The sequence below is a fragment of the Photobacterium pectinilyticum genome, from assembly GCF_024357955.1.
Classification (GTDB): Bacteria; Pseudomonadota; Gammaproteobacteria; order Enterobacterales; family Vibrionaceae; genus Photobacterium; species Photobacterium pectinilyticum.
In genome coordinates, this window is record NZ_JANEYT010000031.1 from 1 (window position 1) to 57,671 (window position 57,671).

General features: G+C 44.1%; 49 protein-coding genes, 3 pseudogenes and 1 riboswitch (1 of these 53 running past the window's edge). Of the genes and pseudogenes, 20 read left to right on the top strand and 32 right to left on the bottom strand.

Translation table 11 applies throughout. From position 1 onward, the window contains the following. A pseudogene (locus NHN17_RS14025) lies at positions 1-411 on the bottom strand (transposase family protein); the annotation flags it as partial. A 470-nt stretch (positions 412-881) separates the two neighbouring features. Here NHN17_RS14025 and NHN17_RS14030 point away from each other — a divergent pair. Next, positions 882-1,577 (top strand): IS6 family transposase, encoded by a 696-nt coding sequence (locus tag NHN17_RS14030; protein WP_255043194.1) that lies wholly within the window; start codon positions 882-884, stop codon positions 1,575-1,577. Between the two features lie 104 nt (positions 1,578-1,681). On the opposite strand, the gene NHN17_RS14035 is transcribed toward NHN17_RS14030, so the two are convergent. The 5 genes and pseudogenes from NHN17_RS14035 to NHN17_RS14055 form a co-directional block, all read right to left on the bottom strand. Next, positions 1,682-2,716, bottom strand: a complete 1,035-nt coding sequence (locus NHN17_RS14035; RefSeq protein WP_255043195.1) for a ParB family protein — start codon at positions 2,714-2,716, stop codon at positions 1,682-1,684. Then, positions 2,716-3,876, bottom strand: coding sequence for a ParA family protein (locus NHN17_RS14040; protein ID WP_255043196.1), 1,161 nt, complete (start codon positions 3,874-3,876; stop codon positions 2,716-2,718). Before NHN17_RS14040 ends, NHN17_RS14035 begins: the two co-directional genes overlap by 1 nt. Before the next feature lie 164 nt (positions 3,877-4,040). Beyond that, a complete protein-coding gene (locus NHN17_RS14045) occupies positions 4,041-5,246 on the bottom strand; it encodes a replication initiation protein (RefSeq protein ID WP_255043197.1) in 1,206 nt (401 codons plus the stop codon). An 844-nt stretch (positions 5,247-6,090) separates the two neighbouring features. Then, a pseudogene (locus NHN17_RS14050) lies at positions 6,091-6,333 on the bottom strand (IS6 family transposase); the annotation flags it as partial. Next, a pseudogene (locus tag NHN17_RS14055) lies at positions 6,319-6,801 on the bottom strand (IS30 family transposase); the annotation flags it as partial. The pseudogenes NHN17_RS14050 and NHN17_RS14055, both read right to left, overlap by 15 nt. 285 nt (positions 6,802-7,086) lie before the next feature. Between NHN17_RS14055 and NHN17_RS14060 the strand changes: the two are divergent. Further along, a complete protein-coding gene (locus NHN17_RS14060) occupies positions 7,087-7,878 on the top strand; it encodes a YMGG-like glycine zipper-containing protein (protein WP_255043198.1) in 792 nt (263 codons plus the stop codon). Between the two features lie 89 nt (positions 7,879-7,967). On the opposite strand, the gene NHN17_RS14065 is transcribed toward NHN17_RS14060, so the two are convergent. Continuing rightward, positions 7,968-8,405: a hypothetical protein gene (locus tag NHN17_RS14065; protein ID WP_255043199.1), complete on the bottom strand. Its 438-nt coding sequence runs from the start codon at positions 8,403-8,405 to the stop codon at positions 7,968-7,970. A 199-nt stretch (positions 8,406-8,604) separates the two neighbouring features. Here NHN17_RS14065 and NHN17_RS14070 point away from each other — a divergent pair, with 199 nt between their 5' ends. From NHN17_RS14070 to NHN17_RS14095, 6 genes are all read left to right on the top strand, one after another. After that, positions 8,605-9,147: an RNA polymerase sigma factor gene (locus tag NHN17_RS14070; protein ID WP_255043200.1), complete on the top strand. Its 543-nt coding sequence runs from the start codon at positions 8,605-8,607 to the stop codon at positions 9,145-9,147. After that, positions 9,147-9,884 carry a hypothetical protein gene (locus NHN17_RS14075; protein ID WP_255043201.1) on the top strand — a complete coding sequence of 246 codons (738 nt, stop codon included), beginning with the start codon at positions 9,147-9,149 and terminating at the stop codon, positions 9,882-9,884. The genes NHN17_RS14070 and NHN17_RS14075 overlap by 1 nt, the downstream gene beginning before the upstream one ends. Positions 9,885-10,044: 160 nt before the next feature. Next, positions 10,045-10,527 (top strand): hypothetical protein, encoded by a 483-nt coding sequence (locus NHN17_RS14080; protein ID WP_255043202.1) that lies wholly within the window; start codon positions 10,045-10,047, stop codon positions 10,525-10,527. Between the two features lie 63 nt (positions 10,528-10,590). Further along, entirely contained in the window at positions 10,591-11,082 is a 492-nt protein-coding gene (locus tag NHN17_RS14085) for a copper chaperone PCu(A)C (RefSeq protein WP_255043203.1), read from the top strand. A gap of 129 nt (positions 11,083-11,211) precedes the next feature. Then, positions 11,212-11,388, top strand: a riboswitch (yybP-ykoY riboswitch). A gap of 5 nt (positions 11,389-11,393) precedes the next feature. Continuing rightward, entirely contained in the window at positions 11,394-12,383 is a 990-nt protein-coding gene (locus NHN17_RS14090; protein ID WP_255043204.1) for a calcium/sodium antiporter, read from the top strand. Positions 12,384-12,653: 270 nt separating this feature from the next. Further along, on the top strand, positions 12,654-13,403 hold the full coding sequence (locus NHN17_RS14095) for an MBL fold metallo-hydrolase (protein WP_255043206.1): 750 nt from the start codon (positions 12,654-12,656) through the stop codon (positions 13,401-13,403). Between the two features lie 180 nt (positions 13,404-13,583). Here NHN17_RS14095 and NHN17_RS14100 read toward each other — a convergent pair whose 3' ends face one another. From NHN17_RS14100 to norV, 8 genes are all read right to left on the bottom strand, one after another. Next, positions 13,584-15,392: a leucine-rich repeat domain-containing protein gene (locus tag NHN17_RS14100; RefSeq protein ID WP_255043207.1), complete on the bottom strand. Its 1,809-nt coding sequence runs from the start codon at positions 15,390-15,392 to the stop codon at positions 13,584-13,586. Positions 15,393-15,783: 391 nt separating this feature from the next. Continuing rightward, positions 15,784-16,794: an acyltransferase gene (locus tag NHN17_RS14105; RefSeq protein WP_255043208.1), complete on the bottom strand. Its 1,011-nt coding sequence runs from the start codon at positions 16,792-16,794 to the stop codon at positions 15,784-15,786. A 102-nt stretch (positions 16,795-16,896) separates the two neighbouring features. After that, a complete protein-coding gene (locus tag NHN17_RS14110; RefSeq protein WP_255043209.1) occupies positions 16,897-17,088 on the bottom strand; it encodes a YwbE family protein in 192 nt (63 codons plus the stop codon). A 102-nt stretch (positions 17,089-17,190) separates the two neighbouring features. Then, entirely contained in the window at positions 17,191-18,483 is a 1,293-nt protein-coding gene (locus NHN17_RS14115) for a DEAD/DEAH box helicase (protein ID WP_255043210.1), read from the bottom strand. 79 nt (positions 18,484-18,562) lie between these two features. Continuing rightward, positions 18,563-19,150, bottom strand: a complete 588-nt coding sequence (locus tag NHN17_RS14120) for an AAA family ATPase (RefSeq protein ID WP_255043211.1) — start codon at positions 19,148-19,150, stop codon at positions 18,563-18,565. A 125-nt stretch (positions 19,151-19,275) separates the two neighbouring features. Continuing rightward, a complete protein-coding gene (locus NHN17_RS14125; protein ID WP_255043212.1) occupies positions 19,276-19,620 on the bottom strand; it encodes a TehB family protein in 345 nt (114 codons plus the stop codon). A gap of 39 nt (positions 19,621-19,659) precedes the next feature. Continuing rightward, a complete protein-coding gene (norW, locus tag NHN17_RS14130; RefSeq protein ID WP_255043213.1) occupies positions 19,660-20,814 on the bottom strand; it encodes an NADH:flavorubredoxin reductase NorW in 1,155 nt (384 codons plus the stop codon). Positions 20,815-20,817: 3 nt separating this feature from the next. Further along, positions 20,818-22,350, bottom strand: coding sequence for an anaerobic nitric oxide reductase flavorubredoxin (gene norV / locus NHN17_RS14135; protein ID WP_255043214.1), 1,533 nt, complete (start codon positions 22,348-22,350; stop codon positions 20,818-20,820). A gap of 211 nt (positions 22,351-22,561) precedes the next feature. Here norV and norR point away from each other — a divergent pair, with 211 nt between their 5' ends. Next, positions 22,562-24,148 carry a nitric oxide reductase transcriptional regulator NorR gene (gene norR / locus NHN17_RS14140; protein WP_255043244.1) on the top strand — a complete coding sequence of 529 codons (1,587 nt, stop codon included), beginning with the start codon at positions 22,562-22,564 and terminating at the stop codon, positions 24,146-24,148. A 42-nt stretch (positions 24,149-24,190) separates the two neighbouring features. On the opposite strand, the gene NHN17_RS14145 is transcribed toward norR, so the two are convergent. The 6 genes from NHN17_RS14145 to NHN17_RS14170 all read right to left on the bottom strand — a co-directional run bounded on the left by NHN17_RS14145 (position 24,191) and on the right by NHN17_RS14170 (position 28,830). Next, the gene (locus NHN17_RS14145; RefSeq protein ID WP_255043215.1) at positions 24,191-25,534 is read right to left on the bottom strand and encodes a sigma-54-dependent transcriptional regulator; all 1,344 of its coding nucleotides are present in this window, start codon (positions 25,532-25,534) and stop codon (positions 24,191-24,193) included. A 296-nt stretch (positions 25,535-25,830) separates the two neighbouring features. Then, entirely contained in the window at positions 25,831-26,340 is a 510-nt protein-coding gene (locus tag NHN17_RS14150) for a hypothetical protein (protein ID WP_255043217.1), read from the bottom strand. Positions 26,341-26,348: 8 nt separating this feature from the next. Further along, positions 26,349-27,023, bottom strand: a complete 675-nt coding sequence (locus NHN17_RS14155; protein WP_255043218.1) for a C39 family peptidase — start codon at positions 27,021-27,023, stop codon at positions 26,349-26,351. An 80-nt stretch (positions 27,024-27,103) separates the two neighbouring features. Beyond that, positions 27,104-27,697 (bottom strand): hypothetical protein, encoded by a 594-nt coding sequence (locus NHN17_RS14160; protein ID WP_255043219.1) that lies wholly within the window; start codon positions 27,695-27,697, stop codon positions 27,104-27,106. Positions 27,698-27,874: 177 nt separating this feature from the next. Beyond that, positions 27,875-28,210 (bottom strand): carbon storage regulator, encoded by a 336-nt coding sequence (locus tag NHN17_RS14165; RefSeq protein ID WP_255043220.1) that lies wholly within the window; start codon positions 28,208-28,210, stop codon positions 27,875-27,877. Positions 28,211-28,251: 41 nt separating this feature from the next. Then, positions 28,252-28,830 carry a hypothetical protein gene (locus NHN17_RS14170; RefSeq protein WP_255043221.1) on the bottom strand — a complete coding sequence of 193 codons (579 nt, stop codon included), beginning with the start codon at positions 28,828-28,830 and terminating at the stop codon, positions 28,252-28,254. 473 nt (positions 28,831-29,303) lie between these two features. On the opposite strand from NHN17_RS14170, the gene NHN17_RS14175 reads away from it, so the two are divergent. The 6 genes from NHN17_RS14175 (at position 29,304) to NHN17_RS14200 (ending at position 34,312) form a co-directional block, all read left to right on the top strand. Continuing rightward, the gene (locus NHN17_RS14175; protein ID WP_255043222.1) at positions 29,304-30,338 is read left to right on the top strand and encodes a transporter; all 1,035 of its coding nucleotides are present in this window, start codon (positions 29,304-29,306) and stop codon (positions 30,336-30,338) included. Positions 30,339-30,463: 125 nt separating this feature from the next. Continuing rightward, on the top strand, positions 30,464-30,862 hold the full coding sequence (locus NHN17_RS14180) for a DUF2750 domain-containing protein (RefSeq protein ID WP_255043223.1): 399 nt from the start codon (positions 30,464-30,466) through the stop codon (positions 30,860-30,862). 71 nt (positions 30,863-30,933) lie between these two features. Beyond that, positions 30,934-31,293 (top strand): HopJ type III effector protein, encoded by a 360-nt coding sequence (locus tag NHN17_RS14185; protein WP_255043224.1) that lies wholly within the window; start codon positions 30,934-30,936, stop codon positions 31,291-31,293. Positions 31,294-31,999: 706 nt separating this feature from the next. Then, positions 32,000-32,788: a phosphoribosylglycinamide formyltransferase gene (locus NHN17_RS14190; protein WP_255043225.1), complete on the top strand. Its 789-nt coding sequence runs from the start codon at positions 32,000-32,002 to the stop codon at positions 32,786-32,788. Positions 32,789-33,046: 258 nt separating this feature from the next. Beyond that, entirely contained in the window at positions 33,047-33,832 is a 786-nt protein-coding gene (locus NHN17_RS14195) for a RelA/SpoT domain-containing protein (RefSeq protein ID WP_255043226.1), read from the top strand. Positions 33,833-34,027: 195 nt separating this feature from the next. Beyond that, the gene (locus NHN17_RS14200; RefSeq protein ID WP_255043227.1) at positions 34,028-34,312 is read left to right on the top strand and encodes a Rho-binding antiterminator; all 285 of its coding nucleotides are present in this window, start codon (positions 34,028-34,030) and stop codon (positions 34,310-34,312) included. 108 nt (positions 34,313-34,420) lie between these two features. Here the strand turns inward: NHN17_RS14200 and NHN17_RS14205 are convergent, their stop codons facing one another. The 4 genes from NHN17_RS14205 to mrcB form a co-directional block, all read right to left on the bottom strand. Further along, entirely contained in the window at positions 34,421-35,707 is a 1,287-nt protein-coding gene (locus tag NHN17_RS14205) for an L-cysteine desulfidase family protein (RefSeq protein WP_255043228.1), read from the bottom strand. A 320-nt stretch (positions 35,708-36,027) separates the two neighbouring features. Next, on the bottom strand, positions 36,028-36,609 hold the full coding sequence (locus NHN17_RS14210; RefSeq protein WP_255043229.1) for an NUDIX hydrolase: 582 nt from the start codon (positions 36,607-36,609) through the stop codon (positions 36,028-36,030). 125 nt (positions 36,610-36,734) lie between these two features. Then, complete coding sequence (locus tag NHN17_RS14215) at positions 36,735-38,432, bottom strand: asparagine synthase-related protein (RefSeq protein WP_255043230.1); 1,698 nt, start codon at positions 38,430-38,432, stop codon at positions 36,735-36,737. Positions 38,433-38,636: 204 nt separating this feature from the next. Further along, complete coding sequence (mrcB, locus tag NHN17_RS14220; RefSeq protein ID WP_255043231.1) at positions 38,637-41,003, bottom strand: penicillin-binding protein 1B; 2,367 nt, start codon at positions 41,001-41,003, stop codon at positions 38,637-38,639. Between the two features lie 196 nt (positions 41,004-41,199). Between mrcB and NHN17_RS14225 the strand changes: the two genes are divergently transcribed. Continuing rightward, the gene (locus tag NHN17_RS14225) at positions 41,200-41,649 is read left to right on the top strand and encodes an exoribonuclease R (RefSeq protein WP_255043232.1); all 450 of its coding nucleotides are present in this window, start codon (positions 41,200-41,202) and stop codon (positions 41,647-41,649) included. A gap of 69 nt (positions 41,650-41,718) precedes the next feature. Here the strand turns inward: NHN17_RS14225 and NHN17_RS14230 are convergent, their stop codons facing one another. Together NHN17_RS14230 and NHN17_RS14235 are read right to left on the bottom strand one after the other, a co-directional pair. Beyond that, the gene (locus tag NHN17_RS14230) at positions 41,719-43,425 is read right to left on the bottom strand and encodes a phospho-sugar mutase (protein ID WP_255043233.1); all 1,707 of its coding nucleotides are present in this window, start codon (positions 43,423-43,425) and stop codon (positions 41,719-41,721) included. A gap of 203 nt (positions 43,426-43,628) precedes the next feature. Then, positions 43,629-45,521: a DEAD/DEAH box helicase gene (locus NHN17_RS14235; RefSeq protein WP_255043234.1), complete on the bottom strand. Its 1,893-nt coding sequence runs from the start codon at positions 45,519-45,521 to the stop codon at positions 43,629-43,631. A gap of 377 nt (positions 45,522-45,898) precedes the next feature. On the opposite strand from NHN17_RS14235, the gene NHN17_RS14240 reads away from it, so the two are divergent. Both NHN17_RS14240 and NHN17_RS14245 read left to right on the top strand, forming a co-directional pair. Then, positions 45,899-47,899 carry an exoribonuclease II gene (locus tag NHN17_RS14240; protein ID WP_255043235.1) on the top strand — a complete coding sequence of 667 codons (2,001 nt, stop codon included), beginning with the start codon at positions 45,899-45,901 and terminating at the stop codon, positions 47,897-47,899. Between the two features lie 158 nt (positions 47,900-48,057). Further along, entirely contained in the window at positions 48,058-48,612 is a 555-nt protein-coding gene (locus NHN17_RS14245) for a DUF1415 domain-containing protein (protein ID WP_255043236.1), read from the top strand. 517 nt (positions 48,613-49,129) lie between these two features. Here the strand turns inward: NHN17_RS14245 and NHN17_RS14250 are convergent. The 4 genes from NHN17_RS14250 to malE form a co-directional block, all read right to left on the bottom strand. Continuing rightward, complete coding sequence (locus NHN17_RS14250) at positions 49,130-49,333, bottom strand: hypothetical protein (protein WP_255043237.1); 204 nt, start codon at positions 49,331-49,333, stop codon at positions 49,130-49,132. Between the two features lie 240 nt (positions 49,334-49,573). Continuing rightward, a complete protein-coding gene (gene malG, locus NHN17_RS14255; protein ID WP_107349021.1) occupies positions 49,574-50,464 on the bottom strand; it encodes a maltose ABC transporter permease MalG in 891 nt (296 codons plus the stop codon). Between the two features lie 11 nt (positions 50,465-50,475). Further along, complete coding sequence (malF, locus tag NHN17_RS14260) at positions 50,476-52,059, bottom strand: maltose ABC transporter permease MalF (RefSeq protein WP_255043238.1); 1,584 nt, start codon at positions 52,057-52,059, stop codon at positions 50,476-50,478. Positions 52,060-52,124: 65 nt separating this feature from the next. Beyond that, entirely contained in the window at positions 52,125-53,306 is a 1,182-nt protein-coding gene (gene malE, locus NHN17_RS14265; RefSeq protein WP_255043239.1) for a maltose/maltodextrin ABC transporter substrate-binding protein MalE, read from the bottom strand. A 607-nt stretch (positions 53,307-53,913) separates the two neighbouring features. Between malE and malK the strand changes: the two genes are divergently transcribed. Together malK and NHN17_RS14275 are read left to right on the top strand one after the other, a co-directional pair. Continuing rightward, positions 53,914-55,023, top strand: coding sequence for a maltose/maltodextrin ABC transporter ATP-binding protein MalK (gene malK / locus NHN17_RS14270; protein WP_255043240.1), 1,110 nt, complete (start codon positions 53,914-53,916; stop codon positions 55,021-55,023). A gap of 331 nt (positions 55,024-55,354) precedes the next feature. Continuing rightward, the gene (locus NHN17_RS14275) at positions 55,355-55,537 is read left to right on the top strand and encodes a hypothetical protein (protein WP_255043241.1); all 183 of its coding nucleotides are present in this window, start codon (positions 55,355-55,357) and stop codon (positions 55,535-55,537) included. A gap of 165 nt (positions 55,538-55,702) precedes the next feature. Here NHN17_RS14275 and NHN17_RS25975 read toward each other — a convergent pair whose 3' ends face one another. Next, positions 55,703-57,671 carry the 3' portion of an amylo-alpha-1,6-glucosidase gene (locus NHN17_RS25975; RefSeq protein WP_255043242.1) on the bottom strand. It continues 851 nt past the right edge of the window, so 1,969 of the gene's 2,820 nt are visible here — the last part of the coding sequence; the start codon falls outside the window, past its right edge; it ends in the stop codon at positions 55,703-55,705.

The window sequence follows — 57,671 nt, forward strand, 5'->3', positions numbered from 1 at the left end:
ATCCAAAGTGGATTCATCATCACGCTCTTTCATGGCCTGCATGAGCTTGTGCTTAAGCCGCCATGCTGCGTTATATGAAACACCCAATTGTCTTGAAAGTTCAAGCGCTGAAATACCATTCTTTTCTTGTGTTATCAGGTAAATGGCCAAGAACTATATTGTTAATGGCAGCTTAGAGTGAGCAAATAGGGTTCCAGAGATTAATGAAGCTTGATGGTGGCATTTGTTGCATTGAAATAGAGCCCTAGAATGCAATTGGCAATACTTATCATAATGACATTTTGGGCAACGGTAGCCAGTCGGCCACCGCATATCAAACAACCGCCGCTGGCACTGTTCTTCTGTCCCATAGAGCTTCATAAAGCCATGTATAGAAATACCTTTTTGAAACTTAACCTGATTCTTAGCCATGATAATTGCCTCATGAACTGACTTATCATCAATATAGTTAACAGGGCTGAGTATTAGTGGTAATCAGGTAACATTATCCAAATAATGTCATTCTGTATGTGAGCATAACCACATGATTATTTAAGTGGATGGTATCCACCCCATGGACCCACCAGCAACCAAACCGTTCGCCCGCATCTTGAACGGAAATATTTATATTTTCTTCATGATTTAAGCAAAAACGGACTCAGATTTTAAGTACGAGCATGAACAGGTTGAATTATAACCAAAGTATGCTCCCGTCCTGATGAGCCCACGAGGCAGGATAGTAATGTGTAAATCAGTTTGAACTCTTTCCGAAAGTGATGATCTGATCGCTCGTGTTATATGAATCAAACCAAAGTTCGTTACAATAGCCAAAGATGCGCGGTTATGTCGCAAACAGGAGTGCTGAGTTAATATCTCCGTCAGCACTCATTACCTTTAGCATTATGACTATCAACTTTTCCGGTCGCCACTTTCCTTCCGACATCATCCTTCAGGTTGTTCGCTATTACGTTTCTTATAAGCTCAGCTACCGTGAAATCGAAGAGATCATGGCTGAGCGGGGTATCCATGTTGATCACTCAACCATCAACCGGTGGGTCATCAAATTTGCACCATTGCTGGAGCATCTAGCCCGCGGAAGAAAGAAGCCTGTCGCCTCTTCGTGGCGGATGGACGAGACTTACATTAACGTCAAAGGTCAGTGGAAATATTACTACCGAGCCGTTGACAAGTACGGCAATGTCATTGATTTTTTATTGTGTGAACACCGTGATGAGAAAGCCGCTCGCGCCTTCCTTATTAAGGCAATAGGTCATAACGGATTACCCGAAAAGGTGGTTATTGATAAGAGTGGTGCCAATGCATTAGCGCTGCATCATATCAACGTCCAACTCTGGCTAACAGGAAGGATACTCAACCTGATTGAAGTGCTTCAAGTTAAGTATTTGAACAACCTGGTCGAGCAAAGCCACCGGAAAGTGAAAGGTAAGATGCATCAGTGCCTGGGATGGAAATCTGATGAAGGCGCTAAAGCCACACTCGCTGGCATAGAGCTGTGGTCGATGATGAAAAATGGACAGCTCAACATAGCTGTCCGTTGGGGGTGGAAATCCCATATTACCACCTTAGGTTCCCCATAAGTTTCCGCAAATAAAAATAGATTACTGTCAATAAGTTACACTTTAAAAACCACAAATGTTCACGGTGAACACTCCCAAATACTCACCGTGTTCACGCAGTTAAATTAAGAAAACAGATCAGACATTGCCTGATCAATCACCTTATCAAGATGCTTCTGCTGCTCTACTGTCAGGCGACTAAACTCATAGCTAAAATCACGACCTTTGACACGTTTTCGAGCATGCTTGTTCTTGTCATCGAACTTCACTAGCTGGGTAACTTCAGCACGAGGCGCTTTAGGTTTTGGGTTCTTAACCAACTCGCGCAGGCTTGAAATAACAACATCTACATCACCACTATCAATACCAGCGATCAAATCATCGCGATCATCACGCAGAGACAATTGCTCATTCAACTTGCTTAGTTCAGCATAGTCTTTGACTGTTAGCTCGTTAATGTCACTAAACAATTGGTAGATATCTTTACCAACTGATGCAGCCTGAAGAGCACGGACAACTTTCGGCCTTGAGATTCCCATAGCTTCAGCAATAGCAGCTTGTGTATTTAGGCCTGACTCTTTATATAGCTCGCAACGCTTACCAATCTCGTAGAGATTATGTTCTCTTGCAGATTGCAGCGACTTGGCCAAAGCTTTCGCATCTGAAGATTCAATCTCTTCTTCAGCAATGAGGACGGTGAAGTTCTCAATGGCACCTTCTTTCGCAAGAAAGTAACCACGGCGGCGAGAGCCATCAAGGAAGTTAACCTTGCCATCCTTACGGCAAGCAATGGCAGGATAGAACTGCTGATAATCCATTGTCGAAAGGTCAGATAGGTTTTCAGAATTTAAGAAATCCTGATCACGACCGTTAATCTCAAATTCGACAACAGTCTCGTTCTTCACCTGCTCATAGCTCAAGTTGGCCTCAATGAACTTAACCTGGCGGCCTGATCCCAACGTCCATTCAACCTCTTTGGATACCGAGTCGAGACCAAACGCTTGATTGAGATAAGTGGTAAGGTCAGTGCCAGTTAGCTCCAAATCATTTTTCAGTTGGTCAGGTAGGGCAGATAGCTTTTCTTCTGCCAAACGGCGGCTCGCTTCTTCCGCACCAGGTTGGTTGTCGGTCATTCCCATGACCTGTTTTTTCTTGGCCATTACTTATCCCACACGTTGTAAACATCACGGTAAACCTGACTAGCAACCTCGTAGGCATTTACCCGAGCATCGCTAAGCGTCTTCTTGGTTTTTGGGTACTCACTTGCAGTCAGGTCGAAGACAGTAGACATCATCGAGGTACAAAGCTGAACAGCTTCAGAGTGCTTGAACTGTGTTGAGTACAACCATTCACTGAAGGTTCTAGTGAGTTGGTTCATTAGGGCTGTGTTTGATGTTGTTTGTCGGTAGTTCGTTACCAACAAACGCATGAAGTCGTAACCTTGGTGGCCAGCCCCCTCAAGCAGAGCCCAAACATCAGGTAGGTTAGCAAAGTAATTACACGTAGCATCAATGTCATTCTCGTTCGCTGCCAGTGGGAACACCACGCTAGTAGCAGCAAAGTAACCGTTATAGGTCATGAATGACAATGATGGCGGGGTGTCGATAATGATAACGTCAAAATCATCCTCAACAGCATCGACAATCTTTTTCACTTGGCCATACGGGTTATCAAGTTTACTCAGGTTCAGATGGAACCAGCTTTCAAGAGAGCGGTCAGACTGAAGGGCAGGAAGTATGCGAAGGTTTGGAATAGTGGTTTGCAAGAAAGCATCTTTAACCAACTGATCGTAAGTTTCACCTTCATCTAGCTCATAGTTACCACGAACGATATCACCAACAGAGAACTCGCCATCTCGATGAGCATTAACTGCATAGTACATACTCAACGTTGACTGACCATCTAAATCAATTAGGCCAACACGAAGTTGCTCAGGGAACTCAGCACTAAGGCATGATGCTACCGTCGCGGAAGTCACTGTTTTACCAACACCTCCCTTCTGATTTTGCATCATGATCACCTGACACTTTTGACCAGGCTGACGCTCGAACTTCTCATGCTTTCGAAGATTAGCCGGCAGCTTACTTTCAAAGTCGTATAACTCCGAAATGCTCATTGACCACTGCATGCCCTCACGAGCCTTAACATCAAAACCTAGAGCCTTAACATGAACGTCTAGTGTCTTGTTGCTTATTTTAAGATAGTCAGCAGCCTCTTGCCTTGTGTAAAGGCGCTCATCTTTTTGGTAAAAGGCGTTCCTGTTACTAATATACTGGTCAGCTCGCTCTTTGAGCTGATTGATTTCTTCTGTTGTTTTCATCGCTTAAGCCAAAGTCCCTTAAAAACAAAACCATGATATTTTACACTAAATTTTGATGTAAGTGAAAAAAATCAGTGGAATTATAATATAAAGACTGCGACTCAGATACAAAAAAGGACGCATATTGGCGTCCTTTTACAAATAGCTAATGTAACCTTCAACGGCTAGCGTACCCAGCTGCCGCCATTAGCATTGAACTCATCAATAAGAACGCTGGTATCGTAATCGGCCTTAAGATCAAGCTTAGAAAGGCTGTCATAGAACGCTCGTATCTGATCATATGTCGCTGTCCTAGCCTCCATCGCGGACAAAATAGCATTAGCGATAACTGCATCAGCATTCGTTGGGTCAGCAGCAATCATATCTTCCAGCACTCTTCTTAGTGTATGTTCACTAGGCTTCTTCTTCACAACATCAAGCTTACTCTTGGCACCATGGAACTTCAGGCAGACCTTAATGTGAGTTGCGGGACGGCCCCTACCTGCCGGCTTATCGCCAGATAGAAGCTCATACCCCTTGCCTGCGCTGTCTGTAGGAACCCAGACGCCATCAGAGCATTTAATGATTTGAGAGAATGCAGGATCAATCACTCTAACTTTTAGATCTTTGTTGTCGGGATAAACAGGGATTCTATCTCTCAACCCTGTATCAAAATTTTTAACCTCAACATAATCCCCCAGAGCCTTGCCTGCTTTCGCCGCCTCGGTGGCGTCCTCATAAACCTTGAAGTCCACACCAAATAATCGACGAAACTCACTTAGCTCATACTTCTTCTCAACAAACCTCTTGTCTCTGCTAACTAGTTCCAGCAGTCGAAGTGAGTGCTGGGAGGATAGCTTTGACCATATAACCAAGTCTACCTGAGAGAACCCTCTTGCATGATTCATGATGTGAGGAACAGCGTGGTCCCAGACACCAAGTGTCAATTCGCCTCGCTTATATTCCGCGTGGGGAATTGGGACAAAAGAAAGGAAACTACCTTTCCCGTCATGACCTTCAATCATTATTGATTTACTTTGAATGGCAAGGCACGCCCTTTTTACTGTCCTCAAGAAACTAGAGTCAGCCACGTTAAGAAACTCAGCCACGGTGTCTTTATCGAAAGAGTGAAATCTATTGACCTCTGAGAGGTTAGACGGGAGGTACTGGTTATAGTGCTCAGCAGCCTCTTTCTTCCCCATGCCTTTTGTTGCTAGCTTTCCTTCTGGATCAACTTCATACAGCCGGTTTCGCTCTTGCTGCATAGCGAGCAAGGACAGGGCCATCATGCCTCGTTGATGGCGAGTCAAATCTTGCCTTCCATCAAGAATCTTAATCGGAACAACGTAATGATCAGGCTTCTTAACGAATTTCTTTGGGGTACTGGACATGCTAAACCCATAATTTGTTTGGATTCCATCAAACTAACATTGAACGGGACAGGCATCAATACCATGTCCGAATAAGCCGGACATCGTGCCCCGTTCACCAGAGCCGCAAACGGTAAACCGATTGTTTACTATGCTATACACATACAACAATCATATGTTTACTCTCTTATCCAAGGGGTATTATCAATCCGGACACTTTGTCCCGTTCAAAAGGACATTTTGTCCTGTTCATTCCGGACATTTTGTCCTGTTCATTCCGGACACTGTGCCCTGTTCATTCCGGACACTTTGTCCCGTTCAAAAGGACATTTTGTCCTGTTCATTCCGGACACTTTGTCCCGTTCAAAAGGACACTTTGTCCCGTTTAAAAGGACACTTTGTCCCGTTCAAAAGGACACTTTGTCCCGTTCAAAACTCACAAACCAATGATTTATATACACAAAACAAACACTCTAAGTTCTTAAAGATCTAAAAAGTTATTAATAAAAGAATAAGTATTAATATAAGCGTGTGGATTTGTGGATAACTCGCTTCGCTAGAGTTACCCAACGAACTCCTCACAAGATCGGCCTCCGGCCACAATAATTTTTCTTCTCTTTTTTTTATTTATTAAGTGCATGGTTGACGCTAGTTTTGATCAAAAGGATCTTGGCTCTATAGCGCGCCGTAACAGCTTGTGTGGGCACCATGACCACAACACCGCGATTTTCACCCTAAAAGGCCACCAGAATGGCGCTCAGGAGCCAGAAAGGGCATTGATAGTATTTATTTGTGGTGGTAACAAGTAAGTGCAACGGAAAATTGTTAGTCACATGCCGAGTGATCAGATGGGTGTAACCATTCAGTAATACTTCCACTGACCTTTGACATTGATGTAAGTCTCGTCCATCCGCCACGAAGAGGCGACAGGCTTCTTTCTTCCGCGAGCTCGATGCTCCAGCAATGGCGCATATTTGATGACCCACCGGTTGATAATTGAGTGATCAGCATGGATACCCCGCTCAGCCATGATCTCTTCGATTTCACGGTAACTGAGTTTATAAGAAACGTAATAGCGAACAACCTGGAGCCCCTTACTGTCAACTATGCTTGGCCTATCATCGATAGAAACTGCATTTTTGATCGCTGGCGCTTTCTCTTTTTTACCGCGACGATACCGCTTGTGACCTTGCCTTAAGTGACGATATAGTTTGCCACCCAAGCGTTTATCCTTCGCAACAAATCGGTAGATCCACTCATGGCTAACCGCCGCACCGACTTTAGTTAATACACTGGAAATCTGCTCTGGACTCCAATCTGCTTCTAAAAGGAGGCGGATAAAATCAACACGCTCCTGAGGTATTCTGTATTTACGCGCAGATGTGCGTTTTTTGATTGATAACACTTGAGCTTCGTTTGGGCAATAATGGCTGTCTTTGTGGCCGCGTTTAAGCTCCCGATAAACCGTAGAGCGATGGCACTTAACGGTTTTAGCAATTTCAGAAACTGAAATCCCCCGTTCCAAAAGAGCAGAAATCTGGTATCTTCTGCCTTCGGTCAACTGCTGATAATTCATGGTAGTACTGCTTGTTTCTTTGGCGAGAAGAGCGTACCACTTTCAGCAGTTGGCTTCCTCTTCTACACCTTTCCATGAATGTCGCACTTATTATCTGAAATCGGGAGTAACATATCACTTAAGCCATGGCTTGAAAATTTCAGTTAATTTACATTTTGAAATTTAAAAAACACCGTTCAATTCATACAGGAATGATTCAGTTTGATGTTGCTAAATTAGCGCCATAACAAAACGCCATCACAGAAGTGATGCAGCCTTTAAGCATCTTAATCAGCAGGAATCATCATGAATACATTCGCCAAATCTTCTATTGTTTCAATCATCGGCCTGACTCTTCTTACAGGTTGCGTAAACCCAGACAATCAAGATGATCCAAATGCATTGACTAAACAAGGTGCTGCCGGTGGTGCCCTGCTAGGCTTAACGCTCGGTGCATTAACAGGCGAAGCGGATCTTGCTGTTAAAGGCGCGATCGCGGGTGGCGTTACTGGCGGTGTAGCAGGTGCTTCTGCTGATATCCAAAACAACCGCGATAATCAGCGCCATGACAGCCGCAACGACGCCCTAGCGCAAATGGGTAATGGCGGACAAGCGACCACAACCAATACCCAACCACAAAACTGGGACAAGCTTGATAACTTCACCGGAGACTGGAATGTCAACATTTGGAGTGGAGCAACCGAGCAACCAGTAAATGCAACTGCAAATGCCTCTGGCTCCTTGGTGAAGACAACCGAAGCAAGCATCAACATCAATAATGTAACCGTTGGCGATCAAGCACAGGCACTCTCTTTTAATGCAAACTTTGCCTATACCCCCGAAGCTGGCTATAGCCTTACAGTGACAGACAACGCAAACAACGTACCGGTTACTTTTGCTGGTGAATTCCAACAGAATATGAACCGCTACAACTTCTACCCAACTAACGCACAAGCCAGCATTTACGAAAACTTCGACTCATCAACGGTTCGCTTAGAGCTCGGGTTTGCGGGTCAGAATGTTTGGATGGTAGACACCTATGCGCTCGTTGATGGTGAAGAGCAAAAAATTCAGACTTACCGTTTCACCAAAAGCTAATTATCACTTCATGAGCTGATAAATTTCCTGTAGCGCTGTGCCCTCCCAGATACCCAAAACATGGGTATCGAAGTAGACACAGCGTTTTTTTAAAGAGTACAGCTCAAATATCCATCCTCATAACTCCCTATAGTCACGTGAGTACCGTAACCAACTGACGGGAAGTTTTTAGGGAAAGGAACACTGTCGTCATATTGGCTGTCAACATGAGAGTCAAACTCCAGATCACCTTCCAAGTCATAACCTTCATAACGAAGCGTCATAGAGCCAACCCTCTCATAATCAACATATACATTGAGCACTTGACCGTAATAAAATTTACCGCCTGGCGCGGCCTCAAAAGAAACATCAAATTTTTTCCGATCATCCCGTGCCTCAAACCTTGCATCCATACTGGTATCGTAAGCACCGCGTTTTTCGCATTCAATTCTCTTTCTGTCTTCATCTTTCGCAATACTACTGCCAGAGAATGCAATCAAACTTACTATGCCCACTACTGTTAATGCATCTTGAATACCATTTTTCATGTTTTCACCTAATCAAGTTGATTCAATCAGACATGCCACTGCCTTTCCAAGCGGTACTTCAACATCCTTATTTCACGGGTAAGAGACAGATGTCTAATTATTGTTCCATGTCGATAGTGAGAAAATTTGAATACCAAATCCGCTCTATGCTTACAGCAAACCTATGGAACAATAATCACGCTTAGAGCCTCTTATAAACATGAGTAGACACTCTCAATCACAGCATGACTATAACCAGCTTGTGGATCTGTATTATGCAAAGCTATACCGCTTTGCTTTCAGCCTGACGAATTCACAAGCCGATGCCAGTGATCTTACCCAGCAGACATTTTGTATTTGGTTAGAGAAAGGACACCAGTTACGCGATCCTGAGAAGGTAAAAACGTGGCTGTTTACAACACTGTACAGGGAGTTCCTGCATGTAAAGCGGAAGTTAAGTGTGATGACAAGTGATGAAGGTATTGCCGAAGACGTAGCAGAAGAGCTGGAATGCCATGATAATCAGTGCATTGACCCAAATAAGGCTCTCGCTGCTATTGCGAGTTTGACTGAGTTTTACCGCACTCCTTTAATCTTGTTGTATATGCGGGAGCACTCATACCAAGAGATTGCAGATATTATTGGCGTTCCAATAGGCACAGTTAAATCTAGAGTATCAAGAGGTAAAGCAATGTTATACAAGATCATTGAATCAGATTTAACCGACTTCGACGATAGCTTGGAGCAAGTAGGAGCAGAGTAATGGACAGCAATACAATCAAGTCGATATTACGACTTTATCGTCCTGATATTGATGAAGAAACCAAGCCTATCACGGAAGCTCTAATCCAAGTAGAGAGCAACCCTGAACTTAAAGTATGGTACAGAAAACACTTAGAAAACGAAGATGCTATCAGTGCTCAGTTTGATGACATTGCTATTCCCATTCATCTAAAAGAGCAACTTAAGAAGCAATACGAACCCAAAAGCACGACGTCAAAACACAGCTCTTGGTTGGCACCGCTGGCGCTAGCAGCTTCAATGTTGCTGGTAGTGTTATCATGGTTTAACTTCTCGACAATAGACAAACCCAGCTTTGCACACTTCCAGCAAGACATGATCACCTTTGCTACCCAACCTTATGAAATGGATATAGTGGTGGAAGACCTTGATTTAATTAACAAGGGGTTTGCTAAAGCAGGATGGCCAACTCACTATATCACTCCCGAACCACTTAATAATTTGCATGCCTTGGGCGGGGTCACACAGCAATGGGAAAATGAAAAAGTGTCTATTGTTTGCTTAGAGGACGAGGCCGGTAAATATATTTGGTTATTTATCACTAAATTCAGTGCTTTTGGTGAAAATCAAGCAGTGGTTTTGAACGCAATGCTGGTTAGTGAAAAACCACTCCTCACCCATGCAGCATGGCAAGATCAGAATTTTATCTATTATATGTTAGCTGAAGGTGATATTGAGTTTATCAAAAGCTATTTATAATGGGCGTATACTCAAATCTATCACTTTAGTAGGCCCACCAATTCTCTTATTCGCAGCCGTGCCATCGCCAGATAACATTCTGTCATGGTACTTTGATCTCAATAAGTCTACATACACACAACAAAAACAATTACATGCTTGATATTGCCTGCTAGTATTCATGCATCAAAACAATAACAAATACCGTTTCATGCCGACCAATATTCCATTGTCCGATTACTCTTTGACCAGCCCAAACAACACAAGTCGAAAATGGACCAGTTTATTGGTGGTTGCTGCCCTTATCGCATCATCTCTACTCTCTTCCGTTGTTGTTCTCAATCCACATTACTTTGAGAAGCAAAGCGGTTGGCTTACCGGTGAAAAAATCCTGATTTGTACATCAGCGGGATTACGCTGGGTCTCGGTCTCTGCCCTTGAACGAAAAAACAAACACCAGCACAGCGATGATCACCAAAACTACAATTCACACTGCCCTACCTTCAAACTTCACGATAGTAGGAGCTTATCTTTCAATGGTAGCTACACGCTTGTTCACGACATTCAATTTGTAGTGCACCTTGCTGATTATCAATCACAACAAAAACAGATTACTGACCGGCTATACCTGATCGCGCCCAAACATTCTCCACCATTATCTTGAGTCAGCACTTAAGACAAAATAAATTAAAAAATTTAACTGGCATGACACCAATTGGAGAACATAATGAAAACTATAAAAAGCATTCTACTAGGAAGCCTATTCGCACTTACCAGCTCAGCCTATGCCCATGAATACAAAGCAGGCGATTTATATATTGACCACCCTTGGTCAAAACAAGTACCGCCAACTTCACAGGTTGCCGCGGCTTTTTTCAATATTATGAACCACAGCAACAACGGCGACGAACTGATCAGTGCTTCGTCCCCTATCGCAGGGAAAACCGAACTGCATGCACATATGCATGAAGACGGCATGATGAAAATGCGTGAAGTAGAAAAAATAGATATCCCTGCCAATGATTCACAAGCTCTTAAACCGGGCGGCTATCACATTATGTTTTTTAACCTAAAAGAAGTACCACAATTGGGTGAAAGCTTCCCATTAACCCTGAACTTCAAACATGCTGGAACCGTTAAGGTTGAAGTCAAAGTAGAAGAAGCAACCTATATGCCAGAGGACATGAAAGAAGAAATGATGGATCACAGCAAACACTAAATGAGCATCAATTGGTGCAAGCTAACCCATGGCTTGCACCCTTCCCTATCAGTTACTAACACTTACATTTCTTTTAACGACAACCTATAGTCAGACTGAAATCGTTACGTATAATACGCCTCAGTTTGAGGGAGTAGCTATTTTGCACTTTATGCAAAAGGTTACGTCAACATATTTGGCAACATGCCATGGCGTAACCAGTTACCAATATTTCAGGTAGCCCAGCGAGACTCGGACAATCACACACCAAATGCGAGGGCTAGGTGTGGGGTTGTTCGTGTTTTTTATAGCCCTCGCCTCTAGTAAGACTAATGAACGCTTTTCTTCTAGCACTTTCTGCATTAACTCTTGGCTTTGTGTTCCTATCCTTTAGTGCAGATAGGCTTATCGCATCATCCGCCACCTTTGCCAAGCACTGTAATATATCCATTGCCTTTATCGGTATGACTGTAGTTGCCTTTGGTACTTCCGCACCAGAACTATTAGTCTCAGCGACTGCAGCTATCAATGGTGCAGGCGAGCTATCAGTAGGGAATGGACTAGGTTCGAACATCATCAATATTGGCCTAGTAATATCGGTTTGTATTCTGTTTAAACCCTTATTTGTCCATTCTCGTTTCATCCGGCGTGAGTACCCTATACTGGCCATTACAATGATGCTGTCGTGCTTATTAATGTTGAATGGAAAACTCGCCATAGTTGAAGGTGCGATCCTCCTTTCTGGCCTTCTGGTGTATTGCCTGTATCTCGCCTATTCAGTAAAGCATGAGCATTCAGAACCTGAAGAGTTAGATTTCCTCAACATTTCAAAAGCCCGAGCGGCTCTTGAATCTATCATCATGCTTGTTATTTTACTTACATCATCAAAGCTGATGGTGTGGGGAGCCGTTGAATTGGCTGTCATTGCCGGAATTAGCGAACTGACAATTGGCTTAACTGTCATTGCATTTGGCACTAGCTTACCTGAACTCGCCGCCGCTCTTGCAGCTGTGAAGCGGGGAATGCATGACATCGCTTTTGCAACCGTCATCGGCTCAAATATTTTTAATCTCTTAGGTGTCATTGCTTTCCCTGCCCTTATTGATGATGGTTTGACACTGCCTCCGCAAATTTTAAGCCGAGACTTACCGGTGATGGCACTGCTTACAGCCGTGCTGGGTGGGATGTTAATGTTTGCAGTAGCAAAACAACGCTTCACTAGTAATACGACGGCTAGTTATCAAGTCAGCCGAGTGGGTGGTGGATTACTATTGATCATCTTCATTACTTATATGTGGTATATCGCCAGTTCAATCGTGTAACTATTTACCGGCATAACCGCGCTAGTGGCAAGGCATTGATATATAAAATGAACATCCGGTTATGCCACTACTTTCTACTTGGCTCTTTTGCTATGACATAAATTATTTATTCATATTCGCTCACCATTTACACTGTAAAGGTGGCCAATGCGCTTGATCTACCTCGTGCTAATGTAAGCCATTTCCTGCTTGATTGGTCTGATGAGTTATTAAATAATGATTTAACAACACAAAGATAATATCGCTTTTCATCCATATAGGGATATCAAGATGAAACTGCACCAAGTTGATGGCTACATCCAGTCGATATATCTGGTCGAATACCGCTATGGCCTACTCTTGCTCGATGGTTGCTGCCGCGCTGACATCCCTATCCTGCTCAAATTCATTTCCGACAACTTGAACCGCCCAATTAAAGACCTCAAATTGGTCGTTGTCACCCACATGCACCCCGATCATGCAGGCGCAGCCCATCGGCTGCGCAAAATGACAGGATGCAAAATCGCTGCGGCTAATGTGCAAGGACAATGGTATCAAGGGATTGATGGTGTACTGATGCACTGGACTGATTTATTACTAGCCAATTGGGTGGCTAGAAGAATGAAAAAGCCACGCCAGAATTTATGGTATAACGCAAAATTGAAACCCGATTTCCTGTTGGATGATCAAGAACCTTTGCCCGGTTTCCCCGAGTGGCAGGCCTTATTGACACAGGGCCATACCGACCGTGACTTATCGCTCTATCATCCGAACTCCGGCCAAGTTTATATTGCAGATTTAATGGTAAAAGTAAAAGGGCGCTACATCCCCCCCTTTCCTATTTTCTATCCAAAACGCTATCGGCAATCAATTAATAAGATCATCGCTTTATCACCCAACCGACTATTGCTCGCCCATGGTGGTGAAATAACCCCAACAACAGAAGACTTCCAGCACCTGCTTGAGAAAGCACCCACTACACCAATCACACATTGGCGATCAGTAAAAACCAAGTTCAAACGTGCATTTTTTGCAACATGAGTTACCAGCCACATTAAAGTGCTCCCGAAACAATCACCAGATCGCTCGGGATAAGTTAAGGCAGAAATTGAGGTCCTCTTGCCAAGCAATAACCAACGTTAATCAGTTTGTTTTTATAAAACAAAGCCGAGTCATTGCAATGACTCGGCTTAATATTGGCACCTCTATACAGATCAACGACTACTGGTCGGTCAGGGTCGTCATCGTCACATTTTTATCAAACGCTATTTCGTCGATAGAGGCGGCTGCGTTAGGAATGGCGATACTGGTGAACGTATTTTTATAAAATGCCCGCTTGTCGATAAGAGTCACTGAGTCGGGAATCGTCACACTCCTTAATCCATTACTTGCAAACGCTTCGGGACCGATAGAAGTGACAGAGTCAGGGAACGTCACACTGGTTAATGCATTTCTAGCAAACGCCGCCTCATCAATAGAAATGACGGAGTTGGGAAACGTCACATTAGTTAACGAATTTTTGTAAAATGCACTCTTACCAATGCGGGTGACTGAATCAGGAATCGTCACACTTGATAATGCGTTTCTTGCAAATGTCCAATTGCCAAGCGAAGTAACTGAATCTGAGATTGTCACACTGGTTAGTGCGTTATCATAAAAAGCACTGCTTCCTATTGAGGTAACAGAATTGGGGATGGTTACATTGGTTAATGCATTTCTAGCAAACGCGTCGTCGCCGATCAGCGTTATCGAGTCAAGAAGGGTTACCTTTGTTAGGATATTGCTAGCAAATGCCCCGTTGCCAATCGTGGTCACTGACTGAGGAATGGCTATACTGGTTAACGTATTGTCAAAAAAAGCCTTTTCACCAATAGAACTGACAGATTCAGACAGTATTAGATTCGTTAGCGCGTTTTTAGCAAACGCCTCATCGCCGATAGAGATGATCGAGTTAGGTAGTGTCACACTTGTTAGTGCGTTGTCGTAGAATGCCTGGTCGCCTATATGGGCCACTGAGTCAGGGATGGTCACATGCGTTAGTGTATTTCCATAAAACGCCTTATCGCTAATGGAGGTAACAGATTTAGGGATGACTACACTGGTTAAAGCATTACCATAAAACGATTGCTGTCCTATAGCGGTGACTGAATCAGGGATATCCACACTGGTTAATGCGTTATCAGCAAACGCCTTGTCACCAATCGTAGTGATAGCATCAAGGATTGTGACACTCGTTAAAGCATTCTCATAAAATGCTCCTTTACCAATAGATGTCACTGATTGTGGGATTATCAACGACGTTAATTCGTTACCATAAAACGCGAAGTCACCAATAGTGGAGAGAGAGTCCGAGAGTGTCAGGTTCGTTATTCCATTACTAGAAAATGCAGATTTTCCAATAGTGGTCACAGAATTTGGAATGATTAGCTCTGTAATTGTATTTCTATTAAATGCACTCATCCCGATAGAAATAACAGAATCGGGGATTGTCACACTCGTCAATGCGTTACTAGCAAACGCTTCCATGTCGATATACTTAACAGAATTAGGGATAGTTACACTGGTTAATGCGTTACTAACAAAAAGACCACTACTAATGGTGGTTAATTTATTTGAGATCTTCACCTCTGTTAAGGCGTTTCTTAAAAATGCGCCTGAACCTATAGAGGTGATGGAATCCGGAAGAATGAGGTTAGTTAGTTCATTTCCTGCAAAAGCCCACTGATCGATGTAAGTGACGGAGTCAGGAATCGTCACACTTCTTAAGGCTTTATCAGCGAATCCACTTGCACCAATAGACACGACAGGAACGCCGTCAAAGTTGTCTGGAATAATGATATGTTTATAACGAGAATTATATGCCTGAATTGTTCCTGTTTCTTCATCGAAATCAACATCATTTAACGTGAGTACTGTTTCTTGTATTTTTTGTTCGCTTAATTCCAATGTGTTATTTTGTTCTTGCTTGCAGCCTGTGCTTATTAAAAGCAACATTGCACACACAATAAATCCGGTAATATTTTTTTTCATTATTCTCTTACTCGCAGAAATAGACTTTCATACTTTTTTTAAAATTTATCTCAGTTTTTAATTTAGGTGTCTTATTTTTCTGTAGAGTAAACCCTTCGAAAGCAGTTCCAACCAGGTTGCATGCGACATTACGCCACTCCACATTTATTAACTTACCACTAACTTAATTAACCAAAGTTTCGCATGATAACCTGAGAGCAAATAACTTAGATGCTGTTTTTGTGGATGTCGATGCTTTTTATCAGGAACTTTGACTTCCTTGCCAATATATTACTCCGTTATCCACCAATACGCAGCAGTTATCAGCATGTCGAAATGAGTTAGTAAGCTTCGCTTATTTGGAAACTCTGAATTAGCACTAACATAATCACCATTAGGTCATGGCTCAGTACTATATACATCGATTTAAATACCTCACTCTACTCATACAAGAAGCCGTCATATATGACAAGATGAAAACTAAAGATGACGCTAGTGGTATATATAGATATACATCTACTTTCGTTAGCAACCACTCTTCACCAAACGTAGATATCGCCTTGATAAAAAGCGGATGAATAAGATAAATGCCTAAGCTAAGTTCGGCGAAACGATTTAGCTTCAAGTCATTGTTTGAATACTCTTTAATTATGAAAAACAATGCCACCGATGCCACAACAACATTAACACTTAAATATGAATAAAAGTAAATATACGTTATATAATAACTACCAACAACGGTAGTAAATAGAGCAACTGCAAACATGATGATGCATCGTATTATTTTTGGTTTAATGGCATATTTAGCAATGTATCCACCTAGGCAATAATAACCTAAATAACTTAAGAAATCATTTGTAAACAGGCTAACTTTAGCGCTCAAATCAAAATATAAAAGAACAACATTTGAAAGAGCCGATAGCATAGCTAATGCAAAGCTGATACTAATGAAAACGAGCAGTTCATTTTTTTCGACCGCGCTTATTATTACCCTTAAGATAGGCGTCACTAAGTACAAGAAAGGCACCATAAAAAGATACCAAAGGTGATAATAAGGCTCACCAAGAGCCCACCCTTTAGCAACCGTAAAATAAGCTGTAGAGATATCACCTTTAAAGAAGTACTTTAAAATAACCCACAAAGAATAAAACAAGGACCAGAATACGAAGGGGATAAAAATCTTTCTTACTCTTTTTCTAAAAAAGACAGCATTTGATTCTGTTTTGTTAAGTAAGAAATAACCGCTAATCATGATAAATAGCGGTATACACCACATAGTTAACGATGCATATATGTTACCCGCCCACCAGCTACGATTACCATATATAGGGTTAATTATGTCAATATCACTAACAAAATCAGAAGCTACATGCAATAAAACCACAGCAAAAACTGAAAACACTCGTAAGTTATTAGCCCACAAAAAGAGACCCCCTCCAATTTTTTAAAGTCTAACTTAAAGAGTGTATTAATTCGCTTCGACAGCTCATAGACACCACTTGAAAAGTCATCGCTACCTTAGTAACTAGCAGATCACTTTCACACGGCCTACATCACCACTTTCTAATCGCACTTTAATACCGTGAGGATGATTTGGCGACTTAGTCAATAGGTCTTTTACAATACCGGAAGTTAATGTTCCGCTGCGCTGATCTTTTTTGAGGACAATTTTCACGGCTAATCCAGGGCGAATATTGGCACGAAGAGTTCCACTCATTTTCTCTACCTTCTTATTGGGCGTAATCACTGGTTGCGATTGGCACCGTGTCAGCAAGAATCAACTGACACGATGTTTATTGGTATATCGTTGCTTGTTTGGTTATGAATTTTTTAACCAAACATCAGCATTGCCAAGACCTTTCTTTTTACGTTTTTTCTTACCCGTACCTTCCGGTTTTGCCATCGGCTTATTGGCTTCTAGCATCTCTTGGGTAATGGTTTCATCGAGTTCAAATCCTTCTACCTGTTCACGATCAAGGCGGATCTTGTTCTTCTTTTCGATAACTTTGAAGTGATGAAAATCTTCATAATCAATCAATGATAAAGCTAAGCCAACTTCACCAGCGCGACCACTACGACCAATCCGGTGCATATAGTCGGATGGGCTTCTAGGTAGATCAAAGTTAATCACTACCGGCAACTTTTCGATATCTAAACCACGGGCGGCGATATCTGTTGCAATTAAGACATCAATTTCACCTGACTTAAACGCTTCCAGTATACGCGTGCGGTAGCCCTGCCCTTTGTCACCATGAAAGACTTCAGCTTCAATCCCACGCTTATACAGTTTATCGGCTAGGTGCTCACAACTGTTCTTGGCATTGACGAATACGAGTGCCTGTCGCCATTGATGCTGTTTGATCAAATGCGCTAATACTGCTGTTTTTTCGCCTTTATTGACGTTAAAAACACGCTGTACAACAGTGCTGGCATCATCACTTTGTAGCTGTATTTCAATAGGGTCAGTAAGCAGCTCTTGAGTTAACGTCTGTACTTGCTCTGGGAACGTAGCGGAAAACAGCAGTGTCTGCTTTTGTTTTGGCAATTTTCCCAGCAATTCAGATAGCTCATCTGTAAAGCCAAGGCTTAGCATTCGGTCGGCTTCATCAAGCACTAAGGTCTTTACCTTATCGAGCTTAATCGCATTACTTGACATTAAATCGAGCAAGCGGCCCGGCGTAGCAACCAAAATATCGGTACCGCCACGTAGCGCAAGCATTTGAGTATTTGCCGATACACCGCCAAAAACAGCCACGGTTTTAACTGCCCCGTTAAAATGCACAGCGTATGACTTAACACTGTCAGCCACCTGCTTAGCCAGTTCACGCGTCGGCACCAAAATCAGCCCAGTAACATAGTTACCTTGGCTGCTCTTTGGGTTCTCTCTGTTTTTTTGCGTAAAGAGATCCTGCAACATTGGCAGTGCAAACGCCGCCGTTTTACCCGACCCCGTATTGGCACCTGCAATCAAGTCACGGCCTGCTAACACACTTGGAATAACTTGCGTTTGAATCGGTGTAGGCTGTTGGTACTCCAGCTCTGTTAATCGAGCTAACAAAGGTTGGATGAGGGCAAGTTCAGCAAAGCTGGCTGGCGTTTTGGCAGTAGTCATTGGGTAATAAAAGCTCTAGCAAAAATATTGGCGTGCATCTTAGCCTATTTGAGCCCTGCGAAGTAGCACAACGATAAGTTTAGCCACGCTGATACCTGTTTATCACATTCTCTATGGTCATTATTCCAAACATGATTTTCCTGACAAATGACTCCGAGCTGCCAACGAAATAGAAATTTGGATGCCGAGACCATATCTTTTGTAAGGCAATATCAAGCTGAGCAGCTTTTTCAGAAGACTCACTTCTCACCGGATTATTGCTGCTGATATCGTGCCCCGTGGCACCCGCAGATTCAAAAAAGATAACCGCATCATAGCGGGCGATTTCCTCTTCGAAGGTCGAGTTAACCTCCTTGAAAAAATCACTTTCCGTTCCCGGCCAATAAGCTAAGCCATCAAGTGATCCCCGATCGCACACTAGTAACCTATCTGGAAAGTGTGCTTTATTGATATCTTCCAAGTTTTTCTGCAATTGGAAAATTGTTTTCTGGATCATTTTAAGTACTAGTTCATCTTCTGATCGTGTTATCCCGCCAGAAAAAAGCACCGTGGCAGCTTCAGGAACAACAGCAATTTGTTTGCCGAGCTCCCGACGGAAAAGATCCAAGGCCGTCGTTTTCCCACCTCCCGGACCACCAGTGATCACCACTTTCAACTGTTGTTTCATTATAGGCTCTAACTCGTTGGCTTTATCTAAATAGCTTAGTCAATAGGTCCAAATCATGTTCTAACCTTGTGGTGACCAATTACAGAAATGGAGCCCGGCAGTGACCGGGCTGTATTATCTAATGATCATTCTAAGTCTTTACTATGGAAAAGGGCCTGCCCTTTTTTATTCACATCTGACCAGAAATTGATATTGAACTGAGCATCATCACTCATTTCGATACGGTGCCAGTATTGCGGTGGGCTTGTTGCGAATTGCCCAGCATTGATGACAACCTTGACCTCTGGCTCAGTCGCTTCACTGTTGGCAAAGCCATAATAAGTGACCCTCCCTTCCATTACACACAGCTGACCAAATACACCTGCGGCCGTATTATGGTGACTGAGCAGTGCTGCCGGCACGGTTTCCTTGGTAAAGAAAGGCGTTGAACGCTGTACTGTCCAATGTGCAGGAATACGTTGATGGCTCATGGTAACCTCCAATTCAATTCTGAATCGATTAATTGATGTTTAACTGTTTAATTCTTTCAACAATGGGAATCCGTTAGGAAGGTGCTGCTGAGTAACGACATAACCCGTTAACTGCCCTTGCTCATTGCGGGCCCGCACCGTGCTTCCCAGCTTATTGACATCTATTTGCCAATTTAGCTCTTCGTTGATATCTGGAAGTACAGTTTGACCTGCAAGTTGAATTGGAAAATCAGGTGTTTTTACTTTCACCATCATAACGGGTAATACCAACGGTGTAGGCTGTCCCAATATTGTTTTGGCAAGCGCATTGGCACCTAATAATGCAGGTTGCAGATACGCCAGCACCTTGCCATTTATCTCTGCACAGTCGCCTATCGCAAACACATCAGGCGCAGATGTAGCTAGCTGATCGTTTACAACAATTCCTTTTCCGACCTTAATACCCGCGCTGGCTGCCAGCTGAATATTGGGTTTAAGTCCTGCCGCAGAGACCACTGCATCGACCTCTATCCGCTTTCCTGAGCTCAGTTCTACCTCCATGGGGCCATGTAGGGTCTTTGACAGTTTCTCAACCTTGTCAGATAGAAAGAACGTTGTTCGTTGCGAGGCCATGACTCGTTCGAGCTTCAAAGCAATATACTCGGGTAACTGATTAGCCATCAATATTTGGCAAGGATCAATCACCGACACAGTTTTACCACTGCTAGCAAAGTCCATCGCCAGCTCAGTACCAATCAATCCCCCCCCGATAACCGCGATATGTTTGGCTTGCTGCAATACATTCTGGGCGTCGGTATATTCAGATAAACTGTTGAGCGTCAATACACTATCTACACCGTCACCGCGCATAGGGGGAATGAACGCACGAGCACCTGTCGCGAGAACAAGTTTGTCATAATCGTATTGCAGTCCATTTGCCACGATGCACTTTTGCACGGTATCAATTACTTCAACAAAACAGTGGGTATGCAGTTCCACTTGGTATTCTGCAGAAAAATCTGAGCTACGCATCCGGATCAGATCACTCGCTGTTTGCTTTTTTGAACATGCATGACTCAAATCCGGCTTGTTATAGTCATGCCCTTCATCTGACGTAAACACATGGATAGGCAAAGCCTTATCCTGGCGGCGAATAGCTTTTACCAATTGGTAAGCGGCAAAGCCGCTACCTATGATCACCAGTGGTTTAATCATTATTTATGCCCCTTTCACCGGTTCAAACACGTCTTTGCCAAGACCGCATTCAGGGCATAAAAAGCTCTCGGGTACATCTGACCAGCAAGTACCGATGTCGATCCCTTGGTTCACTTCACCAATGGCGGGGTCATAAACCCAATTACACACCGTACAAAGCATTTTCTGGGTATCTGTTGGTGACAGAGCCTCACTGGTAGCTACTGAGCCTATGGTTGGCTGACTTGCTACGCTTGGCTCTGCATTCTGAACTGGCGCAGCATCAAAACATTCAACAGTACTTTGCTTAGACACTTGCAGATTAGAAACTGGTGCAGAAGCTTCTGCTAAAGGCAAAGCCTTCAGTGTCCATTGTTTGGCAATCATGCGACCATGTTCACGGCATTTAAGCATCATTTTGCCGTCTGGCTTCCATTTTGCTTTCAGGCCAAGGGTTGTTTCAAAACCAGCATCGGTCAAGCGTGAATGAATTCGGTCAACCGCACCACCATTCCAGCCATAGCTACCAAATGCTCCCGCTTTTTTATTCTTAAAGCGAAGCCCTGTGATTTCTTCCAGCATGCCTGCGACTTTTGGCATCATGACATTATTCATGGTCGACGAACCCACCAAGATCCCTTTAGAACGGAATACGCTGGCCAAAATATCATTCTTATCTTGGCGAGAGACATTGAAAACCTTCACTGCCACGCTCGGATCTACATCGTGAATACCTTGAGCAATCGCATCGGCCATCATTCGCGTATTATTCGACATAGTGTCGTAGAAAATAGTGATGCGATCTTCTTGGTAGTTATCCGCCCACTCTAGGTACTGATGAATAATTTGAGTTGGGTTATCACGCCATACGATGCCGTGCGAGGTCGCAATCATGTCCACTGGAACATTAAAGCTCAGCACTTCGTGAATTTTTGCCGTTACTAATCCGCTAAACGGAGTAAGAATATTGGAGTAATAGCGCAGACACTGATCCATCAGTTCATTTTGATCCACTTCATCGTTAAACAAACGCTCATCGCAATAATGCTGACCGAATGCATCGTTACTAAATAATACTGCATCACCAGTTAGGTAAGTCATCATGCTATCCGGCCAGTGCAGCATAGGCGCTTCAATGAAGATCAGTTGCTTCCCATTACCAATGTCCAACGAATCGCCAGTCTTAACAACTTGGAAATTCCATTCCGGGTGATGATGGTGGCCAACGATAGAGTCAACGGCATTTTCAGTACAGTAGATTGGCGTATTAGGAATGCGTGCCATCAAATCAGAAAGAGCACCGGAGTGATCTTCTTCTGCATGGTTAATGACAATATAGTCAATCTCTTCTAGATTGACTTCCATCTCTAGATTTTGAATAAACTGATGGCTAAATCGGTGGTCGACAGTATCAATGAGAACAGTTTTTTCTTCACGGATAAGATAGCTGTTATAACTGGTACCTTTGGTCATCTTGTATTCTGTGCCATGGAAGTCCTGCACTTCCCAGTCGCGTTGGCCTACCCAGTGAATGTTGTTTTTAACGTGAATTGTCATCTTGATACCTTACTCAATGCTATGGGCGCTACATGACGCCCTCAATCTGACTAAGGTAAAGCACTGGCCGTGCCAACTTTTTATCATGTTGATAAATAATGAATTTATTTTCAACAACAAACAAAACTGTCATTATGACAATTAATAATCACTGTCAAATAGACAGTATCATGTCATAATGACAACATCACAGTTCGTCAAAGAGGCGACAATGCTTAATACACCGAAAGAATTAACCCAACTCGCTTTGGATCTGACTCAGGGCATTTCTAGCCAAGACCGATTTGATCGCCTACTCACTGTCATCAAATCCCTTTTTGGGTGCGATTCATCGGCCCTGCTTGCTTTTCGCGAACAACATTTCTCCCCGCTTGCGATCAATGGCCTGTATGAAGAAGTACTGGGCCGGCAATTCGATATCAACGACCATCCTCGCCTTGAGGCCATTGCCAGAGCAGGAGATATCGTCCGTTTTCCCCATGACAGTGATCTGCCCGACCCGTATGACGGTCTGATTCCGAGCCATCAAGGCAACCTACATGTGCATGCCTGTATCGGCTTACCCCTGATTGCAGATGAAACCTTGATCGGAGCATTGACCATCGATGGGTTTGATCCTCACCAGTTCGACTTGTTTAGTGATGAAGAGTTACGCATTATCAGCGCCCTTGCTGCTGCAAGTTTACATACCGCCTTGTTGATGGAGCAGTTAGAAAGCCAAGCTTTCACCATGCCAGAATCTCACGGACAGGCCGCAATCCAAGCAGGAAAATCAGCCCAGTCAGGAAAGGTAGAGATGATAGGTAAATCGAAAGTGATGGATGAGCTGAGAAGCCATATTCAAGCCGTCGCCGCAACAGAGCTTTCTGTATTGATCTCCGGTGAGACTGGGGTGGGTAAAGAGCTGATCGCCGCTTCATTACATCAATTGTCCCACAGAAGTCAGCAACCATTGATCTACCTTAATTGCGCCGCACTGCCTGAGTCAGTTGCCGAAAGTGAGTTATTCGGGCACGTTAAAGGGGCTTTTACCGGCGCAATCAGTGACCGAAAAGGCAAGTTCGAAATGGCCGATGGCGGCACTCTGTTTCTTGATGAAGTTGGTGAGTTACCCCTATCCCTCCAGGCAAAGCTGCTGCGGGTATTACAATATGGCGACTTACAACGGGTCGGTGATGATAGTGTATTGAAAGTAAACACCCGCATTGTGGCGGCAACGAACCGCCAACTTCATGAAGAAGTCAAAGAAGGCAAGTTCAGAGCAGATCTGTACCACCGTTTGAGTGTCTTTCCTATCATGGCACCGCCTTTGAGGGAACGGGGAAATGACATTATTTTGCTAGCCGGTTTCTTCATTGAACGCTGTAAAGGCAAACTGGGGATCAAGTCGATGCGACTAAGTAGTGAGGCTGTTGCGCAAATCTCTGCCTATAGGTGGCCAGGTAATGTCCGAGAGCTTGAGCATGCAATCAATCGTGCTTCTGTTGTAGCTAGAGCGGAATCAACCCACTTAGACTTCATAGAGCTGCAACCTCAGCACTTCGAACTCATACATACTCCGCAAGAACTTTCGAAGGAAACACTTTCAGAAGGGGTATCTTCACACCATGACAAAATACAAGGCCCAATATCGATCGATACCAATATTGGGCTTAAAGATGCGACTACCCGCTTCCAATACCAATTTATTGAAGATTGTTACCAGCGGAACAATCAAAACTGGGCAGCAACCGCCAGAGAGCTCGATCTGGATGCGGGTAATCTCCACCGCTTGGCAAAACGGTTAGGGCTTAAATGAAAAAGGCCCCTTTCGGGGCCTTCTTCAAAGAGCATCTAAGAGTCACTCTCTTGCATATCCATTATTATAATGGCGAACATCTGGCACAATATTATGCTTATTAAGCAATCGGTACATTGTCGCTCTTGAAACACCAAGGTCTTTTGCTGCTGAAGCAACTTGTCCACGATGAGTCTCAAGGACTGCAACCAACACATCTTTTTCTGCCTCGTCCTTAATGTTACGAAGGCTTTGTTTGAGGTTTGACTTACTTGGTAGGTCAAAGTGTTCAGCTTTCACTTCATTGCCCTCAGCAAGCAAGGCCGCACGTTTTACCTGATTAATGAGCTCTCGCACGTTACCTGGCCAGCTATATCGTAATAGTAGCTGCTTAGAGTCTTCAGAGAACGATGACGCCATAGTGCTATATTCACGCGCAAATTTGGTCAAGAAGGTTTCAGCAAGTAAGAAGATGTCAGAACCACGCTCACGCAATGTTGGGACTTTAATATGGAAGACATTCAGGCGATAGAATAACTCTTTACTAAATTGCCCGTTCGTTACCTCGGCTTCTAAATCGGCACTGGTGGAAGCAATGATACGCACATCCCCAGAGACTTCACCTTCCAAACTCTCACAGCTAGGTGCTTGCAGATACATGAGAAGGGCTTCTTGTAACTCCTTGGATAATTCATCAACATTATCCAGCATGAGTGTGCCATTAAACGGTGTGCCGTCTTCCTGACGATAGCTGCCATCAAGCAAGGCCATGTTATCGTCATCCTGACTCAAAGCTGCGCAGTTTAGCGCAATAAACGGGGTATTTTTTCGCTTGGAAAGATTGTGGATAGACTTTGCAATCAATTCTTTACCTGTTCCATTTTCCCCAGTAAGGAAAACGTTCACTTCTGTCATGGCAACACGTCGCACCATATCACGTAGTTGCTTGATTGATTTTGACTCACCATACAACCCCATATCATGCTGCGAAGTGATCTCCACCCATGAACTTGCCTCAATCTCAAGCATACCAAGTTGGTGTCCAATCGTGCTCAACATGTGGCTACTTGGAATTGGCACTGTGAAATAATCAACACAGAAGTTATTAATAAACTGGCAGATAGCATCCGTTTTAAGCTGATCCTTTTTAATGATGGCTATCCATTTAACTTGCTTAGTTTTATTTGCCCTCAGTGAAATACTATTTAAGCTAAAATCATTATTACTTAAATCAACAACACATATACATGGGCTGTATTCTTCCAAGATTGAATCAACCGTACGTAGATCATAACAACAGTGGGTTTTCCATCCAGATTGTTCTAAAAGCGCAATCCATGGTTCGTAGTTACATCCAAGTGCTACTAAACGACCATCTATTGATTTATTTTGACTTTGAGTCACCATCGAAGTCACCTTCTATCAACTTATATTTATTGTGTTTGTAATAAAAATATAGGTGACATTTTTGTGTTGTGATGCGTTTCAAATATAAGAAATTGCACCAAGTGAATTTCATTCGTAGGAAACATACACTAATTGCTAAACATATCAATAGGTTATAAAAGCTAAAATGATAAGAAAAAAATTGAACTTTTTATCAAAAACGACTGTGTGACAAGAAATAAAAAAAAGCATTGTTAAGAAAACAATGCTTTTAATGACAAAAAAGTACCAAACATCAAATTTTTAGTGCAGACGGTTTAGTATCCGTTATGCAAAATTGAGTTCTCCAAGCGACTATTAAATAGGTTCTGCCTATTGAATCCAGCGATATCGGCTTCGATATCCAGTACCGTCTCAGTTTTAATCGCAGTATTATCCGCAGAATTTTGTACAACAGTACCAATGACGTCTTTGGTAGAACCAAGATTAGCAATATTATTATCACCCACACTAATAACCTTTAAGGGGTCATCATAATCATAGGTCCGGGCACCATCATGACTCGTCAAGATACCATTACTAATAGTGAAATCAGCTACATGGGTACTTAATACCGTTTCACCATTAATCTCTGTCGTAACAGACAGACCAATGTTGATAATATTATCGTTGACCGAGACAAAACCACCTCGTAGCGAAGACATTTCTTCATCAGACAACGTGGTCAAACCTAAATCATCAATAGTAAGGAAACCAATAGATGCATGGGTAATAAGAGCAGAACCTCCTATTGCCGAAGCAACAATTAACCGTGTTAACCTTTTCATACTAGCCTCTAATAATCATTACTACCAGGCAGAGTAATACTAAACGTTGATAGTGAGTCTCTTACAACAGCCTCTGACACGGGAGATGGGTTATATATATTATAATTATCTGCGGTGATAAAACTTCCCCGACCCTGCTCGACTCTATTTTTCACCAGCAAAACTGTTCCCTTGTAGACTTGTTTAAAATCAGCAATAGGAATGAGCAATGTCCCTCTAGATGGGTCACCCAAAATTACATTCTTTTCATTCATTCCCTTGATCACAACGAAGTGCATGTATCCATCAAAGTTAACGATAGTAATTGCCGGAATACGTAAATCATGAAATTTTTCTAGAGGTATATTATAGCCATTAGCATCAAGACCAACAGATTCAAGGTAGGATTTCATGTCTAACATCGAAAAACCCTGCTTTTCTATTTGATCTTTATCTCCATGCTCGAACATAAATTCGAATATGGTGTTTTCTTGAGATTCGATATCGTAATGATAAGTCAGCAATGATGCTACCGCCGCAGAGCCACAGCTAAAATCATATTGCTGCCTAAAAACATCACCAAATAGCTGCTCCTGATAACTTTTTACTTCCACATTAAATCCTCCCCGGCTGGGGAAATAATCTAATGCTTGGATGCTTGATGATGCTAATACGCTGATAAGCATGACAATTGACTTTTTCATACACTAACGCCTATCAAACTCTAAAAATTACAATACTTTAAATTAAATAAAGCAAGAAAGGGCCTTTCGGCCCTTAAATCTTAGTATGAGCCACCACCGCCAGGTAGGCTAGCTCCACCTGAGCCAACAAGCGCTGCGTTTGTGCTTGTAGTTTGTTGTACCATTGAGTTGTTACCCACGTTTTGACCTGCAATGTTGATACCAGAAGCCTGCTGGTAACCACCGTATAAGGTGTTAGCATGGTCAACTACCACATGTGTTGCATTCTGGCCCTTACAGCATGCACCACCATAAGTTACTGTGTTACCCATTACCGCACCGTCGATGGTTGATTCTGCAAGCAACTCATCTAGCTCATAATGACCCGTTTCTTTGATTGACCAGTCATTTTCAGAGTTGTTTTCTAGGACAACCTCATGGGTATTACCAACGTTTTTCATGATCAACTTATCATCATCTGTCTCAGCATAATAATTGTCAGTATAGGTTTTTTTATAGTTCAAGTCGGCATCAAGTGTAACTACGTCGTTGAAGCTACCTTCGATAGTAACGTCATCGTAGTCGTCGTAGCCGCCACCGTACCCACCGCCATATCCGCCGCCATATCCGCCATCCGCGAAGGCCATTGGTGATGCGACTAGTGCTGCTAAAAGCATAATTTTAGTTTTACGCATGATAATACTCCAAATTTGTAATAGTTTTATTCAAATCCATTTGAGAAAATTAATCTCACATAATTATTCTTTGTAACCTTAAACCAGAAGCTTTGATTGTTACGCCCTGCGAAACCAATAATATTTTATTGTTTATTGGTTGCTGACACCTAAATGTCAGCATAGATAGACTAACAATTACTTCAATGTCAGGTTTATCACGGTTGCATTCTGAATTAATACATTACTACCGGTGTTTTGTACGATATTATACACGCCAGATGAATTACTTAATGCGCCGCCATCAAGTATGTTATTCCCTGTTGTATTGTTATACGCACTATTACCTGTAACATCGCCATACATTTCTGAACTAGCCTGAAGTGTATCAGTTTCGAGCTCATATTCTCCACCTCGAGAATGAGTCATAAATTCTTCAGATAACTGTTCAGAATTTGCTAGAATATCCAACTCTTCAGCAGCTGCTGCACTATAAGATATAAATGCGACCACCATCAGTGTTAAATATTTCATGACATCCTCCTGAGAGCTGCAAAGCAGCTCTCAGTTATGTATTAATTACCAGCCAATACCGCATTGGTGCTAGCACTCTGCTGAACCAAAGAGTTATTACCCGCATTTTGGCCCGCAATATTGATACCTGATGCGCCTACGAAAGCACCGCTCATGTCATTAGTATGATTTACAGTCAGTGTTGACGCCTGGCTTGGTCCATAACCGTAACCACCTTTACCACCACAACAATCACCACCACCGTACTCAACTTCAGAGTAGGTAACATAACCATGAAGCTCGGATTTCGCTACGTGGTAAGTATGTAGCTCTTTAATATCAATTTCCGTGCTGTAGTCATTCAGGCTATTGTCTGTCCACTCTTTCTTGTAGGTATTATTGACGTTTTTCATTTTCAGAGTATCGTCATCAGAGTAATATTTATGGTCAACGCTATACTCTTTATCTACATCGAGGGTAAGGGTCTTATCAATGTCATCATTGTATGAGTCGGTAATTGTTTTATCATTACCGTCATCATATGATGGGTAATAAGGGTTGTAAGGTTGTTGGTAATCATTCGCTAGCGCAAGCGGAGAGCTAACAACTGCTACTAAAAGTGCGATATGTGTTTTACGCATGGTCATACTCCAAATATATTTAGTAGTTATTTTCTTATAATCACTCGCCGTGTTTGCGAGATAACTTAACTATAGTGCTGACCAAAAAAGTTCCTGTATTATTTTTAATAATTTTTTGTGCTTTTCATTATGAACTTTCCCTTTTAATTCTTAGCGTTTTCAACGTATAAAATATGAAATCAATTCTCATTTTTTCAATTATTGGAATAGTTCATCACATAATAAACATTGGTATTATTTCTTATACTTTGGAATCATCTCTCATATAAAGTACACCTTCCTATTGTCTGAGATAAGAGATGATATGGATGCATTCTCATAAATAAGACCAATAATAAGATTCTTAATTACCATATAATTCTCACGTCTACTATTATTTTCTTATCTAGCAATATGCTTTTTTTATTGCATATATATAAGCAGAAACCACAACATATTTTTTGGGTAAGCTAAGAGTATTAAGTGAGGAATTCGTGAGTATTTTCAATAACAAAAGCTGTATCGCGCTTCTTGCTTTGATTTCAGGAACTGTCGCAGCAGAAACAGAGCAAGCTACAAATTCTACAGAACCCAATACAAAGCCGAAGCGAGTGCAGACCTTTGGCGATCTCCTTGATCCCGACTTACCAGGAGTGCTCACCCCCAAGGGTTCATTTGTTCTTGATACCAGTTTTTCTTTTACACAAAACTCATCTAACAGGGTGTCAGTCGTCGGCTATACCGTGCTTCCTTCCCTTATTGTTGGCTTAATTGAAGCTAGCGACACGGATAGAACAACGCTGACCTTCGGCTTGACCGGTCGTTATGGTATTACCAATCGACTAGAAGTTGAAGCGCGGATCCCTTGGGTTTACCGTTATGATTCAGTATCGAAGAGAGATACGAACACTCCAGCGGAAGGCGCGACCACTACAACTTTTGATGGCAGTGATATCGGTGATATAGAAGCTGCATTCAAATATCAAATTAACATGGAAACAGCGCCTTATTGGATTGCAGGGCTCAGATTCAAAACAACGACAGGTACATCCCCCTATGATGTCCCGGCTTCGACTGAATTTGGCTTAGAAGAACTCCCCACAGGTTCAGGCTTTCCGAGTATAGAACCAAGCTTGACGATGATCATGCCAATGGATCCTGCCGTTATTTACGCCAACCTTAGTTACATCTGGAATATAGAAGATGATGTAACTACTGAGCTCGATGGGAGTTCAACCAAAAGTAAAATCGACTTAGGTGACACTATTGGCATTAGCGCAGGTATGGGTTTCGCTGTTAACCCTAAGTTTTCATTCAGCTTAGGTCTCAGCCATAGAACTATATTGAAGTCCAAGATAAATGGTTCTACGCCATCTGATTCAAAGCTGCTCCAACTTGATTCGATATCTATGGGTGCTAACTACGCGATAAACCCAGAAACCACATTGAACGTTGGTGTCAGCGCGGGCTTGACCGCGGATGCTCCTGACTTTCAGCTTACCGTTCGTGTTCCATATACCCTACGATAACCCTCGCACTCAAAAATACTGCTATTTAATAGTCTTACCCGTTGCGGGTAAGGCTATTTTCATGACTAAAGTCTAATTTTCCTCTATGCTATGACGCTACTACTATGTGTAACAGGAAAATAAAAATGTCCACGCCATTAGAGCCAAGCCAAATTGAGCAGATTCAAGGTTATGATGCCGAGAAGCGTTATAAATACTTGGTGAAAGAAGTGGTTACCAACCGCGAAATATGGATTCTGACGGATGAACATGGTTGCGTCATGCTCAATACTGATGACGAGGACTGTGTACCAGTATGGCCAAACAAAGAGTTTGCTGAATCTTGGGCTACCGGTGAGTGGGAAGAGTGCAAAGCAGAAGCTATTTCACTCAATAAATGGCATAGCCGTTGGACACATGGCATGGAAGACGATGAGCTTGCCGTGGTTATTTTCCCTAACCAGGATGAGGATGGTCTTGTGGTGTTCCCTGACGAGTTAGACTTTGAACTAAAACAGCAAGCAAAAAAGTCAGCTAACCGCTAAACCACCCCGTTGCGATCAGTTATCTGGGGCGAAATTGACATCTTTCGCCCCACTTTAAAAGGAAATTTGCCATGGAAGCACTACTCACTAAACTAAAATCACAACCTGACAACGTCTCGTTTGCTGAAGTAATGGCAATCATCGAGCAGTATTATCGTTATCAGCCAACCGCTTTTACTAACGGTTTAGGAAACGACACCCTTTTCAACAAAGCAGCTACCAATGAAGGTTCCTGCCGGATATTCGCCTTTGCCAAACTCAATCAACTTTCAGAAGCTGAAACCCTTGCTTGCTTTGGTGACTATTACCGCATCGATGTTCTGCAACACCCTGACGCGACTGATCATCAAAACATTCGCCATTTCATGAAATATGGTTGGCAAGGTATTCAATTTGACGCTGCACCATTGACTGAAAAAGCCTGTGCGTAAGAAAAAATCCACTCTGCGCCTACAGTTTTTTCTGACAATGAGAACATTTCTCGGGTGGTTTCATAAAAAATGGCGAACGTGAGGGGTTACCACAACCGTCACAAAACTTGGTTGAGCGTATCGTCAACCACGTCAACGGCACCATAAAAGCCAATAACCCAAGCATCATAGGTAGTGGGGGTTGCACATAGACAATCACAGCACCTATTACGACATTGCTTGCAATGTTGTAAGTCGGCCACAACTTGCGCTTTCTAGCGACATCTGTACCTCTCTGGAACAACATATAGCTAGCCGCAGCCATTGCGAGCCAAACAGCCGCAAAGATAATCAGTAAATCTTGTTGCATCTTTTATCTCTGAATTAACATCATCTGCGCATTCTAGCATTTCCCTTCCGATCTACGTATATCCCCTCGTGAATACAAATCGCAAAAAACAGTAAATATTCAAAGCTCAGCAAGGCAATCATTGCTCAGAAAGCAACCGAACATGGCAACGAGCTCATTTTACCGCACCACCTCTCTTAAAGGGGAAATTCCTATTTATGGGCTAGATCACATTGTAAATATACTGATTGGGAAGCACGTCACAGGATGATAATTTGCTATCAGCTTTTCGACTAGGTTCATATTGAAAACCCAGCCTTCGCCCAGATATCTTATGTATGCCGCTTGACGTTGAAGTGGTGATACCAAGGAGATCCAATGATCGCGAAGTCTTTGTTCAGAACGTGTTTTGTTCTGTTATGTGTTTTCGGACGTGGCCCTGTTGCCAATGCCGCAGTACCACAATTTGCTGATTCGGAATTTAAACTTCCATCCCCAACACAAGACACCAAGGATAACTTCCAACGCTCTCTTAGCGGTTTATTTTCAATACCTAGCTTCCGACAAGAAGCACTATGCCAGCCATATAACGAATTCGATAAACTGTACCAGCATGCTGAAGCAGCCCAGCGAGAATTGGAGCAAATGCTAACCCAAGTCAGCCTACATACTGAGGCACAACCAATTATTCCTGGTGTAAAATCTCGAGAACGCGCAGAGCTGAAGGTTGTTACCGAACTCAAGGGGCAACCAGAGATGCTGACAGACCTTGCCCGTGGCACGCTTGTTGCCAATAGCATCTCATCACTCGTTGATGCCTTTAACCAACTGAGTCGCGAAAGCACCATTGTTGAAACCAAAAATCGATTCAAACAACCGGCCTCTTCTGGCTACCGGGATTTGAAACTGCTGGTACAGCTTCCTCAAACAGGTTTAATTGCCGAAGTACAACTTCACTTAAATACTATTGCAGAGATCAAAAGTGGTCCGGAGCACGACATCTACGAAACTATTCAGCACATAGAGCGCAAAGCCAGCCAAGAACAACGGCTGTTGAATGATATCGAGGTGGCAAAAATCAAAGTACTAAGACAGGAATCTCAACAATTATACCAACAAGCTTGGCATCAATACTTGCAGCCAGAGCCTCTTGCACTGGCAAGTTAACAAAATGTTTGTAAAGGGGAGCCGCTGGCTCCCCTTTGATTTCAATCAATTGCGTCACTCTCTGTCAGCGGTCTGTTAACTCCCATCAATGCACTTTCCCAATTCATCCAGCGTTCAGATAACTTTGATAATCTAGAAAGCATAGAGTAGCTAGCAACTCAAATAAATACGTCACTTTTTCTAAGCAGGCTCTGCCCGCTGAGTTACACACTATTACGTATGATGCCTGATTTGATCGGGCAGCAAAGGAGTTGTTTGATGCATTTTAAATCTGTACTTCGAACGTGTTTTGTTCTGTTTTTCCTGACCCGTGGGTCAGCGATGGCAGCACCATTGATGGCAGTCTACTCTGGACAAGACTACGAGGTAACACCTAAGCATTCTGAAGCCAGCAAAAAGTCGTTCCAAAAAAGCCTGAGCGGACTTTATAGCATTGATAGCTGGCGCGCGGCTGATATTCAACAGCCATACACAAATTTCGAGGATTTATACAACATCGCCCCCTCAGCCCAGCAGGAGCTAGCAACCCTGATGAACGAAGTGGGCTTGATGACCGACACCAACATCGTGTTGCCGGATGTCAAATCAAGAGAACGGGCAGAGAAGAAAATTGCCACTGAGCTCAAGGGTGATGCAAGCAAGATTACCGATTTGGCCCGAGCTTCACTGGTTGCTAATGATATCCATGGTTTGGTTGATGCTTTTGAGCTAATTAGCAAAGAAGCGACAATCGTGTCAGTTAAAAACCGATTTAAAACCCCGACCGATTCTGGTTACCGTGACTTGAAATTACTGGTTCAACTGCCTGATTCCGAGCTAATTGCCGAAGTTCAGTTGCACCTAAATGCAATTTCGGACGTTAAAAACGGTGAAGAGCACAAGATTTACGAACAAATTCAGCACATTGAGCGAGCAGCACTTAGCCAGAGCCGCCCACAAAGTGAATTTGAAGCAGCGCAAATCAAAAAGCTAAGAGCCACTTCGAAGTCTCTTTACCATGATGCATGGCAACAATACCTTCAGCCTGCAAGCATCGCCGTGTAACTGTTCCCCCAGAGGCCACTTGCAACTTGGCAGTGGCCTCTACCCTCAATAACATCTACGAGTAAAACTATTTCAAGCTGTTTCAGTTTTAAGCGAGATTCTCATTATTGACTACGCTTTTATTAGGTGGCTATGGAATCTTCACTCAACTTGGGGCCAAAACAACAACGCAGCCCCTAATACAGAGACCGCGTTATGACAAATCGTTACCAACCCATCGACTTCATGCTGCAAAATCATTTAGAGCAAGCTTGTGACGCCCATTACGACGTATTACTTGAGCTAAGGGACGACAGCACAGTGGAGGGGCAATGTATCAATACCGAAGTACATCCAGATCGTTCTGAATGGCTCGTGTGTAAAACGCGCTACCAGTACACCAAGATCCGCTTAGACTTCATAACAAAAATGAAGTCGTTAACGCCGGGTTCGAGCTTTTCCGAAGTTATACCATCTACTCAAGCGATCTTCAAAAGCTAGTTCAAACGCTAATCAAGTTGTTATACAAATAAAAAAGAGCACCTCAGTGCCCTTTCTCTGTATACCAACCTACATAAATATTTGATCAACTACTTATCCAGATGGGTATTATTTATGGACCATGATTTCCAAGATCTGGATGTCTGTTTGTGTCATCGCACCATTAGCTAATGCCGACATATTGCGGATAGAGGAATCTACATCATCAGCAACGATGCCTTCGTTGCCTGTGACTCGAATTCCATCAAGTGCCATCAGCGCCGCCTTGATCGCCGCACTGGCAGATGAAGATACTTTCATCGCACAACTCGTCTTGGCACCGTCACAAATGATACCTGTAATATCACCAATCATGCTGCAAATAGCATTGCTGATATGGTTGAACCGACCGCCAAGCAGCCATGTCATGCCTGCAACCGCTCCCATGGAGGCTGTCGTTGCGCCACAAAGTGCCGATAACTTGTTCTGGTAGCTTTTAATATAAATAGCCATCAGGTGCGACATCATCAGGGCACGTACTGTCGTTTCTTGATCGGCGTTAAGGTGCTCCGCAACAACGACAACAGGCATAGTTGCTGCAATACCTTGATTGCCTGAGCCAGAGTTGCTCATTGCCGGTTTCATTGCCCCGTCCATTCGAGCATCTGAGGCTGCCGACGTACGACGTAAAATGTCAGTTAACAGACCACCAGAAAGTAGGCCTCGATCAACATTTCGCTGGAAGGTCGCACCAATTTGCAGACCGTATTTGCCTGTCAGCCCTTCTTTGGATAGCTCGTTATTCAACGAAGACGCCTGTAAGATAAAATCAATATCTTTTAACGGTGCGTGGAGAGCGAAGTCATAAATATCTTCCGCTGTCGCTTGTTCGAATATGTTTTCTTTTATCGTTGCTTGTGAAGTAGTTACCTGGTCTGCAATAAACAACGGTTGACCATTCTTCTCGATAGAAACAACCTGCGTATGGCTATCAGCAATAATCACCGTCACTGTATCGGTTGCATTGCTAACGGTAACCATAGCAAACAAGATATTGCTGACATCAGCCACACCTACCGATACCGCGCTGTTATCTAACATCTTTTTGGCTGAAGCAACGTCTTCCGAAGTAATATTTTTCAATACCTCAAGGCCAGCATCAGCATCACCCGCCAATGCGCCCACTGCCGCTGCAATTGGCAAACCGACCATTCCGGTACCCGGTACACCGACACCCATACCATTTTTCATCAAGTTAGGTGAAACAAAAGCTTCTATATAAGTAGGGATACAATTCAGTTCACGCGATGCCTTTGCAGCGGCCAAAGCAACAGAAACTGGCTCGGTACAGCCAAGTGCTGGCACAACTTCACGCTTAACAGTCTCAATAAAACCATTCCATAGATGCTTTTTCATGTTCATCACCTTCACGACATTAGTAGGGTATCAGGCTTATTAAAATGCAAATTATGGAGTCATAAGCCCTTGTCTTTATATGGTTAATGTACCGCTATCGCAGGATAAATATTTTCTTATTTTTCCTCCACTAAAGACCTTTAGTAGAAAAGTTTTCCCCATGAAAAGCATCGTGCGACATAAATCATATAATTTACTGGCCTCTGTCCAAACAAACACCCTATATGCGTTGATAACTCAAAAAATGGATATAAAAAAACGACCACATTGGGCCGCTCCTTTTGCTGGGCATTTAACTTTCCTACCACGTACCTTTCTGATCAGCTCGCCGCCTTTAGCGGTAACGGCTTGGTTGCCGATCTTTCTTCTTTTCCAAGCAGTTCATCGACAATCGTTTTCAGCAAGAACGTTTCACGTTCAATCGACATGCCTTTTTTATCACTGTTGGCAATAGTGTGCTCGTTATGGGCTATCGCATTGAAGATATTGATCCAAACCGGTTTCATTCCGTTTTTTACTTCATAATCTTCTAACTTAGTGTTGCCAAGCTGTTCATCAATAGTGCAAACATAACAGTAAGAAAGCATGTGCATGATGTCAAAATCAGGCTTATGCCATGGGCGGTATTCTTCATAGATACCAAACTCGCAGATATCTCGAATATTCTGCGCCCCCGTTTCTTCTTCCAGCTCACGGATCAAACCTTCAATAGCATCTTCACCGTCGTCAATACCACCACCGGGCAAGGTGTAGTCGTGGTAACGTTCGGTATATAACATGAGAATATTTTCACCATTAAGAATGATGCCTCGTGCCGCCTTACGATGAAACGTATTGCGCTGAAGCCCAGACGCTTCAAGACTTTGCAAATTAGGATGCACGGTTGATTTCAGTAGTCGCATGTTTATTTTCCGAACGCTTCAACAAGCGGTGAATTCTAGCTGATATACCCAAGCAACTTCAAGGTACAGGTTCAGCGCGAATATTTAAGCATGAAGTGATTTGGGGATAACTCTCAATTACCAAATCACTTAAGCATATAAGTATTCATCCGCTTTACCATCGTCAGCCCGGAGGTGTAGTCATAGAGCCTCAGCGCCGTCAGTGTAACTTGTAAGCCCAGCACAGAACGATTATATATATTTCCATTTTCACTAAATACGGTCGATATGGCTTCTTTAAGTAACTGATTTTTAGTCTTTGTCGGTAAAGAAAATTGCCATTGAGTCGCTTTGGGGGTTTCAACTTCAATCGGGCAGGGAATATGCCCGGGGTAGGTTTGCCAAGGAGTCATTAACGCCTGAGGGTAGCATTGCTGCAACCAAGCCATATATACACCATGCTTTAATGCCCATTGCGTTTCCATTGCGAACATCGCTGCAAGCACGGACTTACTGTAAAACGGCAAGCAAAAGTCCAGCTGGAAACGATCCATTTCTTCGTATGGCAATGCTAGATGATGGTGCTGATCGTTTTCCCACAAGAACAATTGATAGGCTTTTATTAGAGGTAAATGTGCATACTCCTTGAAGCTATCGATGATATTTTGCCTGAGTCGCTGCTGCAATGTTTCGCCCTGCCTAACTAAACGCGGTGGAATATATGCCATCTGCTGCTCTAAATAACAGTCAACCAACAATTCAAGGTTCTCTTGTCTGCAAGCTTCAATGATAGCTTCACCGGTATATATCTGCCCAACACATACGCTGCCACCATTCCCAGACCAGAAAAGCCGAGGACGAGCTAATTTATCATAGTATTCAAAGCTATCGGGTTGCCAGTGTATACCTAACCGTTGCTCAACAGTGAGTTCCTGGGTATCTGTCACCCGCACACTGTGAAGAGGGATATGATGATAGGCTGCGAATTGCTGACCATAGCTCGCATCCTGCGAATGGTTCCGCGAAAAATTAAGGCACTCAACTTCAGCTCCCCTTCGCTGCAGTTCAGCGGCAATTACCCGTGAATCTAACCCTCCGGATAATGTACTGACGGTCGAGCTATCCGAACCAAGGTATCTCTCAGCAGCTTGCTTGAAGCCAGCATCTAAACGCGCTATGCCTTCTTCAAGTGAACAGGAAGGGATATCGACATCAGACCATTTAAAATAACGTCTACGTTGAATACCTACAGACGACGCTTCCAGCATATTCAAATCAGAGAGTTCTAGCATCTCACCAGGACGAGAAGCAAACACTTGGTTGTAAGGCGTCTTACTCCCCAGCGAGTACCCTAAGGTTGCTATTTCTGTCTGCGCCTCTAGATTATTTTCAAGCGGGATCCCTAGCTCAGGGAACAAGCGTAAGCAGGTGCTAAATATCACGGCGCCTTGATACTGCATAAAGTAGTAAGGCCTAATCGCTAAGCTATCTGTATATATCGATAGTCGTCGGGTCCTTTTTTGGTAATGAAATACACAGAAAGTCCCCTCGGCCTCAAGCAGCGATTGCTCGAGCCGTTGGCTTTCGAGCAGCGACTGCATATCACTTTTAATGCATGAACTTAGCAATGGGTGCCCAGCCCCAACGACAAAACCCTTGTCATCATCAGCCCTCGCAGCATCACCAAAGCACTGATAATCAATCTGACTCAAAAATAGGGATGAATCAGAAAAACTATGACGAACGTCATCCTGATTGCGTGAAATGTGTCTATCTATATTGTGCTTGACCGCTTTGAGCTCTGGTGTCCAGCGGGTCGAAAAAATGCCTGCGATTATACTCATGGCCCACTCCTAATGATCTTTCCAATCAATAGAGCAATTTGTAAGCCAACAAGAACAAAATTTTAAGCCATTGAATTTATGTGTAAAATCTTTTCAACCTTTCATTGTTATTGCTAATTGCAAAGCAATAACAAAATCCCCCAAGCCACTAATAAGCTTGGGGGACTTAAAAATACCTCTGCCTTTCAAGGCTCATCAACGCTGTTAATTGAAATCAAATAGGCGCTTAAAGAAGGTTTCAACTTTTCGGACACAACCTTGCTTAAGGGTTCCCTGAGGATCCCAAGCGGGGAGGTGGGTTTGTCCCACACAGCTTTGCGATAGTACACCACGTTGATCACGGTAGTAATCAAACTCGGTAATTTGCTCAGGTGCCTGTATAACTAAAGGTTCAGGGTCACGACTTTGGATATAATCTGCATACAAACGCAGTGGTCCTGAAGATCCAGTCAGCTTGACCGCCTTATTATCATCCCTTCCCATCCAAACAGTCACCACCTCGCGGCCATCAACACCGACATACCAACTATCACGGCCTTTATCGGAAGTACCTGTTTTCCCCGCCAGACGAGAAGACGGCAACATTTCATTGAGGTACCGTCCTGTTCCTTCACTCACCACACGTTGCAAACCATACATAGTGAGCCAAGAAGCTTGCTCCGAAACTGTTTGGGTAGAAACAGGTAACGACTGATAAAGTATGTTGCCTTCATTATCCACCACTGCACCCAGTGCAGATAACTCTGATCGATGTCCGCCACTAGCAATAGTTTGGTACATCTGGGTGACCTCGACCGGTGTTAAGGTAAATGCCCCCAGCAGTATCGACGGCAACTTCGGCACTTCATTTTTATCAATACCCAGCTTTTCCATGGTACTGATCACTTCATCCAAACCAACAGCCATCCCTAAGTTCACCGTCGGGATGTTGTATGATTTTGCCAACGCAGTATAAAGTGGTACCTCACCACGATACTGCCTATCATAATTTCGTGGCGACCAGTTTTCCCCATTTTGGCCTTTTAGGGTCAACGGCCGATCTTGAAGGCTTGTGGAAAGAGAAAAGCGCTTAGGCAATTCTAACGCCGCCAAATATACCGCTGGTTTTACCACAGAGCCAATCTGACGCTTGGCATCAATGGCACGATTGAAGCCGTCGTATCCCGGTCGGGATCCCCCCACCATCGCTCGTATCTCACCACTGACTCGGTCAGCGACCACGACAGCCGTTTCAAGCTGGTCACCGGCTTTGGACTCAAGTTGCGGGATCACTTTACGCACAGACTGCTCAGCCATTTCCTGAGAGCGAGGATCCAGTGTTGTAAAGAGCCTTAGCCCCTGCCCTGCCTGATAATTCTTCACTTTTGCAGTTAGTTCACGCTGTAACTGACCAAAATACGCAGGCTGACGATTTGAAATCGTTCCTTTGTCTTGAATATCGAGCGGTTTATCTACTGCGGCAAGATAGTCATCTTGCTCCAATACCCCATTTTCGAACATTAGTTGCAGCACCAAGTCTCGGCGACGCTTAGTACGCTCAGGGTAACGCCATGGATTGTAATACGATGGGCCTTTCACCAAGCCAACCAACAGCGCTTGCTGATCAACTCGAAGTTCTGACAGCGGCAAGCCAAAGTAAAACCGGGAGCCCAACTCGAAGCCATGCACCGCATCGCGACCGCTTTGCGCCAAATATACCTGATTTAAATAGGCATCCAGAATCTGATCTTTGCTATAGCGATAGTCAATAATCAGCGCCATATACGCTTCACGCGCCTTTCGCCATAAACTGCGTTCACTGGTCAAAAACAAATTCTTGGCCAATTGCTGAGTCAGAGTACTCCCTCCCTGCACTGTCCGGCCTGCCTTGAGATTAGCAAGAAATGCCCTTGCTATTGCTGTCGGTGAAACCCCGTCGTGCTGATAAAAATCGCGATCCTCTGTTGCAATCAAAGCGTCAATCAAGGTTTCTGGCATTTCATCCATAGGGCGGTAGAGACGCTGCTCATCTGTCTGTGCTTCCAGCATCCCCAGCAGTTTAGGCTCAACTCGGATATAACCGAGCTCTCGGTTTGTCTCCGCCTCGACAATTGATTTAACCTTGGAATAATCAAAGTCAACAACAACATGCCGGGCATCTTGCTGCCCATCACGAAATTCAAAAGGGCGGCGAATAAACTCAACCTTCAACCGGCTAGTCGAATATTCCCCAGGGCGAGAGGGGTTGCTGACTTTACGGTATTTCAGCGCTTCCAGTTCGTTGATCAAATCGTCATAGCGGATCACCGCACCAGGTTGTAGTGCCAATTCACGCGCATATACAACAGAAGGTAGTTGCCACAACTGCCCCTCGAACTTTGCTGCCACTTCATCATTAATATCGACACCCATTTTGACCAACCCACAAGCGGTAAGCAGGCAGACACCCAATACGGTAAATTTCAATTTACGGTATGAACGGCGAGGCTTGCGTACGCTTTCAAGCGCTGAAGATGGCGATGATGGCTTGTTCAGTTCATTGATTTCAGAATCATTAATTTGAGGCTGATTGGACTTCTGTTGCTTGGTCATAACGTCGCTTTCGTGGCAAATTCGCGCCGACCTTACCGCAAGGTTCAGTTAAATTTGTCAGTATTTTGTCAAAGCATATTACTCCTTTAATCAAGCCGTACCGCCAGAAACGACCTAACCCCTCCTCATGTCTGGATATTACGGTCAAAATCACGCAAAATACGCGCCCCACAACTGATAGCCAAGCAGAGATGAAATGGAACGCGATTACAAACTAGAGTGCCTAATGACAATGCCACGCCATGAACTGGAAGAATTCAGCTTGCGTGTGATTGGCCGCATGGTTCCTGAAGATACGATGCAAGAAATCTTTACCTTTGAACAGGAAGAGATCGACAGCGAAGATCGCATGAAATCAGCCCAGTTTGATGCAATGCTGCGTATGACTGCTATTGCTCTTGGTGAAGTCAGTACTGCTTTCGAAGAATCAGACAATGCCAAGCAAAATACGGAACGTATGACTCGCCTTGTTCTTTGGCACTTCTATGCCATGTCCTTCAACTTGGAAGAAGCAGTCACTCTTGAGCAACACTGTGAAGAAGTGGAAAAAATATTAGTTAGCGCGCCAAAAGACGCATTTGGCTGGATTAAAGCGCTGACGGACTTGCTTCATACTTACGCTGAACTTAACGAAAAGCGTAACTGATAACCGGTATATACCTAACCATAATATCTTCACCAGCCAGAGCCGCTCGCTCTGGCTGGCGTATCGAGGCTACCCTAATGATGCCTGATGCTTGCTGATCAAGTCGTCCATCGCCTCTACAGCGCGCTGCTGAACATGATTAAAGCAATCTTCATGGCTCATTGCCTCAACCACCTCGTAATAACACTTGAGCTTTGGCTCTGTCCCTGATGGCCTAACCACGACACGAGAGCCATCATCTAGGTGATAAATCAGCACATCACTCGGCGGTAAATCTATCGGCTCTACCAATCCGTCGGCATGAATACGCTGGGATACTTTCAGGTCATCGGTAATGGCAACACCTCGTCCTGCAATCTGCGTCGGCGGCGTTGCGCGGAGTGTATCACCGATCGGTGGGGTTCCCGGCTGTAAAGCAATACTGCGCTGAGCATTGATATATAAGCCGTGCTCACGATAAATAGACTCAAGCTGATCCCACACCGTTTTCCCTTTCACGGCGAGTTCCGCAGCTAGCTGTGCGAACGCAACGAGCGCAGACAAACCGTCTTTATCCCATACGACATTACCCACGGTGTAACCGAGTGCTTCCTCATAAGCAAATAAGAACTGGCTATCTTCAGTCTGTTTCTCCATTGCAACATTCGTCAGCCACTTAAACCCGGTCAACGTCTGAAAGAAGGAGGCATCTACCGACTCAGCAATTTTCTCCAGTAACGTCGAAGAAACTATCGTCGTGCCCACCAAGTTTTGCGTCGGCCCAGCATGGGTCAACAAGTAGTGACCTAACAACACACCGACCTGATCGCCAGACAGCATTTGATAAGTGCCTTCTTCGGTTCGCACAGCGACGGCAAACCGATCCGCATCGGGATCGTTAGCACAGGCCAGCATGGCCTGGTGTTTATCGGCTTCGGCGATGACCAAATCCATCGCCCCCGGCTCTTCGGGATTAGGAAAATTAACCGTCGGGAATTGACCATCCGGCTCTCGCTGAGCAGCGACACTGTATACCTGATTAAACCCAGCATCTGCAAGAAGCGACTCGGCCAACTCGGCCCCAACACCATGCATTGCGGTATAGGCCAAGCTCATCGTTTCAGGCTCGTTATGGTTTGAAAGCAAGGCGCTATTATTGAGTGCTTTTCGATATTCGGTGTAGAAATCACCATTTAACCACACTAGCAAGCCTTCTCGTTCAGCATCATCAATTGAGTGTTCAGGCAGAGGTTCAGTGGCCGCAATATCTATCTGCTGGGCGATACCTGAATCATGTGGAGGGATTATTTGTGCGCCATTGCCCCAGTACACCTTGAACCCATTGTACGCTGGCGGGTTATGGCTAGCAGTGACAACCACGCCTGCAACAGCTTCAAGATGGCGTACACCAAAAGCAACAACAGGGGTAGGAGCCACTTTTTCGGTCAGATAAACCCGGATCCCCAAAGAGGTGAGCATTGATGCTGCATCATGAGCAAACTGACGAGAATCAGGCCGACCATCATAACCAATCACCACTCCCTTTGACGCTGACTGGGCATTTTTCTGAAGCAGATATTTTCCCAGCCCCAAAGACGTTTCTTGAATGACCAACCGATTCATCCGGTTTGGCCCAGCCCCCACAATACCGCGTAACCCCGCAGTACCAAATGCCAAACGAGCAGAAAACCTCTCCGCCAGTTCTGACTGGCGATTGGCTTCTACTAACTGTTGAAGCTCTTCTCGTGTAATAGGATCGGGATCCCGTGCTAACCATGTTGAGACTTCTGGTGACATGTCGACATTCCCAATAAATTGCCATTTGGAATAGTATAGAGCGTGCGCCACAAGGGACAATTATATCTGTCTCAAAAAGCAGACTTAACAATATGAAAAATAAGTCATTAGAAGATGCAGGGATTTATCGCAAGCATAAAAAAATCCAGCCGGTGAGGGCTGGATTTATAATTCATCACACTAGATTGTTAAATCTGAGCTGATTAATCTTCGAAGCGAGGCTTACGGTCACGCTGAGGAGCACCATGGTTACGCTCACCACGGTAGCTACCACGGTTATCACCACCACGGTTGCGGTCGAAACGACGCTCGCCTTCACGACGTGGACGACCGCCTTCGCGGTTACCGTCACGGTTACCACGGTAGCCGCCACGGTTACCATCACGGTTGCCGTCACGACGGTGCTCACGTAGTACGTCATCAGCTACAACAACAGCTTTAACTTCGTTCTGGCGAATGCGTAGTTTCTTAAGCTGAGAAGCGACTTCACTTGTCATCTTCTTAGGTAGTTGAACATACGTGTGACCAGGAGCTAGTTTAATCGCACCGATGAACTCTTTGCTTAGGCCTAGTTCGTTTGCGATAGCGCCAACGATATCTTTAACCTGAACACCTTGCTCACGGCCAACCTGAAGCTGGTAAGTATCCCAGTCAGCGTTGTTGTAAGTGCGGCGCTCACGACGTTCGCCACGCTCACCGCCACGTTCGCCACCACGGTCATCACGACGACGCTCACGACGTTGCTTCTCACGCTCGATAGCAGCGATCATTGGGTCTGGACCTTTGTAGAACAAAGGACGGTTACCCTGCTGACGCTTAAGTAGCATTGCAGCAAGTGTCGCAGCATCAACTTCGATGGTTTCTTGTAGTTTTTCTACAAGCTCAACGAATGCTTCTAGGCTAGATTCTTCTTTCTGAGCTTCTAGCTCCTGACCCAAACGGTTCAGGCGAGAAGCTGCAACAAGATCACGGTTTGGAAGTTGGATTTCTTCCATACGAGACTTAGTTACACGCTCGATTGTACGCAGCATGCGGATCTGGTTAGTACGAACCAACAAGATCGCTTTACCTGCACGTCCAGCACGGCCAGTACGACCAATACGGTGGATGTATGATTCAACATCGAATGGGATGTCGTAGTTAAACACGTGAGTAATACGCGGAACATCAAGACCACGAGCAACAACGTCAGTCGCAACTAGGATATCGATAACACCTTTTTTGATGTGATCAACAGTACGCTCACGCAGTGACTGAGGGATATCACCGTGAAGTGCTGCAGCTTTGAAACCACGAGCAGACAACCAATCAGCTAGACGCTCAGTATCCTGACGGGTACGAACGAATACGATTGATGCATCAGTCTCTTCTGTTTCAAGAAGACGCATCATTGCTTCGTCTTTCTCTACGCCTTTAACAACCCAGAACTGCTGCTCAACTTGAGAAACAGTACGGTTTTCACCAGCAACGTCAATACGCTCAGGGTTACGTAGGAAGCGGTCAACAATTTGCTTAACGATTGGAGGCATAGTTGCCGAGAACAATACGCGCTGAGCTGACACTGGTGCTTGTTCCATGATCCAAGTTACGTCATCAACAAAGCCCATTTTTAGCATTTCATCGGCTTCATCAAGTACAAACGTACTAACTTCATCAAGGTGCAGGCGGTCACGAGAGATTAAATCTTTCACACGACCTGGAGTACCAACAACAATGTGAGCACCATTTTTCAGTGCACGCATTTGATCAACGATAGATGCACCACCGTAGATCTCTAGTACTTTAAGGCCCTTGATGTTTTGACCTAGAACTTTAATTTCAGCAGCAACCTGGATTGCTAGTTCACGAGTTGGAGCCATAACAATAGCCTGAGGCTTATGCTGACCAAGATCCAACTTGTTTAGTAGAGGCAAAGAGAATGCAGCTGTTTTACCTGTACCTGTTTGTGCTTTACCTAGTGCATCAGCACCAGTAAGTAGAAGAGGAATAGACGCCGCCTGGATAGGTGTCGGCGCAACGAAGCCCATTGAGTCTAGTGCGGATAATAGTGTGTCGGCCAGTTCTAACTGACGAAATTCTGTAACAGATTCTTGCATTGGGATCCCAATAAATGATCTAACGTAAAACGGGGCCCCTAATGCTAATAAACGGTTCTGCAACAGCAACCACAAGCTTGGGCCTCGACTATAGAGGCGCGCATTGTGCGCCAATACAAGATAAAAAGCCAGAAAAAATTGAGCACTGTCACAAATTAACCTTCAAGTACCTACAATTCATACAATAAGTGCAACAGAGCATCTTTTTTAGTGAAAAACTCACTACTGATTTCATTTAAAACACGTTTCAATTAGCCCCTCCTTTTATATGCCCTCTTCTATAAACCTGATAATCAGGTAACAGGACTGGGCCGAAGCTTGGTTTTATGGGCTGAAAACTTTATAGTGTGCATGTTAACAACCTGAGATCGGGCATCATGTTTCAAGATAATCCTTTACTAGCACAGCTTAAAAAACAAATTCAGGAAACGCTTCCTAAAAAAGAAGGCAACATCAAAGCAACTGACCGTGGCTTTGGCTTTCTTGAAGTCGACAACAAGGAAAGCTACTTCATTCCACCTAACTATATGAAAAACGTTATGCACGGTGACCGTGTTATGGCCGTTATTCGTACGGAAAAGGAACGTGAGGTTGCCGAGCCACAGGAACTGATTGAACAATTCGTTACTCGCTTTATTGGACGAGTGAAGCTTATTCGTGATCGCTTGCATGTTGTTCCCGATCACCCGCAGCTGAAAGATGCCGTTAAAGCTCGCCCTGTCAAAGGCCTTAACCCAGAATTACTCAAAGAGGGTGACTGGGTTGTTGCCAACATGACACGTCACCCGCTGGTTGGTGACAACAAAACTTTCTTCTGTGAAATTAAACAAAAGATCACCGACAGTAACGACAAGATCGCGCCATGGTGGGTAACACTGGCTCGTCATGACCTACCAAAAGCTGAACCTGCACCGCAGGATAGTTGGTCGATGCTTGAAGAAGGTCTAGAACGCGAAGATCTGACCGACCTTCCTTTCATTACTATCGACGGTGAATCGACCAAAGATATGGACGATGCTATTTACACCGTTGCTAAAGGTGATGGCAGTTTTGAAATCACCATTGCCATTGCTGATCCAACGTCTTATATCGCAGTCGGTGAAAAAATGGATAAGGAAGCACGTGAGCGTGGTTTCACCATCTATTTACCGGGTCGTAATATCCCAATGCTACCTCGTGAGTTAAGTGATGAACTCTGCTCTTTACTAGAAGAAGAAAAGCGTCCAACAATTTGTTGCCGTGTCAGCATTGATAAAGACGGTGTTATCCAAGATGACATCCACTTCTTCGCTGCTTGGATAAAATCACAAGGCCGCTTGGCTTACGATCATGTCTCTGATCTGCTTGAGAATGGCAGCTGTGACCAGTGGACTCCAAACGAAACTATCCTAGAGCAAATTAAAGCGCTGCATGGTTTTGCTATTGCTCGCAGCGAATGGCGTGCGACCAATGCAGTTGTATTCCCAGATCGTCCAGACTACCGTTTCGAACTGAGTGAAGATAACGACGTTGTCGCGATTCACACCGATCCTCGCCGTACTGCCAATCGCATGATTGAAGAAGCGATGATCACTGCAAATATCTGTGCAGGTCGCGTGCTGAAAGAAAAATTCGATTTGGGTGTGTATAACTACCACAACGGTTTCAACCCAGAGAAACTGGATACGGCAATGGACTTCCTATCCAAAGCCGAGGCGCCGTTCGAAAAAGATCAACTACTGACTTTAGAAGGCTTCAGTGCACTTCGCCGGTGGCTAAATGATCAAGACAGTACTTACCTTGACAACCGCCTACGTAAGTTCCAAGCATACAGTGAAGTTGGCAATAAACCTGCCCCTCACTATGCCATGGGGTTAGATGTGTACGCGACGTGGACATCTCCAATCCGTAAATATGGCGATATGATCAACCACCGCCTACTTAAAGCGGTTATCTCAGGACAAGAACCAAGCCAAACACCAGATGACAGTGTGGGTGAAGAGATCGCGACTCACCGCCGCAACCATCGCATGGCTGAGCGCGATGTTGCCGATTGGTTGTATGTTCGTCTGCTTAAAGATGCTGTGAAGGAATCGACTGTATTTACCGCTGAGATCTTCGACATCAACCGTGCAGGCATGCGTGTTCGTCTACTGGAAAATGGCGCAGCCGCTTTCATCCCAGCCCCATTGATCATCGACAACAAAGCACGTATTGAGTGTAACGGTGAGCTGGGTATCGTGAGCATCGATAAGGAAAAAGAGTACCAACTTGGTGATCAGCTTGAAGTGACTATTGCCGAGGTACGCTCTGCGACTCGTCAACTCGTTGCAAAGCCTGTTAAACAGTTCCCGGCACCAGAAGCAGAAACAGCCCCGGCAGAGTCCGCAGAGGCTTAATCGACAACGACAATCAATCAAAGGGCCAGCACTTGCTGGCCTTTTTTGTATACTCAACATAACTTATACATAACTAGTCATACCAATCTGGATAAGTAATTGCTCAAGTATTTATGTAGGTTGGCATCATGCTCAATGGCCAAAATAAAAAGTCAGCTATGCAAAATTATAAATACGAAGAAGTACATCAACAGGTAAAACAATGGTTGGAAGACGTCGTCATCGGGCTCAACCTTTGCCCTTTTGCCGCTAAACCTAATCGTAATGAACAAATTCAGATTTTCATTTCTGAGGCGTCAAATGAAGAGGTGATACTTGAAGAAATCTATCAGCAACTTCAGAAACTGGATAGTACGCCTGTAGAAGAATTGGAAACCACCTTAGTCGTCACGCCAAACCTGTTCAGTGACTTTGCCGACTATAACCAATATCTCGATCTTATCGATGCTCTTGTATTCCAAATGGGATATCAAGGTATCTACCAAATCGCGAGCTTTCACCCTGATTACTGTTTCCACGGTACCGAACCGGATGATGCCGAGAACTTAACAAACCGATCTCCTTACCCAATTTTTCACCTTATCCGTGAAGGGAGTATGGAAAAGGTATTGAAGCACTACCCCGATCCAGAAGGTATCCCTGAACGTAATATTGAATGCGTAGAGAGCTTAACCGAAGAAGATGTAGCTCGGTTATTTCCATTTTTGAAGTAATATCAGACTCGCAGGGCTGTACAACAGCCTGGCTGGCTGGCTTTTTATCATTAATGAATACATAAAGATAAAAAAACCCGAACAAGTTGTCGGGTTTTGGTTACCAATAAACTTACTCTTCTTGCAAAAGTAAGCCAGCTATGCAGCAACGCCAATATAAATGTGGGACCTAGCTAACCCTAGCAGATCGGCGGCCAAACCATTGCTAGGCACTAAGCCCGGGAGTTGCTTGCCTAAGTGAAAACAAGCATCTTCTTATTATCTCTGAAGGTAATCATTTATACCCTACTCAAATGATTCTATCAGCCCACATTAAAATGTGAAACCATAAAGAAGGTATAAACACCTAAAATTCATTATTTATTCAAAAAAACCTTTTGCGTATTCTGAAAGTAATAAGTGACAAATTTGTAGGCTAGTAAACTGATAGGTAAGATAATTTACTTAATAAAAGTTCACTTTATAAAATGAAAGTGACCAGTATTTCTGATCACTTTAATCTCTAAAAAGTGGTCAATTACTTGTTTGACCCTTCCTTCATCTCTTTTTTCAATTTCGTACACTCATAGGCGGGAATAGCCGTTACACCCAGTATCTTCCCTTCATACATACATATGATTTGTGGTGTTGAGACAGTACTACCACCACTGTGACCAGAGGAAGAGTTGGCAAAAGTAAAGCTAGAGAAAGCAAGCATCATCAGAACAAACATTTTTTTCATTAGAAGCCTCCACGAGTTACGGTTTATTTACAACGAAAACCAACTCTAAAAGCGTAGCAGGTAATAACTGAAGTAAAAGCGGCGTGCTACTTCTAGCCCTAGATATAACGCCCCACGTTTTATTTATGAGAATCACTATTACGAAAGAAAGATAACTTCTTATGTCTTAATGACAAAAAAAACGGATGCCTTGGCATCCGGTTTCAATTTTTTCATGATATAGGGTTAACCGTTTATGTATTACCCTTTCACACCACCTGAAGTCAGGCCACCCACCAAGAATTTCTGGGCCAACAAGAATACTGTCGTGATTGGAATCGCTGACAATACTGCTGCGGCTGCAAAGTCACCCCATAGATAGTTCTGCGGGTACAGGTACTGCTGCATACCAACAGCTAATGTATAGTTGTTAACATCAGTCAATAGCAGTGACGCTACCGGCACTTCGGTTACCACACCGATGAACGATAGGATGAACACCACAGCAAGAATTGGCACGGAAAGTGGCAACAATACCAAGCGGAATGCCTGCCACGGTGTTGCGCCATCCAAGGCTGCAGCTTCTTCTAACGAGCCATCAATCGTTTCAAAATACCCTTTGATTGTCCATACATGCAGTGCAATACCACCAAGGTAAGAGAAAATCAGGCCACCGTGGGTATTAAGCCCCAAGAATGGAATATACTGGCCTAAACGGTCAAACAAGGCATAAAGAGCAACCAGAGCAAGTACTGCTGGGAACATTTGGAAAATCATCATCCCTTTCAAGATGGTGCTCTTGCCTTTGAAGCGCATACGGGCGAACGCATAAGCACTGGTTGTCGACAGAGCAACAATGATTACCGAGGTAATGCCTGCCACTTTCACCGTGTTCCACAGCCATAAAAGTACTGGGAATGGTGGTGGTGTTACGCTTCCGTCGCTGTTTGTCACCGAGAAGCCCAAGGCTAAACGCCAGTGATCAAGCGTTGGATTGCTTGGAATTAGCTCACCACCAGCAAAGTTACCTTCACGCAGCGAGATAGCAACAATCATCAATAAAGGGAAAATCGTTGCCGCTAGGAACAAGCACAATCCAATGTGTGTTGCCCATACCCGATATTTTAATGACTTAGGTTGAACCATTGGCATGACGTCTCTCCTTAGTTCTGCTCAAGCTTAGTGTTGGTAAATTTCAGGTTAAGTAGTGCCATACCACCTACCAAGATGAAGATAATTGTTGCTATCGCACCGGCTAGACCGAAGTCTTGACCACCGCCACCTTCGAATGCAATACGGTAGGTATAACTTACTAACAAGTCAGTGTAACCTGCTGGCTCTGAAGTACCGACCATGTTCGGGCCACCAGAGGTCAATAGCTGAATCATTACAAAGTTGTTGAAGTTAAACGCAAAGCTTGCAATTAGTAGCGGTGTCAGCGGTTTAATCAACATTGGCAATGTAATATTGAAGAAGTTCTGGATAGGGCCGGCACCATCAATGGCAGAGGCTTCATACAGATCTTCAGGAATCGACTTCAATAGACCCATACATAGAATCATCATGTAAGGGAAACCAAGCCAGGTGTTCACCAATACAACCATCACTCGGGCCATGACCGGATCAGAGAACCATGATGGCTTGATACCAAACATAGCTTCAAGCAACATGTTTATCTCACCAAAGCTCTGGTTGAATAACCCCTTGAAGATAAGAATCGAGATAAACGACGGTACGGCATAAGGAAGAATAAGCAGTACGCGGTAGATACCACTGCCTTTCAACGGCTCCCACTGTACGATAACAGCAAGGATCATCCCCAATGCAAGCGTCAGAGCAACAGCAAGGAAAGCAAAAACAACAGTCCAGACGAAGATGCCGAGGAATGGTTCTTTAATACCGTCATCCGTCAGCACTCGTTCGAAGTTAGCAGCACCAACGCCTACCACAAACCCTGGAGAAATAGGCTTTTCTACAAAATCACCATTTGCATCAACCGGTTGATAAAAGCCAATTTCATAATTTGGCTTAAACAACTGGTTAGTTTGATTATTGAACAGTGACTCTCCGTCTTCCTGCAAAGTGAATAGTGCCGTTTCAGCAGCAAACTTTCGCAGACCACTCATGCGGATATGTTCACCGCTAGGCATCTCCAACTCGACCTTATTGAGGTTAGAGCGGTTTTGCACAATAGTACGGATGATTTCTTTCTCACCCTGCACCGCACTGACCTCGCGCAGATGCATGAACTCTTCTGCAGGCGGATTAGCGATATCAAATACATCAGAGGCTAATAGGTCGCCATTGGCTTTAATAATAAGCTGATGACCGTTATCAACCTTATACAAGTCAAAACCGTAGCTATCACCTGACAAGAATGAACGCTGTTGAAGTACTGTCTGCGCTCGCTCTAGAGACAGCTGGTTGGAGGCACTGTAGTTAGTAAATGCCAATCCGACCGTGTAAATCAGCGGAAAGATAATGAAAACAATCATCCCGGCAATACCAGGATAGATATAGCGATGAGCGTAGGTTTTCTTACTACCAAAAATATAAAGAGCAAGAGCTGTGAGAACAACGGTAAGAAGTGCGAAGGGTATTTCACCCTGAGCATACATTAAGACAGTAGCATAACCGTTAACCGTACCGATCATGCCTAGTAGTGACCATTTCAGCCACTTACGATAATTTAATTTCGAACGTTCCTGAGGTGAATCGAGAAGTTCTGCACCTTGAACTGACTGCATCTCAGCTCCTTGCTAGCAAAATGACAAATAAAAATAGGGAGAGTTTCCCCTCCCCGTAAAAGGAATTACTTAAGAATGTGACCAGCGGCTGCATCAAGGGCATCATCAACACCCTGGCGACCGTCAACAACGTTCTGGATAGCGTTACCTTGTGCGTACCAGAAAGCAGTCATTTGTGGAACGTTTGGCATGATTTCACCGTTCATTGCGTTGTCCATTGTCGCAGCAATACGGGCATCTTTATCAAGCTTCTGCTGGAAAGATTTCAGGGCAACAGCACCTAGTGGCTTGTCAGCATCTACTTTAGCCAGACCTTCGTTAGTCAGTAAGTAGTTTTCGATGAACTCAACAGCTAGATCTTTGTTAGGAGAAACGGCGCTGATACCCGCAGTAAGAACACCAACAAAAGGTTTAGACGGGTTACCGTTTAGCTTAGGAAGTAGAGTGACACCGTAGTCGATACCAGACTTCTCAATGTTGCCCCAAGACCACGGGCCATTGATTGTCATCGCAACAGTACCTTTGTTAAATTCAGCTTCAGAGATGCTGTAGTCCATATCTGGAGAGATAACTTTCTTATCAACCAGAGACTTGATGAAGTTCATACCGTATTTCGCACCTGCGTTATTTACGCCTACGTCTTTCACGTCGTAACCGTTCGCAGTAAATTTGAAGGCATAACCACCATCAGCAGTTAGGATTGGCCATGTGAAGAATGGTTCTTTTAGGTTCCACATGATCGCTTTCTTGCCATCTTTCTGAAGCGTCTTGTCTAGTGCTTCGATGTCTTCCCAGTTTTTAGGTGGATTTGGAACAAGATCCTTGTTGTAAATTAGAGAAAGAGCTTCTACAGCAACAGGATAGCCTACATATTTACCATCGTAGGATACGGCATCCCAAGTAAAGTCGATGATTTTATCTTTCATCTCTTGAGATGGATTAATCTCTGCCAGTAGGCCAGCTTTCGCGTAGCCACCGAAGCGGTCGTGAGCCCAGAAAACAATATCCGGACCATCACCAGCAGCAGCAACTTGTGGGAAACGCTCTGCAAGGTTATCAGGGAAAGCGACAGTGACTTTAACACCTGTATCTTCTTCGAACTGTTTACCTACTTCTGCCAAGCCGTTGTAACCTTTGTCACCATTAATCCAAATGGTAAGTTGACCTTCTTCAATCGCTGCATGTGCAGAGACTGAGCTAAGAGCAGCAAGGGTACATAATGCGACTGTGCTGAGGACTTTCTTCATTATTAACATCCTTCATGATTGTTATTGGCTGTATCGCAAAAAGTATTCCGCGATACAAATTTCAGTCTGTATCTTCCAACAGTATCAAGCACTCGGCATCATCCTGTGTCCTACGCCCCCACCCCCTAAGTGTGAAAAGCGTGATCTCCGTCGTTTCGCTTAGTGATGCAGATCTAATAACGACAGATGATTGTGATACAGCGCACATACTACTGGGAATAAAACAGTCCTTCAGCCCTTACAATGACAAAGTGTGATCCAAACACTCCTCCCCCCTTCATCCCCCTTTTTATTTATCTAAAAGGAGGATGTTTCTGTGCCCATCCTCAGCAAGAATACAACCATACCCACTGGGTAGTTGAAGACACTGTTCTTTTTTCTTAGGTAATGCACTTTTGCACTAACCACTCTTTTAAAGACGACAGCACCATTTTATTTCTTGGGGAAGTAGATAATTTGGATTTGGTCAGGGTAGACGTCTATTCCCTTAATGAATGACGCTCTACCCAGTTTTTCTTCAATTACACTGAAAAATTCTTTACCCGCAAGGTCACGCGCGAATAAGATGAGGCCTTGCTGGCAACAACAACTTAGAGGAATAGGCTCGATGACGAGTGTTACTTTACGAAATGTATGTAAAGCATATGGAGATAACCTGATATCGAAGAACGTTGATCTTGATATTGCTGAGGGTGAGTTCGTTGTCTTCGTTGGTCCATCAGGCTGTGGTAAGTCAACACTTCTACGTTGTATCGCTGGCCTAGAAGACATCACTTCCGGTGATTTGTACATTGGCGAAGAGCGCATGAATGACGTACCACCGTCAGAACGTGGGGTGGGCATGGTATTCCAATCATATGCACTTTACCCTCACCTTAACCTGTTCGACAACATGTCTTTCGGCATGAAGCTGGCTAAAGCCGACAAGGACGAAACTAAACGCCGTGTTGACCACGCAGCAGACATCCTTCAGCTTGGCCATCTTCTTGAGCGTAAACCAAAGGCCCTTTCTGGTGGCCAGCGTCAGCGTGTTGCAATCGGTCGAACTTTGGTTTCCCAACCCAATGTGTTCCTACTGGATGAACCCCTTTCTAACCTTGATGCCGCGTTACGTGTGCAAATGCGTATCGAAATTGCCAAACTGCACAAGCAGTTGGGTTGCACCATGATCTACGTTACGCACGATCAGGTTGAAGCGATGACCATGGCACAAAAGATCGTGGTTCTTGATGGCGGCTATGTTTCTCAGGTCGGTAAACCACTGGAACTTTACCATTACCCGAAAAACCGCTTTGTTGCAGGCTTCATCGGGTCACCAAAAATGAACTTCATGAGCGTATTCATCGAACAGGTTGAAGCAGAGCGTGTCATGGTTCAAATGGCTGACGGCAATGCATTCTGGATCCCAGTTGATGGAACAACAGTGACCAAAGGCGACCGTATGTCACTGGGTGTTCGCCCTGAACATTTGGTACCCGCTGGCGAAGGCGATGCAACAATTGAAGGTAAAGTACAAGTGGTTGAAAAACTTGGTTATGAGACCCAAGCTTACCTACACCTTGAGCATATGGATGCCGACTTCATCTACCGCCGTCCTGATACAATCAACGTAGATGCTGGCGATTTGTTCAAATTAGATATTCCTGCGCATCGCTGCCACCTATTCCACAGTGATGGCAACGCTTGCCAACGCCTACACAAAGAACCTTGCGAATAAAAACCAGTTCTCCTTTCTAACTAAAGCGCTGTTGATTAAACCCAACGGCGCTATACCATGACTGAACCGTTGAGTTTTCAGCTCTTATTCGTCGTCGCTTTAAACACCTAAAATGCCATTTCAATAACTATGCCGATGGGATCAACCGTGATACCGCCGGAGCCAATCGTTTCATCTCAATGACAGAAAAATTGTACATTCATTGATCCAAAAGCCTTCCAATTCAGTAAAGGGTGGAATAGGAGTGAATCCGCTCCTACACTAAAACTGAAACCGCAAGTTGGTTATATCGCTAATCTACGGGTATGACTTTGGTATGGAGGATCATGACATGAGCAGCCATGATAGAATCGAAGATATCGAACAACGCATCCATTTAGCTTATCAAGAGGGCAATTACCAAGAAGCAAAAGCACTTGAGGCCAAGATGCAAAAGCTGAGAGGGCAACGAAACCTATACGATGACAATGAACCCTACTCCCTTGAAGGGCGTACCTATATGGAATTCGACTGAAAATCGTGCTGCTCCTTTAGCTAGTTGACCGACGACCAAACAAAAGCGCTGCAATCACAGCGCTTTTGATTTTTGATTCTAAACCGGATGGCTAATACCAGTCTGAATAAGTAGTTGATCAAGTATTTATGTAGGTTGGTATAAATATTCTATTGTTTGATACTGTCAGTCTGCGGCTAGGGCAAGATCAGCACGTTCGACTTGTTGCTGCAATACATGCTGACCTTGCAGTACAGGAAATGCCAAAGAATGATTCGGTTCGGCAAAACTAAGATCTCCCATGACTGGCACAAAACTTGGCTGAACAAGTACAAGATCACGACACTGACCATTCACGGTAACTGATGTGTTTGCAGGATCAAACTTGACCTCAGCGGGTAATTCATCGGCATTAATCAAGAGTTGATACTTCGCTTTGTCCTTTGCCATCAAATGCAGCTCAAGCTGAACAGAATTATGACTCTTGTACTGCAACTCAAAACATTGCAGCCCTTGTTCATTATGTTGGTAACTCACTAACAGCGCATTAGATTCACCAAAACGTAGCTCGGCATCAAACTGCTGCCATGCAGAGGGTAAACAAGGTGCCAACACAATCTTACCTGATAACATTTCAGGCTTAAAACCGATGTAGTCCTGATAACCATTACGTGTAAACTCTGACACCGACCATGCTTGAGCATAGGTTCCTGTCGGTGTAAGTCCACCTTGTTCATTCAAAAACGCATCAAGGTTTTCACTCATTGCCCCACGGTGACCTAAATACAATATCTGCTCAGAAAGATTCTTGGTTAGCTGATAAGCAAAATCAGCGTAGCCATACCCAATCAAGCTTGAAACAGTAAAACCAGCATTCCACCCCCAAATGGTACCGTTATGGTATGCGGCATCTTTGTGGTACTCGTTACGATTAGCATGGTATGGATGGAAAATAGGATCATGCTGCGACAGTGACATGATCCCCCATGGGAGCAGCAACTCACTGACGGCATTCTTCACGACCTTGGCACCAATGGCTTTTTCCAATAAACCATTATCAAACGGTACCGTTACTGTCATCAACTGGTTAGATCGAACCTGCAAATCACGCTGGTCATCAGTATAAAGGCGATCCGCCAACTTTTGCTGCTCATGATCCCAAAACAGATTTTGGAAGCTCACCCTTACCTGCTCGGCCATTTTTTGATAATGCTCACTCCCCTGCACATCGTCGGTTAACTTCGCCAACTCGACAGCGACCAATAAGCTGGTGTACCACAGAGCCTGAATGTCATTGGCACGGGTACCACGGGCAGACCAAGGCAGCTTACCTTCCAGTTTGGCATCCATCCAGGTATCAGGGTCACGGTGAGTCATCAAACCATGTTCATCAAGGTAGTGCTTCTCTATACCCGCAATATAGGTTTGAACCACTGGGTAAATAGCCGCAGCATAGTCTTTGTCACCGCTATAGCGCAGGTAATCCCAGATTTCCCGTACCATCCACGGCGTACCATCTGTGGTGTTATAAATGATATTGGTTAAGCTGGTAACCCTGTTAGGGATGCGGCCAAAATTAACACTGCTTTCATCACTCAATTGCATCGAGGCGAAGTTATCAATAATGGTCTTGGCATCTTCAAAGTCGCCATTGACCAAGGTGATCCCCGGTACAGCAATAAAGGAGTCACGCCCCCAGCAGTCTTTGAACCATGGTAAGCCAGCCCAAATCCCCTTACCAAATTCCGTTGAAACGAATACTTTCCCGGACGCTTTCGCCCACATCAAAGCCCGGTTGTATTCCCTATCTGATGTCCAAACATAAGAATGGGTCAACATGTCATACACCTGTTGCAGGTGAATACTCACCCCATCATTGTCAACCAGCGCTTTCGCTTGTGAGATTGCCTCTGCTTCACTTTCGGCAAAGGCCATATATATCGTCATCTCGGTTTGTGGCTCGGTAGAGGTCAATAATGGTTTGACATGGTGACCACTCAGGTGAAGCTTGTCTTTCAGATCTGGCGTTTCGTCAAATGTGGTTTCTTTAAAACCGAACGCCCGATTAGCGCAAAGGGCGATAAACGATGGCGTACCCGGTTGGCGCAATTCATTCGCAAGCGAGTACACCACCCCACCCTCGAATGCCGTCACT

Bases quoted from the DNA above. Each gene is read 5' to 3' on its own strand.
- NHN17_RS14235 (WP_255043234.1), bottom strand. From the start codon at position 45,521: ATGCAAGAATCTGTTACAGAATTTCGTCAGTTAGAACTGGCCGACACA.
- NHN17_RS14165 (WP_255043220.1), bottom strand. From the start codon at position 28,210: ATGAAATATTTAACACTGATGGTGGTCGCATTTATATCTTATAGTGCA.
- NHN17_RS14210 (WP_255043229.1), bottom strand. From the start codon at position 36,609: ATGCGACTACTGAAATCAACCGTGCATCCTAATTTGCAAAGTCTTGAA.
- NHN17_RS14085 (WP_255043203.1), top strand. From the start codon at position 10,591: ATGAAAACTATAAAAAGCATTCTACTAGGAAGCCTATTCGCACTTACC.
- NHN17_RS14075 (WP_255043201.1), top strand. From the start codon at position 9,147: ATGGACAGCAATACAATCAAGTCGATATTACGACTTTATCGTCCTGAT.
- norV (WP_255043214.1), bottom strand. From the start codon at position 22,350: ATGACAATTCACGTTAAAAACAACATTCACTGGGTAGGCCAACGCGAC.
- NHN17_RS14250 (WP_255043237.1), bottom strand. From the start codon at position 49,333: ATGAAAAAAATGTTTGTTCTGATGATGCTTGCTTTCTCTAGCTTTACT.
- norR (WP_255043244.1), top strand. From the start codon at position 22,562: ATGCTTAATACACCGAAAGAATTAACCCAACTCGCTTTGGATCTGACT.
- NHN17_RS14040 (WP_255043196.1), bottom strand. From the start codon at position 3,876: ATGAAAACAACAGAAGAAATCAATCAGCTCAAAGAGCGAGCTGACCAG.
- NHN17_RS14180 (WP_255043223.1), top strand. From the start codon at position 30,464: ATGTCCACGCCATTAGAGCCAAGCCAAATTGAGCAGATTCAAGGTTAT.
- NHN17_RS14110 (WP_255043209.1), bottom strand. From the start codon at position 17,088: ATGAGTGGAACTCTTCGTGCCAATATTCGCCCTGGATTAGCCGTGAAA.
- NHN17_RS14090 (WP_255043204.1), top strand. From the start codon at position 11,394: ATGAACGCTTTTCTTCTAGCACTTTCTGCATTAACTCTTGGCTTTGTG.
- NHN17_RS14125 (WP_255043212.1), bottom strand. From the start codon at position 19,620: ATGAGCCATCAACGTATTCCTGCACATTGGACAGTACAGCGTTCAACG.
- NHN17_RS14230 (WP_255043233.1), bottom strand. From the start codon at position 43,425: ATGTCACCAGAAGTCTCAACATGGTTAGCACGGGATCCCGATCCTATT.
- NHN17_RS14195 (WP_255043226.1), top strand. From the start codon at position 33,047: ATGCATTTTAAATCTGTACTTCGAACGTGTTTTGTTCTGTTTTTCCTG.
- NHN17_RS14155 (WP_255043218.1), bottom strand. From the start codon at position 27,023: ATGAAAAAGTCAATTGTCATGCTTATCAGCGTATTAGCATCATCAAGC.
- NHN17_RS14160 (WP_255043219.1), bottom strand. From the start codon at position 27,697: ATGCGTAAAACTAAAATTATGCTTTTAGCAGCACTAGTCGCATCACCA.
- NHN17_RS14045 (WP_255043197.1), bottom strand. From the start codon at position 5,246: ATGTCCAGTACCCCAAAGAAATTCGTTAAGAAGCCTGATCATTACGTT.
- NHN17_RS14240 (WP_255043235.1), top strand. From the start codon at position 45,899: ATGTTTCAAGATAATCCTTTACTAGCACAGCTTAAAAAACAAATTCAG.
- malK (WP_255043240.1), top strand. From the start codon at position 53,914: ATGACGAGTGTTACTTTACGAAATGTATGTAAAGCATATGGAGATAAC.
- NHN17_RS14115 (WP_255043210.1), bottom strand. From the start codon at position 18,483: ATGACTACTGCCAAAACGCCAGCCAGCTTTGCTGAACTTGCCCTCATC.
- malF (WP_255043238.1), bottom strand. From the start codon at position 52,059: ATGCAGTCAGTTCAAGGTGCAGAACTTCTCGATTCACCTCAGGAACGT.
- NHN17_RS14185 (WP_255043224.1), top strand. From the start codon at position 30,934: ATGGAAGCACTACTCACTAAACTAAAATCACAACCTGACAACGTCTCG.
- NHN17_RS14100 (WP_255043207.1), bottom strand. From the start codon at position 15,392: ATGAAAAAAAATATTACCGGATTTATTGTGTGTGCAATGTTGCTTTTA.
- NHN17_RS14205 (WP_255043228.1), bottom strand. From the start codon at position 35,707: ATGAAAAAGCATCTATGGAATGGTTTTATTGAGACTGTTAAGCGTGAA.
- NHN17_RS14120 (WP_255043211.1), bottom strand. From the start codon at position 19,150: ATGAAACAACAGTTGAAAGTGGTGATCACTGGTGGTCCGGGAGGTGGG.
- malE (WP_255043239.1), bottom strand. From the start codon at position 53,306: ATGAAGAAAGTCCTCAGCACAGTCGCATTATGTACCCTTGCTGCTCTT.
- NHN17_RS14200 (WP_255043227.1), top strand. From the start codon at position 34,028: ATGACAAATCGTTACCAACCCATCGACTTCATGCTGCAAAATCATTTA.
- NHN17_RS14035 (WP_255043195.1), bottom strand. From the start codon at position 2,716: ATGGCCAAGAAAAAACAGGTCATGGGAATGACCGACAACCAACCTGGT.
- NHN17_RS14245 (WP_255043236.1), top strand. From the start codon at position 48,058: ATGCAAAATTATAAATACGAAGAAGTACATCAACAGGTAAAACAATGG.
- NHN17_RS14095 (WP_255043206.1), top strand. From the start codon at position 12,654: ATGAAACTGCACCAAGTTGATGGCTACATCCAGTCGATATATCTGGTC.
- NHN17_RS14145 (WP_255043215.1), bottom strand. From the start codon at position 25,534: ATGGTGACTCAAAGTCAAAATAAATCAATAGATGGTCGTTTAGTAGCA.
- NHN17_RS14080 (WP_255043202.1), top strand. From the start codon at position 10,045: ATGCATCAAAACAATAACAAATACCGTTTCATGCCGACCAATATTCCA.
- NHN17_RS14030 (WP_255043194.1), top strand. From the start codon at position 882: ATGACTATCAACTTTTCCGGTCGCCACTTTCCTTCCGACATCATCCTT.
- malG (WP_107349021.1), bottom strand. From the start codon at position 50,464: ATGCCAATGGTTCAACCTAAGTCATTAAAATATCGGGTATGGGCAACA.
- NHN17_RS14225 (WP_255043232.1), top strand. From the start codon at position 41,200: ATGGAACGCGATTACAAACTAGAGTGCCTAATGACAATGCCACGCCAT.
- NHN17_RS14215 (WP_255043230.1), bottom strand. From the start codon at position 38,432: ATGAGTATAATCGCAGGCATTTTTTCGACCCGCTGGACACCAGAGCTC.
- NHN17_RS14060 (WP_255043198.1), top strand. From the start codon at position 7,087: ATGAATACATTCGCCAAATCTTCTATTGTTTCAATCATCGGCCTGACT.
- norW (WP_255043213.1), bottom strand. From the start codon at position 20,814: ATGATTAAACCACTGGTGATCATAGGTAGCGGCTTTGCCGCTTACCAA.
- NHN17_RS14070 (WP_255043200.1), top strand. From the start codon at position 8,605: ATGAGTAGACACTCTCAATCACAGCATGACTATAACCAGCTTGTGGAT.
- NHN17_RS14275 (WP_255043241.1), top strand. From the start codon at position 55,355: ATGAGCAGCCATGATAGAATCGAAGATATCGAACAACGCATCCATTTA.
- NHN17_RS14190 (WP_255043225.1), top strand. From the start codon at position 32,000: ATGATCGCGAAGTCTTTGTTCAGAACGTGTTTTGTTCTGTTATGTGTT.
- NHN17_RS14150 (WP_255043217.1), bottom strand. From the start codon at position 26,340: ATGAAAAGGTTAACACGGTTAATTGTTGCTTCGGCAATAGGAGGTTCT.
- mrcB (WP_255043231.1), bottom strand. From the start codon at position 41,003: ATGACCAAGCAACAGAAGTCCAATCAGCCTCAAATTAATGATTCTGAA.
- NHN17_RS14170 (WP_255043221.1), bottom strand. From the start codon at position 28,830: ATGCGTAAAACACATATCGCACTTTTAGTAGCAGTTGTTAGCTCTCCG.
- NHN17_RS14065 (WP_255043199.1), bottom strand. From the start codon at position 8,405: ATGAAAAATGGTATTCAAGATGCATTAACAGTAGTGGGCATAGTAAGT.